Here is a 44,557-nt window from a genome sequence, read left to right as displayed (position 1 = left end):
GCGTAGCGAAAGCGAGTCTTAATAGGGCGTCTAGTCGCTGGGAATAGACCCGAAACCGGGCGATCTATCCATGGGCAGGTTGAAGGTTGGGTAACACTAACTGGAGGACCGAACCGACTACCGTTGAAAAGTTAGCGGATGACCTGTGGATCGGAGTGAAAGGCTAATCAAGCTCGGAGATAGCTGGTTCTCCTCGAAAGCTATTTAGGTAGCGCCTCATGTATCACTGTAGGGGGTAGAGCACTGTTTCGGCTAGGGGGTCATCCCGACTTACCAAACCGATGCAAACTCCGAATACCTACAAGTGCCGAGCATGGGAGACACACGGCGGGTGCTAACGTCCGTCGTGAAAAGGGAAACAACCCAGACCGTCAGCTAAGGTCCCAAAGTTATGGTTAAGTGGGAAACGATGTGGGAAGGCTTAGACAGCTAGGAGGTTGGCTTAGAAGCAGCCACCCTTTAAAGAAAGCGTAATAGCTCACTAGTCGAGTCGGCCTGCGCGGAAGATGTAACGGGGCTCAAACCATACACCGAAGCTACGGGTATCACTTAGGTGATGCGGTAGAGGAGCGTTCTGTAAGCCTGTGAAGGTGAGTTGAGAAGCTTGCTGGAGGTATCAGAAGTGCGAATGCTGACATGAGTAACGATAATGGGTGTGAAAAACACCCACGCCGAAAGACCAAGGTTTCCTGCGCAACGTTAATCGACGCAGGGTTAGTCGGTCCCTAAGGCGAGGCTGAAAAGCGTAGTCGATGGAAAACAGGTTAATATTCCTGTACTTCTGGTTATTGCGATGGAGGGACGGAGAAGGCTAGGCCAGCTTGGCGTTGGTTGTCCAAGTTTAAGGTGGTAGGCTGGAATCTTAGGTAAATCCGGGATTCTAAGGCCGAGAGCTGATGACGAGTTAACTTTTAGTTGACGAAGTGGTTGATGCCATGCTTCCAAGAAAAGCTTCTAAGCTTCAGGTAACCAGGAACCGTACCCCAAACCGACACAGGTGGTTGGGTAGAGAATACCAAGGCGCTTGAGAGAACTCGGGTGAAGGAACTAGGCAAAATGGCACCGTAACTTCGGGAGAAGGTGCGCCGGTGAGGGTGAAGGACTTGCTCCGTAAGCTCATGCCGGTCGAAGATACCAGGCCGCTGCGACTGTTTATTAAAAACACAGCACTCTGCAAACACGAAAGTGGACGTATAGGGTGTGACGCCTGCCCGGTGCCGGAAGGTTAATTGATGGGGTTAGCTAACGCGAAGCTCTTGATCGAAGCCCCGGTAAACGGCGGCCGTAACTATAACGGTCCTAAGGTAGCGAAATTCCTTGTCGGGTAAGTTCCGACCTGCACGAATGGCGTAACGATGGCGGCGCTGTCTCCACCCGAGACTCAGTGAAATTGAAATCGCTGTGAAGATGCAGTGTATCCGCGGCTAGACGGAAAGACCCCGTGAACCTTTACTATAGCTTTGCACTGGACTTTGAATTTGCTTGTGTAGGATAGGTGGGAGGCTTTGAAGCGTGGACGCCAGTTCGCGTGGAGCCAACCTTGAAATACCACCCTGGCAACTTTGAGGTTCTAACTCAGGTCCGTTATCCGGATCGAGGACAGTGTATGGTGGGTAGTTTGACTGGGGCGGTCTCCTCCTAAAGAGTAACGGAGGAGTACGAAGGTGCGCTCAGACCGGTCGGAAATCGGTCGTAGAGTATAAAGGCAAAAGCGCGCTTGACTGCGAGACAGACACGTCGAGCAGGTACGAAAGTAGGTCTTAGTGATCCGGTGGTTCTGTATGGAAGGGCCATCGCTCAACGGATAAAAGGTACTCCGGGGATAACAGGCTGATACCGCCCAAGAGTTCATATCGACGGCGGTGTTTGGCACCTCGATGTCGGCTCATCACATCCTGGGGCTGAAGCCGGTCCCAAGGGTATGGCTGTTCGCCATTTAAAGTGGTACGCGAGCTGGGTTTAGAACGTCGTGAGACAGTTCGGTCCCTATCTGCCGTGGACGTTTGAGATTTGAGAGGGGCTGCTCCTAGTACGAGAGGACCGGAGTGGACGAACCTCTGGTGTTCCGGTTGTCACGCCAGTGGCATTGCCGGGTAGCTATGTTCGGAATAGATAACCGCTGAAAGCATCTAAGCGGGAAACTAGCCTCAAGATGAGATCTCACTGGGACCTTGAGTCCCCTGAAGGGCCGTCGAAGACTACGACGTTGATAGGTTGGGTGTGTAAGCGCTGTGAGGCGTTGAGCTAACCAATACTAATTGCCCGTGAGGCTTGACCATATAACACCCAAGCAATTTGACTACTCGAAAGAGCATCAGATTGCGGTGTGTGAAGACGAAACGAACCGAAAGTTCGACTCTTACAAAACACCGAAAGCTATCACATACCCAATTTGCTGAAGCGAGGCCAGCTGGCCGCGACTCAGTACCCGAATTTCTTGACGACCATAGAGCATTGGAACCACCTGATCCCATCCCGAACTCAGCAGTGAAACGATGCATCGCCGATGGTAGTGTGGGGTTTCCCCATGTGAGAGTAGGTCATCGTCAAGATTAAATTCCAGAACCCCTGTTTGCTTACGCAGACAGGGGTTTTGTTTTGGGCGCTTGGAAAGTGCGAAGAGGCTCATCGCGATAGTCTTCAGTGCTAAGGTCCGGCCTTTCTATGCAATGACCCTGCGCATGGCTATCATGCGTGCCTCATTGTGAGGCGATACTTGCATGCTGACGTTGTTAAAACTTCTGAAAGATGGCCGATTCCACTCCGGGGAGGCACTTGGCGCCGCCCTGGGCGTCAGTCGCAGTGCTGTATGGAAGCAGCTTCAGCATCTTGAGGCTGAGTTAAACTTGCCCATCCACAAAGTGCGTGGCAGGGGGTATCAGTTGGCATCGCCGCTGGTGTTCTTGAATGCTGAAGACATTGCGCTGAAGGCGCCTTCATTGGCATGGCCCGTCCACATCTCTGATTCTATTGACTCCACCAATGCTGAGGCCTTGCGCCTTGTCGATGCGGGGTGCGCGGCGCCATTTCTGGTGCTCGCGGAGCAACAAACCGCAGGAAGAGGTCGGCGGGGGCGCAAGTGGGTCAGTCCGTTCGCCCAGAATGTGTATTACAGCCTCGTGCTGCGCGTCGAGGGCGGCCTGCGGCAACTAGAGGGGCTGAGCCTGGTTGTGGGGCTTGCGGTTATGCAGGCCCTGCGTGAGTCGGGCGTGCAAGGGGCTGCCTTGAAATGGCCGAACGACGTCCTGGTGGGGCAAAAAAAAATTGCCGGAATCCTGTTGGAGTTGGTGGGCGATCCTGCTGATATCTGTCACGTTGTTCTCGGGATCGGCATTAACGTGAATATGCAGAAAGCCACTGCAGTTGATCAGCAGTGGACGTCGGTGCAGCTGGAAACGGGCCTTCCCGTGGATCGTAATCTACTTGTGGCGCAGTTGGGTCTGCAGTTGCAAAACTACCTGCAGCGACATACAGCCTCCGGCTTTGCGGCGCTTCAGGAAGAGTGGGAGCAGAATCATCTATGGCAGGGCAGGGCAGTGTCCCTCATTGCTGGCGTCAATCGTATTGACGGGGTGGTCCTGGGTGTCGACCGCCAGGGGGCGTTGCGTTTGAACGTGGATGGTGTTGAAAAAATATATAGCGGTGGTGAGTTAAGCCTGAGGTTGCGTGATGATTCTTGAGCTCGACTGTGGGAATAGCTTTATCAAATGGCGCGTACTTGAATCGGATCAGGCGAAAGCATCCGCCGAAGGTGTCGTAGGTTCGGATTTCGCATTGATTGAAAGTCTGGCAGCGCTACCTGGGCTGTCGTTGACGCGTTGCCGCTTGGTGAGCGTTCGGGCTTTGGAAGAAACCAATAAGCTGGTCGAGATGCTGCAAGGGGCTTTCGGTGTTGCCGTATCCTGTGCTGGATCCGCGCGCGAGATGGCCGGAGTGCGCAATGGCTACGAGGACTTCGAGCGTCTTGGTCTTGATCGCTGGTTGGCGATGCTGGGAGGCTTCAAGCTGGCGCCGGGCGCATGCCTGGTGCTGGATTTTGGTACCGCGGCCACGGCAGATTTCATCGCGGCGGATGGCGAGCACCTGGGAGGCTTCATTTGCCCCGGCATGCCGTTGATGCGCAACCAGTTGCGAACGCACACCCGCAAGATACGCTACGACGACGCGGCTGCTGAGCGTGCCCTGGAGCGGCTTTCCCCTGGGCGCACCACCGTAGAGGCTGTCGAGCGGGGCTGTACGCTGATGCTCAGAGGGTTCGTGTTGACCCAGCTTGAGTTGGCCCGAAGCTACTGGGGTGATGATTTCACCGTATTCCTCACGGGTGGGGATGCTGATCTGGTCTCGGATGCCGTGCCGCAGGCGCGGTTGGTTCCGGACCTGGTTTTCGTTGGTCTGGCAATGGCGTGTCCTTTGTCCTGAGGTGCTTATGCGTTGGCTGTTTTTACTTTTACTCGTTCTTAATGCCTTCTATTACGTTTGGCATCAGCAAGAGGCTCCGTTGCGCGCCAAGGATGTCACGCCCCTGAGTCTTTATCGTGGCCCTCAGCAGGATATTCGGCTGCTGAGTGAGTCCTCTGATTCGGTGTCTCGGCGCGACCGAGCAAAAGCGCCTGACGCGCAGAATACCTGCTTATACATCGGCGGCTTTGCCGACCAGCGCCAGGCACAGTCTGTCGAGCAGCGTCTTACAAGCCTGGATATAAAGGTCAAGGTTCAACTGTTGAACACGCCTGAGGCATCCGGTTACTGGCTTCGCGTGGCCCCTGAAAGCCGACGCCTGGCTGAGGATCTGCCGTTTGAAAACCTTGCTAAAGAATTCAATGAGTTAAAACATAAAATAATGCTGTGCGAAGGCATTGCAACTCTCGAATAGTTTGCATAGAATGGCGCCCGCTTCGCAGTGAAGACCTTTAAGGTCTACAGCGTGAAGCGAACGTCAACGCAGCTAACCTCATATTTTTAATGAGAAAATGCTTGACAGAAGGCCGGCGTGATGTAGAATGCCGGCTCGCTTAGGAGGGGTTCCCGAGCGGCCAAAGGGATCAGACTGTAAATCTGACGTCTACGACTTCGAAGGTTCGAATCCTTCCCCCTCCACCATTTTTAGCGTGAGCTGCAAGCTCCGCGGGTATAGTTTAGTGGTAGAACCTCAGCCTTCCAAGCTGATGATGCGGGTTCGATTCCCGCTACCCGCTCCAAGTTTGCAGGTTGTGCAGCGTGTTTTGCTCTTGTAGCTCAGTTGGTAGAGCACACCCTTGGTAAGGGTGAGGTCAGCGGTTCAAATCCGCTCAAGAGCTCCATATAACAAGGCAGATATGAAAATATCTGCCTTTGTTTTAACGGCTATCTCGGCTTGATCCTGTTGTAGCTGGCGTTTATGCCAGGTGGTATCAAGTCTCTTGGGGTTGGCTGTTGTAAAGTCTTTTTCAGGCCTGCATAATGGTCGGCCTGATTTTGTTTTAGGTCAGTAGCTCAATTGGCAGAGCGACGGTCTCCAAAACCGTAGGTTGGGGGTTCGATTCCCTCCTGACCTGCCAGATTCACGTGGTGTATCTGGCTTTCTTTTCACAGGATCTTCATAGATGACTCCTAAGGCTGAAGCTCAAAGCTCTCGTTTCGATCTGGTCAAGTGGCTTGCTGTAGTCGCATTGGTGGTCGTAGGCGTTGTTGGCAATCAGTACTATTCTGCTTCGCCGATCCTGTACCGCGTACTCGCTTTGCTCGCCCTCGCTGCTGTAGCTGCCTTTGTAGGCCTGCAGACTGCCAAAGGCAAGTCTTTCGCGGTCCTGGTAAAGGAAGCTCGCACCGAAATTCGTAAAGTCGTTTGGCCGACTCGCCAAGAAACCACGCAGACCACGTTGATTGTTGTGGCTGTTGTTCTGGTTATGGCGTTGCTGTTGTGGGGGCTTGATTCCCTGCTCGGCTGGCTTGTTTCCTTGATTGTTGGCTAAGGGTGTCCCGTGGCTAAGCGTTGGTACGTTGTGCATGCTTACTCGGGTTACGAGAAGCATGTTATGCGCTCTTTGCTAGAGCGCGTAAAGCTGGCAGGCATGGAAGATGGCTTCGGCGAAATTCTGGTTCCCACTGAAGAAGTGGTTGAAATGCGGAATGGTCAGAAGCGCAAGAGTGAACGCAAGTTCTTCCCTGGCTACGTGCTGGTTCAGATGGACATGAATGAAGGTACTTGGCACTTAGTCAAGGATACCCCTCGTGTCATGGGTTTCATTGGCGGTACTGCCGATAAGCCTGCTCCGATCACCGACAAAGAAGCAGAAGCGATTCTGCGTCGTGTTGCTGACGGTAGCGACAAGCCCAAGCCGAAGACGTTGTTCGAGCCGGGTGAGGTTGTTCGTGTTACCGATGGTCCGTTTGCTGATTTCAACGGCACCGTCGAAGAAGTTAACTACGAAAAGAGCCGGATCCAAGTGGCGGTGCTCATTTTCGGACGCTCTACTCCGGTAGAGTTGGAGTTCAGTCAGGTCGAGAAGGTCTAGCTGAGCAAGCATCCCAACCCCGCAGCCTAGGCTGTGGGGTTTTGTCGTCACTGGGATAAACGCGCAAGTAACCGGGGAGCCTTTCGAGGCGTTCGAACCCGTAATTGGAGTGCCTCATGGCCAAGAAGATTACCGCTTACATCAAGCTGCAAGTGAAGGCCGCTCAGGCCAACCCTAGCCCACCCGTCGGTCCAGCTCTGGGTCAGCACGGCGTGAACATCATGGAATTCTGCAAGGCCTTCAACGCCCGTACACAGGGTATTGAGCCAGGTCTGCCGACTCCAGTGATCATCACTGTATACAGCGACCGTAGCTTCACCTTCGAAACCAAGTCGACCCCGGCTTCGGTTCTGTTGAAGAAAGCTGCTGGTCTGACTAGCGGTTCCGCTCGTCCTAACACCGTTAAGGTTGGCACCGTGACTCGTGCTCAGCTGGAAGAAATCGCGAAAACCAAAAACGCGGATCTGACTGCAGCTGATATGGATGCAGCCGTGCGTACCATCGCCGGTTCTGCCCGTAGCATGGGCCTTAACGTGGAGGGTGTGTAATGGCTAAGCTGACCAAGCGCCAAAAGGCTATCGCCGGCAAAATCGAAGCAGGCAAGGCCTACAACTTTGTAGACGCTGCTGCACTGCTGACCGAGCTGTCGACTGTCAAGTTCAGCGAGTCCGTTGACATTGCTGTAAACCTGGGTGTTGACCCACGTAAATCCGACCAGGTCGTTCGTAGCGCTACTGTGCTGCCACACGGTACTGGCAAGACTGTACGTGTTGCTGTCTTCACCCAAGGTCCAGCAGCTGAAGCTGCTCTGGCCGCTGGCGCCGATCGCGTTGGCATGGACGACCTGGCTGCCGAAATGAAAGGCGGCGACCTGAACTATGACGTCGTTATTGCTTCCCCGGATGCAATGCGCGTTGTCGGTCAGTTGGGTCAGATCCTCGGTCCACGTGGTCTGATGCCTAACCCGAAAGTCGGCACCGTAACCCCAGACGTCGCTACCGCGGTTAAAAACGCCAAGGCTGGTCAGGTTCGTTATCGCACTGACAAAAACGGCATCATTCACACTTCCGTTGGCAAAGTCGGCTTCGATGCCGTCAAGCTGAAGGAAAACGTTGAAGCCCTGATCGCTGATCTGAAGCGCATCAAGCCAGCTTCTTCGAAAGGCATCTACGTCAAGCGCGTTACCCTGAGCACCACTATGGGCCCAGGTCTGGTCATCGACCAAGGCTCGCTGGACGTATAAGACACACGTTGGCGTGAGCGATCGCGCCAATTGAAAAAATTGGGGTCCCTGCCTGGCGGGGGCTATCCAAGACCGTAGGCGGCGCAAGTCTTAAACCTCAAGCCTACGCAGATGGTGCTCCCGGTTCCTTACCGAATCAGACACCAAAACGACATCCGGCTTCGGCCAGATGAAACGGTAACAAGCAGGAGTTTAACCCGTGGCAATTAATCTCGAAGACAAGAAGGCCATCGTCGCTGAAGTCAACGAGGCTGCCAAAGCTGCTCTGTCCGCTGTCGTGGCTGATGCCCGTGGTGTGACAGTAGGCGCTATGACCGGACTCCGTAAAGAGGCTCGTGAAGCTGGCGTATACGTACGTGTTGTACGTAACACCCTGCTCAAGCGCGCTGTTGCTGACACTGAATACAGTGTTCTCAACGACGTGTTCACCGGCCCGACTCTGATCGCGTTCTCCACAGATCATCCAGGCGCTGCTGCCCGTTTGTTCAAAGAGTTCGCCAAGAGTCAGGAAAAGTTCGAGATCAAGGCAGCTGCGTTCGAGGGCAAGTTCCTCGCAGCTAACCAAATCGACGTACTGGCAACACTGCCGACCCGTAACGAAGCTATTTCGCAGCTGATGAGCGTGATTCAAGGCGCTACCAGCAAGCTGGCTCGTACTCTGGCTGCAGTTCGCGAGCAAAAAGAAGCTGCCGCAGCCTAAGGCTGAGCATTTTCTCTCGCGTATTTTTGTTTATTTCGATGGCCGCGTAGGCCGTCCCCCAATTCAGGAAATACAGTAATGTCTATCTCCCAAGAAGATATCCTCAACGCCGTAGCTGAAATGTCGGTTCTGCAGGTTGTTGAGCTGATCAAAGCTTTCGAAGAAAAATTCGGCGTTTCCGCTGCCGCTGCTTCCGCTGGCCCAGCCGCTGTTGCTGCTGTTGCTGAAGAGCAAACCGAATTCAACGTCATGCTGCTGGAAGCTGGCGAGAAGAAAGTAAACGTGATCAAGGCAGTTCGTGAACTGACCGGTCTGGGCCTGAAAGAAGCCAAGGCTGTAGTTGACGGCGCTCCTGCCATGGTTCTGGAAGCTGTTGCCAAAGACGCAGCTGACAAAGCCAAGGCCGCTCTGGAAGAAGCAGGCGCTAAAGTCGAGCTGAAGTAAGCATCGACCTTGCGTCTCCAGCCCAAGCGTTAAGCTGAAGGCTGATGGCTGGTGGCTCTTGCCACCGGCCTTTTTCCGTTCTTGGCTGTCGACTCGGTCGCCGCCATTAACGCGCTGTAGCCACCCGATGCGGTGGTGCAAACCAAGGGGTTTGCAAGATTTTCTGGCTGCTCCCGTCGGGAGGGCCAAACAAGCAGGTGACCAAGCTGGGGAACGCTGATGGCTTACTCATATACTGAGAAAAAACGTATCCGCAAGGACTTTAGCAAGTTGCCGGACGTCATGGATGTCCCGTACCTTCTGGCTATCCAGCTGGATTCGTATCGTGAATTCTTGCAGGCGGGAGCGACCAAAGATCAGTTCCGCGACGTGGGCCTGCATGCGGCCTTCAAATCCGTTTTCCCGATCATCAGCTACTCCGGCAATGCTGCGCTGGAGTACGTCGGTTATCGCCTGGGCGAACCGGCATTTGATGTCAAAGAATGCGTGTTGCGCGGTGTCACGTACGCCGTACCTTTGCGGGTAAAAGTCCGTCTGATCATTTTCGACAAAGAATCGTCGAACAAAGCGATCAAGGACATCAAAGAGCAAGAAGTCTACATGGGCGAAATCCCACTGATGACTGAAAACGGTACCTTCGTTATCAACGGTACCGAGCGTGTTATCGTTTCCCAGCTGCACCGTTCCCCGGGCGTGTTCTTCGACCACGACCGCGGCAAGACGCACAGCTCCGGCAAGCTCCTGTACTCCGCGCGGATCATTCCGTACCGCGGTTCGTGGTTGGACTTCGAGTTCGACCCGAAAGACTGCGTGTTCGTGCGTATCGACCGTCGTCGCAAGCTGCCGGCCTCCGTGCTGCTGCGCGCGCTCGGCTATACCACTGAGCAAGTGCTGGACGCTTTCTACACCACCAACGTATTCAGCCTGAAGGATGAAACCCTCAGCCTGGAACTGATTGCTTCGCGTCTGCGTGGTGAAATTGCTGTCCTGGATATCCAGGATGAAAATGGCAAGGTCATCGTTGAAGCCGGCCGCCGTATCACTGCGCGCCACATCAACCAGATCGAAAAGGCCGGTATCAAGTCGCTGGACGTGCCTCTGGACTACGTCCTGGGTCGCACGACCGCCAAGGTCATCGTTCACCCGGCTACAGGCGAAATCCTGGCTGAGTGCAACACCGAGCTGAACACCGAAATCCTGGCAAAAATCGCCAAGGCTCAGGTTGTTCGCATCGAAACCTTGTACACCAACGATATCGACTGCGGTCCGTTCGTCTCCGACACCCTGAAGATCGACTCCACCAGCAACCAATTGGAAGCGCTGGTCGAGATCTATCGCATGATGCGTCCTGGCGAGCCACCTACCAAAGACGCTGCCGAAACCCTGTTCAACAACCTGTTCTTCAGCCCTGAGCGCTATGACCTGTCTGCGGTCGGCCGGATGAAGTTCAACCGTCGTATCGGTCGTACCGAGATCGAAGGTTCGGGCGTGCTGTGCAAGGAAGACATCGTTGCGGTCCTGAAGACTCTGGTCGACATCCGTAACGGCAAAGGCATCGTCGATGACATCGACCACCTGGGTAACCGTCGTGTTCGCTGCGTAGGCGAAATGGCCGAGAACCAGTTCCGCGTTGGCCTGGTACGTGTTGAGCGTGCGGTCAAAGAGCGTCTGTCGATGGCTGAAAGTGAAGGCCTGATGCCGCAAGACTTGATCAACGCCAAGCCAGTGGCTGCAGCGGTGAAAGAGTTCTTCGGTTCCAGCCAGCTCTCGCAGTTCATGGACCAGAACAACCCGCTCTCCGAGATCACCCACAAGCGCCGTGTATCCGCACTGGGCCCGGGCGGTCTGACCCGTGAACGTGCAGGCTTTGAAGTCCGTGACGTACACCCGACGCACTACGGTCGTGTTTGCCCGATCGAAACGCCGGAAGGTCCGAACATCGGTCTGATCAACTCCCTGGCTGCCTATGCGCGCACCAACCAGTACGGCTTCCTTGAGAGCCCGTACCGCGTGGTGAAAGACGCTCTGGTCACCGACGAGATCGTGTTCCTGTCCGCCATCGAAGAAGCTGATCACGTGATCGCCCAGGCTTCGGCCACGATGAACGACAAGAAAATGCTGATCGACGAGCTGGTAGCTGTTCGTCACTTGAACGAATTCACCGTCAAGGCGCCGGAAGACGTCACCTTGATGGACGTTTCGCCGAAGCAGGTAGTTTCGGTTGCAGCGTCGCTGATCCCGTTCCTGGAACACGATGACGCCAACCGTGCGTTGATGGGTTCCAACATGCAGCGTCAAGCTGTACCGACCCTGCGCGCTGATAAGCCGCTGGTAGGTACCGGCATGGAGCGTAACGTTGCGCGTGACTCCGGCGTTTGCGTCGTGGCCCGTCGTGGCGGTGTGATCGACTCCGTTGATGCCAGCCGTATCGTGGTTCGTGTTGCCGATGACGAAGTTGAAACTGGCGAAGCCGGTGTCGACATCTACAACCTGACCAAATACACCCGCTCGAACCAGAACACCTGCATTAACCAGCGTCCGCTGGTGCGTAAGGGTGATCGCGTTCAGCGTAGCGACATTATGGCCGACGGCCCCTCCACCGATATGGGTGAGCTGGCTCTGGGCCAGAACATGCGCATCGCGTTCATGGCCTGGAACGGTTACAACTTCGAAGACTCCATCTGCTTGTCCGAGCGTGTTGTTCAAGAAGACCGTTTCACCACGATCCACATCCAGGAACTGACCTGTGTGGCGCGTGACACCAAGCTTGGGCCTGAGGAAATCACTGCAGACATCCCGAACGTGGGTGAAGCTGCACTGAACAAGCTGGACGAAGCCGGTATCGTTTACGTAGGTGCTGAAGTTGGCGCAGGCGACATCCTGGTCGGTAAGGTCACTCCGAAAGGCGAGACCCAACTGACTCCGGAAGAGAAGCTGCTGCGTGCCATCTTCGGTGAAAAAGCCAGCGACGTGAAAGACACTTCCCTGCGTGTACCGACCGGTACCAAGGGCACTGTCATCGACGTACAGGTCTTCACCCGCGACGGCGTTGAGCGTGATGCTCGTGCTCTGTCCATCGAGAAGATCCAACTCGACGAGATCCGCAAGGACCTGAACGAAGAGTTCCGTATCGTTGAAGGCGCGACCTTCGAACGTCTGCGTTCCGCTCTGGTAGGCCGCAAGGCTGAAGGCGGCGCCGGCCTGAAGAAAGGTCAGGACATCACCGACGAAGTACTCGACGGTCTTGAGCACGGCCAGTGGTTCAAACTGCGCATGGCTGAAGATGCTCTGAACGAGCAGCTCGAGAAGGCCCAGGCCTACATCGTTGATCGTCGCCGTCTGCTGGACGACAAGTTCGAAGACAAGAAGCGCAAACTGCAGCAGGGCGATGACCTGGCTCCAGGCGTGCTGAAAATCGTCAAGGTTTACCTGGCAATCCGTCGCCGCATCCAACCGGGCGACAAGATGGCCGGTCGTCACGGTAACAAGGGTGTGGTCTCCGTGATCATGCCGGTTGAAGACATGCCGCACGATGCCAATGGCACCCCGGTCGACGTCGTCCTCAACCCGTTGGGCGTACCTTCGCGTATGAACGTTGGTCAGATCCTTGAAACCCACCTGGGCCTCGCGGCCAAAGGTCTGGGCGAGAAGATCAACCGTATGATCGAAGAGCAGCGCAAGGTTGCTGACCTGCGCAAGTTCCTGCACGAGATCTACAACGAGATCGGCGGCCGCAAAGAAGAGCTGGATACCTTCACCGACCAGGAAATCCTGGACCTGGCGAAGAACCTGCGCGGCGGTGTTCCAATGGCTACCCCGGTGTTCGACGGTGCCAAGGAAAGCGAAATCAAGGCCATGCTGAAATTGGCAGACCTGCCGGAAAGCGGCCAGATGCAGCTGTTCGACGGCCGTACCGGCAACAAGTTCGAGCGCCCGGTTACTGTTGGCTACATGTACATGCTGAAGCTGAACCACTTGGTAGACGACAAGATGCACGCTCGTTCTACCGGTTCGTACAGCCTGGTTACCCAGCAGCCGCTGGGTGGTAAGGCTCAGTTCGGTGGTCAGCGTTTCGGGGAGATGGAGGTCTGGGCACTGGAAGCATACGGTGCTGCTTACACTCTGCAAGAAATGCTCACAGTGAAGTCAGACGATGTGAACGGTCGGACCAAGATGTACAAAAACATCGTGGACGGCGATCACCGTATGGAGCCGGGCATGCCCGAGTCCTTCAACGTGTTGATCAAAGAAATTCGTTCCCTCGGCATCGATATCGATCTGGAAACCGAATAACACGTGACGCGAATCGAGAGCGGGGCTGTTTAGCCCGCTCTCTGCTCCGCCAGGAGGAAAGGCCTTGAAAGACCTACTGAATTTGCTGAAAAACCAGGGTCAAGTCGAAGAGTTCGACGCCATCCGTATTGGACTGGCATCGCCTGAGATGATCCGTTCGTGGTCGTTCGGTGAAGTTAAAAAGCCGGAAACCATCAACTACCGTACGTTCAAACCTGAGCGTGACGGCCTGTTCTGCGCCAAGATCTTTGGCCCGGTAAAGGATTACGAGTGCCTGTGCGGTAAGTACAAGCGCTTGAAGCACCGTGGTGTGATCTGCGAGAAGTGCGGCGTTGAAGTCGCACTGGCCAAGGTTCGTCGTGAGCGCATGGCGCACATCGAACTGGCTTCGCCGGTTGCCCACATCTGGTTCCTGAAATCGCTGCCGTCCCGTATCGGCTTGCTGATGGACATGACCCTGCGTGATATCGAACGCGTTCTCTACTTCGAGAGCTATGTCGTTATCGATCCAGGCATGACCACCCTTGAAAAAGGTCAGCTGCTGAACGACGAGCAGTACTTCGAAGCGCTGGAAGAGTTTGGCGACGATTTCGATGCCCGCATGGGTGCCGAAGCTGTCCGCGAACTGCTGCACGCTATCGACCTGGAGCACGAGATTGGCCGTCTGCGTGAAGAAATTCCGCAAACCAACTCCGAAACCAAGATCAAGAAGCTGTCCAAGCGTCTGAAGTTGATGGAGGCCTTCCAGGGTTCCGGCAACTTGCCAGAGTGGATGGTGCTGACCGTTCTGCCGGTTCTGCCGCCAGACCTGCGTCCGCTGGTACCGTTGGACGGTGGTCGTTTCGCGACGTCCGACCTCAACGACCTGTACCGCCGCGTGATCAACCGTAACAACCGCTTGAAGCGCCTGCTCGATCTGTCCGCGCCGGACATCATCGTGCGCAACGAAAAGCGTATGTTGCAAGAAGCCGTCGATGCCCTGCTCGACAACGGCCGTCGTGGCCGCGCTATCACCGGTTCGAACAAGCGTCCTCTGAAATCCTTGGCTGACATGATCAAGGGTAAGCAAGGTCGTTTCCGTCAGAACTTGCTCGGTAAGCGTGTTGACTACTCCGGTCGTTCGGTAATTACCGTAGGCCCGACCCTGCGTCTGCACCAGTGCGGTCTGCCTAAGAAGATGGCTCTCGAGCTGTTCAAGCCGTTTATCTTCGGCAAGCTGGAAATGCGCGGTCTCGCGACCACCATCAAAGCGGCCAAGAAAATGGTCGAGCGCGAACTGCCAGAGGTTTGGGACGTTCTCGCTGAAGTGATCCGCGAACACCCGGTTCTCCTCAACCGTGCACCGACCCTTCACCGTCTGGGTATCCAGGCGTTTGAACCGGTACTGATCGAAGGTAAGGCTATCCAGCTGCACCCTCTGGTCTGTGCTGCGTACAACGCCGACTTCGACGGCGACCAAATGGCCGTGCACGTACCGCTGACACTGGAAGCCCAGTTGGAAGCGCGTGCGTTGATGATGTCGACCAACAACATCCTGTCGCCAGCCAACGGTGAGCCAATCATCGTTCCGTCGCAGGACGTTGTATTGGGTCTGTACTACATGACCCGTGAAGCGATCAACGCCAAGGGCGAAGGTCGTGTATTCGCTGACCTGCAGGAAGTTGACCGTGTGTTCCGTGCCGGCGAAGCCGCACTGCACGCCAAGGTCAAAGTGCGGATTCACGAAACCGTGAACGACCGTGACGGCGGCAGCGTGAGCAATGTCCGTATCGTCGACACCACTGTCGGCCGTGCGCTGTTGTATCAGGTTGTGCCAAAAGGTCTGTCTTACGACGTCGTCAACCTGCCGATGAAGAAAAAGGCGATCTCCAAGCTGATCAACCAGTGCTACCGCGTGGTTGGTCTGAAAGAGACCGTGATTTTCGCTGACCAGTTGATGTACACCGGTTTTGCTTATTCGACCATTTCCGGCGTTTCCATCGGTGTTAACGACTTCGTTATCCCGGATGAAAAAGCCCGCATCATCAGTGCTGCCACTGATGAAGTGAAAGAGATCGAAAGCCAGTACGCTTCCGGCCTGGTAACCCAGGGCGAGAAGTACAACAAAGTGATCGACCTTTGGTCCAAGGCCAACGACGAAGTGTCGAAGGCAATGATGGCTAACCTCTCGAAAGAGAAGGTTATCGACCGTCATGGCGTGGAAGTCGATCAAGAGTCGTTCAACTCGATGTACATGATGGCTGACTCGGGCGCACGGGGTTCTGCTGCGCAGATCCGTCAGCTCGCCGGTATGCGTGGCCTGATGGCCAAGCCGGACGGTTCCATCATCGAAACGCCGATTACTGCGAACTTCCGTGAAGGTTTGAGCGTACTTCAGTACTTCATCTCCACTCACGGTGCTCGTAAAGGTCTGGCGGATACCGCGTTGAAAACCGCTAACTCCGGTTACCTGACTCGTCGTCTGGTAGACGTGGCACAAGATCTGGTTGTAACCGAGATCGATTGCGGCACCGAACACGGCTTGCTGATGACACCGCACATTGAAGGCGGTGACGTTGTAGAGCCGCTGGGTGAGCGCGTATTGGGTCGTGTTATTGCCCGTGACGTATTCAAGCCAGGTACCGAGGAAATTATCGTTCCTGCCGGCACCCTGGTTGACGAGAAGTGGGTCGAGTTCATCGAACTCAACAGCATCGACGAAGTGATCGTTCGCTCGCCGATCAGCTGTGAAACCCGCTTCGGCATTTGCGCCAAGTGCTATGGCCGTGACTTGGCTCGTGGTCACCAGGTGAACATCGGTGAAGCGGTCGGCGTTATCGCTGCCCAGTCCATCGGTGAGCCGGGTACCCAGCTGACCATGCGTACATTCCACATCGGTGGTGCGGCAAGCCGGACCTCCGCAGCCGACAGCGTTCAGGTGAAGAATGGCGGTACCGTCCGTCTGCACAACCTGAAGCACGTTGAGCGAGTGGATGGTTGCCTGGTTGCTGTGTCCCGTTCCGGTGAGCTGGCAATCGCTGACGACTACGGTCGTGAGCGTGAGCGCTACAAGCTGCCGTATGGTGCTGTGATTTCGGTTAAAGAAGGTGACAAGGTCGACGCTGGCGCAATCGTGGCCAAGTGGGATCCGCACACTCACCCAATCGTTACCGAAATGAAAGGTACCGTGACCTACGTGGGCATGGAAGAAGGCATCACGATCAAGCGTCAGACTGACGAATTGACCGGTATGACCAACATTGAAGTCCTCGACGCAAAAGATCGTCCAGCTGCCGGTAAAGACATCCGTCCTGCCGTGAAGATGGTCGATGACAACGGCAAGGATCTGTTGCTGCCAGGCACTGACGTAATCGCTCAGTACTTCCTGCCAGCCAACGCCCTGGTCGGTGTAGCGGATGGTGCGAAGATTGCGATCGGTGACGTTATCGCGCGTATCCCGCAAGAGACTTCGAAGACCCGTGACATCACCGGTGGTCTGCCGCGTGTTGCCGACTTGTTCGAAGCTCGTCGTCCGAAAGAAGCGTCGATTCTGGCTGAAGTCAGCGGCACCATCGCGTTCGGTAAAGAGACCAAGGGCAAGCGTCGCCTGGTCATTACCCCGAACGACGGTAGCGATCCGTATGAAGAGCTGATTCCGAAGTGGCGTCACCTGAACGTGTTCGAAGGCGAACAGGTAAACCGCGGCGAAGTTATCTCCGACGGTCCGAGCGATCCACACGACATCCTGCGTCTGCTGGGTGTGAGTGCGCTGGCCAAGTACATCGTTAACGAGATCCAGGACGTTTACCGTCTGCAAGGCGTGAAGATCAACGATAAGCACATCGAGACCATTCTGCGTCAGATGCTGCGTAAAGTTGAAATCGCTGAATCCGGCGATTCCAGTTTCATCAAGGGCGACCAGATGGAACTGACTCACGTACTGGTAGAAAACGAACGTCTGGCAGCCGACGAGAAATTTGTTTCCAAATTTACTCGTGTGCTGCTGGGTATCACCAAGGCGTCGTTGTCCACTGAATCGTTCATCTCGGCGGCCTCCTTCCAGGAGACCACTCGCGTACTGACCGAAGCAGCGGTAACCGGCAAGCGCGATTACCTGCGCGGCCTGAAAGAAAACGTGGTTGTGGGTCGTCTGATCCCAGCCGGTACCGGTTTGGCTTACCACAGCGAGCGCAAGCGCCGCCGTGATGCTGACAAGCCGTTGCGCGTAAGCGCCAGTGAAGTGGAAGCTGCACTGACCGAAGCGCTGAACTCAAGCGGTAACTGAGTTCTGCGATAAATAAGTCTGGGCCCTGGCAGCCCCCATTCGTCGGATCGAGGCAGTTTTGCCCCGGTTCGTTGAGAGGGGAGGTCGGGGCCTTGCCTTGACTGGGGGCAAGATCCTCTTTAGACTCTTGTACCCCTAAATTTGGCGGGAATTCGTTCCTGCCATTTTGCTTTTCTTGCAAGACAATAGCGTCGCAAGACAACAGTGGAGCTAGTAGATGGCAACTATCAACCAGCTGGTACGTCAGCCGCGTAAGCGTATCGTCGAGAAATCCGACGTACCTGCGCTGCAGAACTGCCCGCAACGTCGTGGCGTATGCACTCGCGTGTATACCACTACGCCGAAAAAACCTAACTCGGCACTGCGTAAAGTATGCCGTGTGCGTCTGACCAACGGTTTCGAGGTTTCCTCGTACATCGGCGGTGAAGGCCACAACCTGCAAGAGCACAGCGTGGTACTGATCCGCGGCGGTCGTGTAAAAGACTTGCCAGGTGTTCGTTACCACACCGTACGCGGCTCCTTGGATACTTCCGGCGTTAAAGGTCGTAACCAGGGTCGTTCGAAGTACGGTACCAAGAAGCCTAAGTAGTAGCGGCTTTTTGTAAAACTGAATCATCTTATTTTCTGAGTCGATAAGAGTAAGGTCGGAGGCGTCCCGAAAGGGCACCGATTCCGAGCGAACCTGAAGACCGTTTGAGGGCTTATCCATGCCAAGAAGACGCGTAGCAGCCAAGCGCGAAGTGCTTGACGATCCAAAATACGGAAGCCAAATTCTGGCCAAGTTCATGAACCACGTGATGGAAAGCGGCAAGAAAGCCGTTGCCGAGCGTATCGTTTATGGCGCGCTGGAAAAGGTTAAAGAACGCAAGAACAGCGACCCCCTGGAAATCTTCGAGAAAGCTCTCGACGCCATCGCTCCGCTGGTCGAAGTGAAGTCGCGCCGTGTAGGCGGTGCTACTTACCAGGTTCCGGTCGAAGTTCGTCCGTCCCGTCGTAACGCCCTGGCAATGCGCTGGTTGGTAGACTTCGCCCGTAAGCGTGGCGAGAAGTCTATGGCTCTGCGTTTGGCTGGCGAACTGTTGGACGCTGCTGAAGGTAAAGGTGCTGCTGTTAAGAAGCGTGAAGACGTGCACCGTATGGCTGAAGCTAACAAAGCTTTCTCGCACTACCGCTTCTAATTCTAGCTTCACTAATTTTGCGAGGGCTTTATGGCTCGTACTACTCCGATTAGTCGCTACCGTAACATCGGTATCGTCGCTCACGTGGATGCTGGTAAAACCACCACCACCGAGCGCGTCCTTTTTTACACCGGCAAAAGTCACAAGATGGGCGAGGTGCATGACGGCGCCGCGACCACAGACTGGATGGTTCAGGAGCAGGAGCGTGGTATTACCATTACTTCTGCTGCTATTACCGCCTTCTGGAAAGGTTCCGAGAAGCAGTACAAAGATGAGCACCGCTTCAACGTAATCGATACCCCGGGCCACGTAGACTTCACCATTGAAGTTGAGCGTTCCCTGCGTGTACTCGACGGCGCTGTCGTTGTGTTCTGCGGCACCTCGGGTGTTGAGCCTCAGTCGGAAACCGTATGGCGTCAAGCCAACAAGTACGGCGTTCCACGTCTTGTTTACGTAAACAAGATGGACCGTGCTGGTGCGAACTTCCTGCGCGTGATCGGTCAGATCAAGCAGCGTCTGGGTCACACCCCGGTGCCAATCCAGTTGGCTATCGGTTCCGAAGACAACTTCCAGGGGCAGATCGATCTGCTGGCCATGGAAGCTGTTTACTGGAACGATGCTGACAAAGGTATGGTTCCTCGTCGCGAAGCTATCCCTGCAGACATGCAGGAATTGGCTGACGAGTGGCGCAACAACATGGTTGAGGCTGCGGCCGAAGCCAACGAAGAACTGATGAACAAGTACCTCGAAGGTGAAGAACTCACCAACGCGGAAATCAAGGCCGCTCTGCGTCAGCGTACTATCGCTGGTGAGATCGTCTTGGCTGTTTGCGGTTCTTCCTTCAAGAACAAGGGTGTTCCCCTGGTTCTCGACGCCGTGATCGACTACCTGCCTGCGCCGGTTGATATTCCTGCCATCAAGGGTACTGACCCGGATGACGAGACTATCGAGCTGGAGCGTCATGCAGACGACAGCGAGCCGTTCTCGGCTCTGGCGTTCAAGATCGCTACCGACCCATTCGTGGGTACCCTGACCTTCGTCCGCGTTTACTCGGGCGTGTTGAACTCCGGCGACGGCGTGATCAACTCGGTCAAGGGCAAGAAAGAGCGCGTGGGTCGTATGGTGCAAATGCACGCAAACGCCCGTGAAGAGATCAAGGAAGTACGCGCTGGTGACATCGCGGCCTTGATCGGCATGAAGGACGTCACCACTGGTGAAACTTTGTGCAACGCTGACAAGCCAATCATCCTGGTTCGTATGGACTTCCCGGAGCCGGTTATTTCGGTTGCCGTAGAGCCTAAGACCAAGGATGACCAGGAAAAAATGGGTATCGCTCTGGGCAAACTTGCTCAGGAAGATCCATCTTTCCGCGTCAAGACTGATGAAGAGACTGGTCAAACGATCATCTCCGGCATGGGCGAGCTGCACCTGGACATCCTGGTTGACCGGATGCGCCGTGAGTTCAACGTCGAAGCCAACATCGGTAAGCCTCAGGTTTCCTATCGTGAGCGCATCACGAAGAACTGTGAAATCGAAGGCAAGTTCGTTCGTCAGTCCGGCGGTCGTGGTCAGTTCGGTCACTGCTGGATCCGTTTTGCTCCTGCTGATGAAGGTCAGGAAGGTTTGCAATTCGTGAACGAAGTAGTGGGTGGTGTTGTTCCTAAGGAATACATCCCTGCTATCCAGAAGGGTATCGAAGAGCAGATGAAGAACGGTGTTGTTGCCGGCTATCCGCTGATCGGCCTGAAAGCAACCGTTTTTGACGGTTCTTACCACGACGTCGACTCCAACGAGATGGCGTTCAAGGTGGCTGCTTCCATGGCAACCAAGCAACTGGCCCAGAAGGGCGGTGGTGAGTTGCTTGAGCCAATCATGGCGGTAGAAGTTGTTACACCTGAAGACTATATGGGTGATGTCATGGGCGACCTTAACCGTCGTCGCGGCATGATCTTGGGTATGGAAGACACGGTTTCCGGCAAAGTGATTCGCGCCGAGGTTCCGTTGGGTGAGATGTTCGGTTATGCGACCGACGTTCGCTCCATGTCCCAGGGTCGCGCAAGCTACTCTATGGAATTCAAAAAATACAACACAGCTCCGGCGCACATCGCTGAAACTGTATCCAAAAAACAAGGCTGATTCAGTCCTTTAGGCAAGGAGTTAATTGTCGTGGCTAAAGAAAAATTTGATCGTTCCCTACCACACGTCAACGTTGGCACTATCGGTCACGTTGACCATGGTAAAACCACTCTGACTGCTGCTCTGACTCGCGTTTGCTCCGAAATTTTCGGTTCCGCAGTCGTTGATTTCGATAAGATCGACAGCGCACCAGAAGAAAAAGCTCGTGGTATCACCATCAACACCGCGCACGTTGAATACAACTCGCTGATCCGTCACTACGCTCACGTTGACTGCCCAGGTCACGCTGACTATGTGAAGAACATGATCACCGGTGCTGCCCAAATGGACGGCGCGATCCTGGTTTGCTCGGCCGCTGATGGTCCGATGCCACAAACCCGTGAGCACATCCTGCTGTCCCGCCAGGTTGGCGTTCCGTACATCGTGGTTTACCTGAACAAGGCTGACCTGGTAGACGACGCTGAGCTGCTGGAACTGGTTGAGATGGAAGTGCGCGATCTGCTGAGCACTTACGACTTCCCAGGCGACGACACTCCGATCATCATCGGTTCTGCTCGTATGGCTCTGGAAGGCAAAGACGATAACGAAATGGGCACCACGTCCGTTCGTAAACTGGTTGAGACTCTGGACAGCTACATCCCAGATCCAGTTCGTGTTATCGACAAGCCGTTCCTGATGCCAATCGAAGACGTATTCTCGATCTCCGGTCGTGGTACTGTTGTTACCGGTCGTATCGAGCGCGGTATCGTTAAGGTTCAAGATCCACTGGAAATCGTTGGTCTGCGTGACACTACTGTCACCACCTGCACCGGTGTTGAAATGTTCCGTAAGCTGCTCGACGAAGGTCGTGCTGGCGAGAACTGCGGCGTTCTGCTGCGTGGTACCAAGCGTGACGACGTTGAGCGTGGCCAGGTTCTGGTTAAGCCAGGTTCGGTTAAGCCGCACACCAAGTTCGAAGCTGAAGTGTACGTGCTGAGCAAAGAAGAAGGCGGTCGTCACACTCCGTTCTTCAAAGGCTACCGTCCACAGTTCTACTTCCGTACTACTGACGTGACTGGTAACTGCGAGCTGCCGGAAGGCGTTGAAATGGTAATGCCAGGCGACAACATCAAAATGGTTGTCACCCTGATCAAAACCATCGCAATGGAAGACGGTCTGCGCTTCGCTATCCGTGAAGGCGGCCGTACCGTTGGTGCTGGCGTTGTAGCTAAAATCATCGAGTAAGCTCTTTTTTGAGTTAGCTTCGAGGTTTTGAGAAAGCCCCCGCTTAGCGGGGGCTTTTTTTATTGGGTTGACACCCATCTGGGGCGTCTATAGAATTGCGCCTCCTTTTAACGGGCGTATTGCGCTCGCTGGGAATAGCAGCCGGAGTCTGAAATCCAATGCAAAATCAGCAAATCCGTATCAGGTTGAAGGCTTTTGACCATCGCCTGATCGACCAATCCACCCAGGAAATCGTGGAAACCGCGAAACGTACTGGTGCACAAGTGCGTGGTCCAATTCCACTGCCTACCCGTAAAGAGCGGTTCACCGTTCTGGTCTCCCCGCACGTCAACAAAGACGCGCGTGACCAGTACGAGATCCGTACTCATAAGCGCGTACTGGACATCGTCCAGCCAACGGATAAAACCGTTGATGCACTTATGAAGCTTGATCTGGCGGCCGGTGTGGAAGTACAGATCAGCCTCGGCTAAGACTTGGGTCTTAGTCGTGTAACGCTCTGAAATGGGCGGCCATAGCGGGTGAAAGCCCCGTACACTCATGAGGTTTACAACATGACTATTGGTGTAGTCGGTCGTAAATGCGGTATGACCCGTATTTTCACCGAAGAAGGTGTCTCCATTCCGGTTACGGTCATTGAGATCGAGCCGAATCGCGTCACCCAGTTTAAAACTGAAGAAACCGATGGCTATCGTGCAGTGCAAGTCACTGTCGGCGAGCGTCGTGCTTCGCGCGTGACTGCTGCTCAAGCAGGTCACTTCGCTAAAGCAAACGTTGCAGCTGGTCGCACTGTTATGGAGTTCCGTCTTGAAGAAGGCGACTACCAGGCTGGCGATCTGATCAACGCTGAAATCTTCGCCGCTGGTCAACTGGTTGATGTAACCGGTCAGTCCAAGGGTAAAGGCTTCCAGGGTACGATCAAGCGTTGGAATTTCCGTGGCCAAGACAACACTCACGGTAACTCCGTTTCCCACCGCGTCCCGGGCTCTATTGGCCAGTGCCAGACTCCTGGTCGTGTATTCAAGGGCAAAAAAATGTCCGGTCATATGGGCGCTGAGCGCGTGACCGTGCAGTCCCTCGAAGTAGTGCGCGTCGACGCTGAACGCAATCTGTTGTTGGTCAAGGGTGCTGTTCCTGGCGCTACTGGCGGCAACCTGGTTGTACGTCCAGCGGCCAAGGCTCGCGGTTAAGGGGAAGCTGACATGCAATTAAATGTAAATGACGCTCAAGCGATCGAAGTTTCCGAACTGACATTTGGCGGCGAATTCAACGAGACGCTCGTTCACCAAGCAGTCGTGGCCTACATGGCCGGCGGCCGTCAAGGTAGCAAGCAGCAAAAGACCCGTTCCGACGTTCGTGGTGGCGGTAAGCGCCCTTGGCGTCAGAAAGGTACTGGCCGTGCTCGTGCCGGTACTATCCGTAGCCCAATCTGGCGCGGCGGCGGTACCACTTTCGCAGCTCGTCCTCAGGATCACACTCAGAAGCTCAACAAGAAGATGTACCGCGCAGCACTGCGCTCCATCCTTGCTGAACTCGTGCGTACTGATCGTCTGGTCGTGGTTCAGGACTTCGCTGTTGAAGCACCGAAAACCAAAGATCTGCTGAACAAGCTGAACGGCATGGGCCTGACTGACGTCTTGATCGTGTCTGAAGCTGTTGATCAGAACCTGTACCTGGCTGCTCGCAACCTGCCACACGTTGATGTACGTGACGTGCAAGGTTCCGATCCAGTTAGTCTGATCGCATACGACAAGGTGTTGATCACCGTGTCGGCCGTGAAGAAATTCGAGGAGCTGCTGGGATGAACCAGGAACGCGTATTTAAAGTTCTGCTTGGCCCGCACGTTTCCGAAAAGGCTACGGTTCTGGCTGACAAGAAAGGCCAGTTCGTTTTCAAGGTTGCAACTGACGCAACCAAGCTGGAAATCAAGAAGGCCGTCGAAAGCCTGTTCAGCGTGAAAGTAGAGCGTGTTACTACCCTGAATGTTCTGGGTAAGAGCAAGCGCACTGCTCGCGGTCTGGGCAAGCGTAATGACTGGAAGAAGGCGGTTATCTCCCTTCAGCCAGGCCAAGATCTCGATTTCAGCAGCAGTGCTGAGTAAGGAAGGGGTGCATCATGGCAATCGTTAAATGCAAACCGACTTCCCCTGGCCGCCGTTTTGTGGTCAAGGTGGTCAACCAGGAGCTGCATAAAGGCGCTCCTCACGCACCGCTGCTCGAGAAGAAATCGAAGACTGGTGGTCGTAACAACAATGGTCGCATTACCACTCGTCACATCGGTGGTGGCCATAAGCAGCATTATCGTCTGGTCGACTTCCGTCGCAACGACAAAGATGGCATCACTGCCACTGTCGAGCGTATCGAATACGATCCAAACCGTACTGCTCACATCGCTCTGCTGCTGTACGCAGATGGCGAGCGTCGCTACATCATCGCCCCTAAAGGCGTGAGTGCTGGCGACCAGCTGATCGCAGGTGCCCTGGCACCGATCAAGCCGGGCAACGCTCTGCAACTGCGTAACATTCCAGTTGGTAGCACCGTACACGGCATCGAATTGAAGCCAGGTAAAGGCGCGCAAATCGCTCGTTCCGCTGGTGCTTCGGCTCAGCTGATCGCTCGTGAAGGTGTCTACGTGACCCTGCGTCTGCGTTCTGGTGAGATGCGTAAAGTGCTGGCTGAATGCCGCGCGACCTTGGGCGAAGTCTCGAACTCCGAGCACAGCCTGCGTTCGCTGGGTAAAGCTGGTGCCAAACGCTGGCGTGGCGTTCGCCCAACCGTTCGTGGTGTTGCCATGAACCCGGTTGACCACCCACACGGTGGTGGTGAAGGTCGTACCTCTGGTGGTCGTCATCCGGTATCGCCATGGGGCTTCCCGACTAAGGGCGCGAAGACTCGTGGTAATAAGCGTACCGACAAAATGATCGTCCGTCGTCGCAAGTAAATAGAGGGATACGACAGTGCCACGTTCTCTGAAAAAAGGTCCTTTTATTGATCTTCACCTACTGAAGAAGATCGAAGTGGCGGCGGAAAAGAATGATCGCAAGCCGGTGAAAACCTGGTCGCGTCGTTCGATGATCCTGCCACAAATGGTCGGTTTGACCATCGCAGTACACAACGGTCGTCTTCACGTCCCAGTTCTCGTGAACGAAGACATGGTCGGCCACAAACTAGGCGAGTTTGCCGGTACCCGCACATATCGTGGGCACGTGGCAGACAAGAAAGCCAAGCGTTAAGGGGTTAGGAAATGGAAGTAGCCGCTAAGTTGTCGGGCGCTCGAATCTCCGCCCAGAAAGCCCGCTTGGTCGCCGACCAGATCCGCGGGAAGAAGGTGGGCGAAGCGCTCAACCTGTTGGCTTTCAGCAGTAAGAAAGCCGCCGAGATCATGAAGAAAGTGCTGGAGTCGGCCGTAGCCAACGCCGAGCATAACGAAGGCGCAGACGTTGATGACCTGAAGGTCAGCACCGTTTTCGTCAACGAAGGGCGTTCGCTGAAGCGTATCATGCCGCGTGCCAAAGGCCGTGCTGATCGCATCGTCAAGCGGTCTTGCCATATCACTGTCAAGGTTGCTGACAAGTAACGGAGTCGAAGAGATGGGTCAGAAAGTACATCCCATTGGCATTCGCCTGGGAATCGTCAAGGAGCACACCTCCGTCTGGTACGCAGACGGTCGGACTTATGCGGACTATTTGTTCGCTGATCTGAAGGTGCGTGAGTATCTCCAAGACAAACTAAAAAGCGCGTCCGTAAGCCGTATCGATATCCATCGTCCGGCGCAAACTGCACGTATCACCATCCACACCGCTCGTCCAGGTATCGTTATCGGGAAGAAAGGTGAAGATGTTGAGAAACTGCGTCAGGACCTGACCAAGCAAATGGGTGTGCCTGTGCACATCAATATCGAAGAGATCCGTAAGCCGGAGCTCGACGGTATGCTGGTTGCGCAGAGCGTAGCTCAGCAGCTGGAGCGTCGCGTCATGTTCCGTCGCGCTATGAAGCGCGCCGTACAGAACGCCATGCGCATTGGTGCCAAAGGCATCAAAATCCAAGTGAGCGGTCGTCTCGGCGGTGCTGAAATCGCACGTACTGAATGGTATCGCGAAGGTCGTGTGCCATTGCACACCCTGCGTGCCGACATCGACTATGCCAACTACGAAGCTCACACCACTTACGGTGTGATCGGTGTAAAGGTTTGGATCTTCAAAGGCGAAGTAATTGGTGGTCGCCAAGAAGAACTGAAACCACAAGCACCAGCGCCTCGTAAAAAAGCTGCTAAGTAAGGGGTACGCCAAATGTTGCAACCAAAGCGTACGAAGTTCCGCAAGCAGATGACAGGCCACAACCGTGGTCTGGCTCAGCGCGGTAGCAAAGTCAGCTTCGGCGAATTCGCGCTGAAGTCTGTAGCTCGTGGTCGTCTCACCGCTCGTCAGATCGAGTCAGCGCGTCGTGCTCTGACCCGTCACGTAAAACGTGGCGGCAAGATCTGGATCCGTGTATTCCCGGACAAGCCAATCTCCAAAAAGCCCCTCGAAGTTCGGATGGGTAAAGGTAAGGGTAACGTGGAATACTGGGTTGCCCAGATTCAGCCAGGCAAAGTCCTGTATGAAATCGAGGGTGTAACTGAAGAGCTGGCGCGTGAGGCTTTTGCCCTGGCTGCTGCAAAGCTGCCGCTCGCCACCGCCTTTGTTAAACGGACGGTGATGTGATGAAAGCGAATGAACTTCGTGAAAAATCCGCACAGCAGCTGAACGAGCAACTGCTCGGCCTGCTGCGCGACCAGTTCAATCTGCGCATGCAGAAAGCAACTGGCCAGTTGGGGCAGTCTCATCTGCTCTCGCAAGTTAAGCGTGACATCGCTCGCGTGAAGACTGTGCTCAACCAGCAGGCAGGTAAGTGATCATGGCTGAAGCCGAAAAGACTGTCCGTACGCTGACTGGCCGTGTTGTCAGCGACAAGATGGACAAAACCATCACCGTTTTGATCGAGCGCCGCGTTAAGCACCCGATCTACGGTAAATATGTTAAGCGTTCGACTAAGCTGCACGCGCACGACGAAACCAACCAGTGCCACATCGGCGACAAAGTCACTATTCGTGAAACTCGTCCGCTGGCCAAGACCAAGTCTTGGGCACTGGTTGATGTTCTCGAACGCGCTGTGGAAGTCTAAGGACTAGGGGTCGGAGAAATTATATGATTCAGACTCAATCCATGCTCGATGTGGCCGATAACAGCGGCGCTCGCCGTGTTATGTGCATCAAGGTGCTGGGTGGCTCCCATCGTCGTTACGCTGGTATCGGTGACATCATCAAGGTTACCGTGAAGGAAGCAATTCCTCGCGGTAAAGTGAAAAAAGGCCAAGTGATGACTGCTGTTGTAGTCCGCACTCGTCACGGTGTTCGCCGTGCAGATGGCTCCATTATCCGCTTTGATGGCAACGCTGCTGTTCTTCTGAACAACAAGCAAGAGCCGATCGGCACCCGTATCTTTGGGCCAGTGACCCGTGAACTTCGTACTGAGAAGTTCATGAAGATCGTCTCGCTCGCCCCAGAAGTGCTGTAAGGAGATCCGACATGCAAAAGATTCGTCGTGACGACGAGATCATCGTGATCGCCGGCAAAGACAAAGGTAAGCGCGGTAAGGTGCTTAAGGTTCTCGCTAATAACCGTCTGGTTATTGGTGGTCTGAACCTGGTTAAGCGTCATACCAAGCCTAACCCGATGTCGGGCGTACAAGGCGGTATCGTCGAAAAAGAAGCTCCGCTGGACGCTTCTAACGTCGCCATTTTCAACGGCGAAACCAACAAGGCAGACCGCGTTGGTTTCAAAGTAGAAGATGGCAAGAAAATTCGTGTCTTCAAGTCGACCCAAAAAGCGGTTGATGCTTGAACACTGCTAGGTAGAAGACCATGGCACGACTAAAAGAGATTTATTGGAAAGAAATCGCACCGAAGCTTAAGGAAGAACTTAAGCTTTCGAACGTGATGGAAGTTCCACGCGTTACCAAAATCACCCTGAACATGGGTCTGGGCGAAGCGGTCGGCGACAAAAAAGTCATCGAGCACGCTGTTGCTGACCTGGAAAAGATCACCGGTCAAAAAGTCGTTGTGACTTACGCTCGGAAATCCATCGCTGGCTTTAAAGTCCGTGAAGGTTGGCCGATCGGCGTCAAAGTGACTCTGCGCCGTGAGCGTATGTACGAATTCCTGGATCGTCTGCTGTCGATCTCCCTGCCTCGGGTCCGCGACTTCCGCGGCCTGAATGCCAAGTCCTTCGATGGTCGTGGTAACTACAGCATGGGCGTGAAAGAGCAGATCATCTTCCCGGAAATCGACTACGACAAGATCGATGCTCTCCGCGGTCTGGACATCACCCTGACCACCACTGCCAAGAACGATGATGAAGGTCGCGCCCTGTTGCGTGCTTTCAAATTCCCGTTCCGCAACTGATTGGAGTAGGACCATGGCCAAGATGAGCATGAAAAACCGCGAGCTGAAGCGTCAGCTCACGGTTGCCAAGTACGCCAAGAAGCGTGCAGCACTGAAAGCAATCATCGTTGATCTGAACGCAAGTCCAGAAGCACGTTGGGAAGCGACAGTAGCACTGCAGAAGCAGCCACGTGACGCAAGCGCTTCGCGCATGCGTAACCGCTGCCGCCTGACCGGTCGTCCACACGGCGTTTACCGCAAGTTCGGCCTCGGCCGTAACAAACTGCGTGAAGCGGCAATGCGTGGTGACGTACCAGGTCTGGTTAAAGCTAGCTGGTAAGTACTTTCAACGTCCAGGTGGTTGGTTTCGCAAGATACTGACCGCCGGTGGCCTTGAATCTGGAACAAGCCCCTTTTGGGGCTTGTTTCATTTCCGTAGTGTGTCTAAAATACGCGGCTCGCCTGAGCCCGTGTGTTTTATGCTCGGAGATTCTCGGCGACATATGTAGCCGCAAGGCTAATTTTTTTGTATTAGGAGCGTCTAGCCCATGAGTATGCAGGACCCGTTAGCGGACATGCTAACTCGTATCCGTAATGCCCAGATGGCTGAAAAGTCCGTCGTAAGCATGCCATCTTCCACGTTGAAGGTTGCTGTTGCCAAAGTCCTGAAAGACGAAGGCTACATTGCGGGTTATCAGATCAGCAGCGAAATCAAACCACTGCTGTCCATCGAGCTGAAGTACTTCGAAGGCCGTCCGGTCATCGAGGAAGTGAAGCGCGTTAGCCGTCCAGGCCTGCGTCAGTACAAGTCCGTCGATGATCTGCCAAAAGTTCGTGGCGGTCTCGGTGTGTCTATCGTCTCCACCAACAAAGGTGTGATGACGGATCGTGCTGCGCGCGCTGCCGGTGTCGGCGGCGAAGTTCTTTGCACTGTGTTCTAAGGGGGGATAAGCATGTCACGCGTCGCTAAGAACCCCGTTAAGCTGCCAGCCGGTGTCGAAGTAAAATTCGCAGGCCAACAGCTTTCGGTGAAGGGTGCCAAGGGTACTCTCGAACTGAACATCCATTCGTCGGTTGAGATCGTTGAAGAAGCTGGTGAGTTGCGTTTCGCTGCTCGCAATGGCGATCAACAAACTCGCGCAATGGCCGGTACCACTCGTGCGTTGGTAAACAACATGGTCCAAGGCGTAAGCCAAGGCTTCGAGCGTAAGCTCCAGCTGGTCGGTGTTGGTTACAAAGCGCAAGCAAAAGGCACGGTTTTGAACCTGGCCCTTGGCTTCTCGCACCCAGTGGATTACGAACTGCCGGAAGGCATCACCGCTGAGACCCCGAGCCAAACCGATATCCTGATCAAGGGTATTGATAAGCAGCTGGTAGGTCAGGTGGCCGCTGAGATCCGCGACTTCCGTCCACCAGAGCCGTACAAAGGCAAAGGTGTGCGCTACGCGGACGAAGTCGTCCGTCGTAAAGAAGCCAAGAAGAAGTAGGGCATAGCAAATGACCGACAAAAAAGTTACTCGACTGCGTCGCGCTCGCAAAGCACGCCTGAAAATGCACGAACTCGAAGTCGTGCGTCTCTGCGTGTTCCGCTCGTCGCAGCACATCTACGCCCAGGTCATCTCGGCCGACGGCAACAAAGTCCTGGCAAGCGCCTCGACTTTGGATAAAGAACTGCGTGATGGTGCCACTGGCAACATCGACGCGGCCACTAAGGTTGGCCAGCTGGTCGCTACGCGTGCAAAAGCCGCTGGCGTCTCGCAGGTGGCTTTCGACCGCTCTGGCTTCAAGTATCACGGTCGCGTCAAGGCGCTGGCTGATGCTGCTCGTGAAGCTGGGCTGGAGTTCTAAGTTATGTCAAATAACGACCAAAAGCGCGACGAAGGCTACATTGAGAAGCTGGTTCAAGTTAACCGCGTAGCCAAAACCGTTAAAGGCGGCCGTATCTTCACTTTCACCGCGTTGACCGTGGTTGGTGATGGTAAAGGGCGTGTTGGCTTCGGCCGTGGCAAGTCACGTGAAGTGCCTGCTGCGATCCAGAAGGCAATGGAAGCTGCTCGTCGCAACATGATCCAAGTTGATCTGAACGGCACTACTCTGCAGTACGCAATGAAGTCCGCCCATGGCGCTTCGAAGGTGTACATGCAGCCTGCTTCTGAAGGTACCGGTATCATCGCTGGCGGCGCTATGCGTGCTGTCCTCGAAGTTGCTGGCGTTCAGAACGTTCTGGCCAAGTGCTACGGCTCGACTAACCCTGTAAACGTGGTTCACGCCACTTTCAAGGGTTTGAAAGCAATGCAGTCTCCTGAATCCATTGCCGCCAAGCGTGGCAAAAGCGTCAAGGAGATTTTCTGATCATGGCTACCGTTAAAGTAACGCTGATCAAAAGCATGACCGGTCGCATCCCTAACCACAAATTGTGCGTTAAGGGTTTGGGTCTGCGTCGCATCGGTCACACTGTAGAAGTCCAGGATACTCCCGAGAATCGCGGGATGATCAACAAGGCTTACTACATGCTGCGTGTCGAGGGTTAATCGATGAAACTCAATGATCTGAGTCCAGCGCCGGGTTCCCGTCGCGAAAAGCATCGTCCGGGCCGTGGTATCGGTAGCGGTTTGGGTAAGACTGGTGGCCGTGGCCACAAAGGTCAAACCTCCCGCTCCGGTGGCACCATCGCTCCAGGCTTTGAAGGCGGTCAACAGCCGCTGCATCGTCGCCTGCCTAAGTTCGGTTTCGTATCCCTGAAAGCCATGGACCGCGCAGAAGTGCGTTTGTCCGAGCTGGCTAAAGTGGAAGGCGACATCGTTACTGTGCAGACCCTGAAAGATGCCAACGTGATCAACGTCAACGTACAGCGTGTGAAAATCATGCTGTCCGGTGAAGTGACCCGCGCTGTCACTATCGGCAAGGGAATCGGCGCCACCAAAGGTGCGCGTTCGGCTATCGAAGCAGCTGGCGGCAAGTTCGAGGAATAAATGGCTAAGCAAGGTGCTCTCTCAGCGCTCGGCAAAGGCGGTATGTCTGAACTTTGGGCTCGTCTGCGTTTTCTGTTCCTGGCGATTATCGTCTACCGAATAGGCGCACACATCCCGGTTCCAGGTATCAACCCGGACCGACTCGCAGACCTGTTTCGACAGAATGAGGGGACCATTCTTAGCTTGTTCAACATGTTTTCCGGCGGCGCGCTGGAACGGATGAGCATCTTTGCACTGGGGATCATGCCGTACATTTCGGCATCGATCATCATGCAGTTGATGACCGCCGTCAGCCCGCAGTTGGAGCAGTTGAAGAAGGAAGGTGAAGCTGGCCGTCGCAAGATTAGCCAGTACACCCGCTACGGCACTGTCATCCTTGCCCTGGTTCAAGCTATCGGCATGTCCGTTGGCTTGGCGGGGCAGGGTGTTGCGTTCACTGGTGACTTTGGCTTCCATTTCGTCGCGGTATCCACATTTGTGGCTGGTGCGATGTTTATGATGTGGCTGGGTGAGCAGATTACTGAGCGTGGTGTTGGTAACGGTATCTCGATGTTGATTTTCGCAGGTATCGTCGCCGGTCTTCCGAGAGCAATCGGGCAGTCTTTCGAGTCTGCGCGTCAGGGTGATATCAATATTTTTGCCCTGGTTGCCATCGGTTTGCTGGCAGTAGCGATTATCGGTTTTGTGGTGTTCATTGAGCGTGGCCAGCGTCGTATTGCTGTTCACTACGCCAAGCGTCAGCAGGGCCGCAAGGTTTTTGCTGCGCAGACCAGCCACTTGCCGCTGAAAGTGAATATGGCCGGTGTTATCCCGGCAATTTTCGCGAGCAGCATTTTGCTGTTTCCGGCTTCGTTGGGTACCTGGTTTGGTCAGTCTGAAAACATGGGCTGGCTGCAGGACCTTTCTCAGTCGATCGCTCCTGGTCAGCCGTTGAATATTCTGCTGTTTAGTGCAGGGATTATTTTCTTCTGCTTCTTCTATACGGCGTTGATGTTCAATCCGAAAGACGTAGCGGAAAACCTGAAGAAGTCCGGTGCCTTTATTCCGGGCATCCGTCCAGGTGAGCAGTCTGCACGCTACATTGATGGCGTTCTGACTCGTTTGACCCTGTTCGGTGCTCTATATATGACGGCCGTGTGCTTGTTGCCCCAGTTCCTGGTGGTTGCAGCAAACGTACCGTTCTACCTTGGCGGGACCTCGTTGCTGATCGTCGTCGTGGTTGTGATGGACTTCATGTCCCAAGTACAATCGCACCTCGTTTCGCACCAGTACGAATCCCTGATGAAGAAAGCCAACCTGAAGGGTTACGGCAGCGGCATGTTGCGCTGAGTACCCATAAGGTTCGAGGAGTTGGTGATGAAAGTTCGTGCATCGGTGAAAAAGCTGTGCCGTAACTGCAAAATTATTCGCCGCGAAGGTGTTGTTCGAGTAATTTGCAGCGCGGAACCGCGTCACAAACAGCGCCAAGGCTGAGTGTGATCCGCTTGAAGCCCGGCAGCTAGTGCGCTGCCGGGTTGATTATTTGTTATTACAGCGATATTATCTCGCGCCCTATTTCTTGGCTTCCGGGGCGTAGGTAGCTGTCAATTGGAGTCCCACTGAATGGCCCGTATTGCAGGCGTTAACATTCCAGATAACAAGCACACTGTTATCTCGCTGACCTACATCTATGGTGTTGGTCGCACTACTGCGCAGAAAATTTGCGCAGATACTGGGGTAAACCCAGCCGCAAAGATTAAAGATCTGAGCGACGAGCAGATTGAGCTGTTGCGTGGCGAAGTGGCGAAGTTCACCACTGAAGGTGACCTGCGTCGCGAAATCAACATGAAAATCAAGCGTTTGATGGACCTCGGTTGCTACCGTGGTCTGCGTCATCGTCGTGGTCTTCCAGTGCGCGGTCAGCGTACCAAGACTAACGCGCGTACCCGTAAAGGTCCGCGTAAGCCGATCCGCAAGTAATCGCCCACGCGAATCGACAGGAAATTAATCATGGCAAAACCTGCTGCTCGTCCTCGTAAAAAAGTTAAAAAGACAGTGGTTGATGGCATCGCCCACATCCATGCTTCTTTTAACAACACAATCGTGACCATCACCGACCGTCAAGGTAACGCGCTTTCTTGGGCTACCTCCGGTGGTTCGGGTTTCCGCGGTTCCCGCAAGTCCACCCCGTTTGCTGCTCAAGTAGCTGCTGAACGTGCTGGTCAAGCTGCGCTGGAATACGGCCTGAAAAACCTTGACGTTAACGTCAAAGGTCCAGGTCCAGGTCGTGAGTCTGCTGTCCGTGCTTTGAACGGCTGTGGCTATAAGATCGCCAGCATCACCGACGTGACGCCAATCCCGCACAACGGGTGCCGTCCGCCGAAGAAGCGCCGCGTGTAATCCAGGAGATTGTAAAGAATGGCTCGTTACATTGGTCCAAAATGCAAACTCGCTCGTCGCGAAGGCACCGATCTCTTCCTGAAGAGCGGCGTGCGCGCGATCGAATCGAAGTGCAACATTGAAGCAGCACCTGGTATCCACGGCCAACGCCGCGGTCGCCAGTCCGATTACGGCACCCAACTGCGTGAAAAGCAGAAGGTCCGTCGTATTTACGGCGTTCTCGAGCGTCAGTTCAGCGGCTACTACAAAGAAGCTGCTGGCAAGAAAGGTGCAACCGGTGAAAACCTGCTGCAACTGCTCGAATGCCGTCTGGACAACGTTGTATACCGTATGGGCTTTGGTTCTACTCGTGCCGAATCCCGTCAGCTGGTATCGCACAAGTCGATCAGCGTTAACGGTCAGACCGTAAACGTTCCGTCCTACCAGGTTCGTGCTGGTGACGTGGTCGCTGTCCGCGAGAAAGCAAAAAACCAACTTCGCATTGTCCAAGCTCTCGATCTGTGTGCCCAACGTGGCCGCGTAGAATGGGTAGAAGTAGACACTGAGAAGAAGTCGGGCGTTTTCAAGAACGTTCCTGCTCGCAGTGATCTGTCCGCCGACATCAACGAAAGCCTGATTGTCGAGCTCTACTCCAAGTAAGGGCTAGAAAATAGGTGCATCCATGCAGATTTCGGTAAATGAGTTCCTGACACCCCGCCACATTGATGTGCAGGTTGTCAGTCCAACCCGCGCCAAAATCACTCTCGAGCCTCTCGAGCGTGGTTTTGGCCACACCCTGGGCAACGCGCTGCGCCGCATCCTGTTGTCCTCAATGCCCGGCTGTGCAGTAGTCGAGGCCGAGATTGACGGTGTGCTCCACGAGTACAGCGCCATCGAAGGTGTACAGGAAGACGTAATTGAAATCCTGTTGAACCTTAAAGGTCTGGCTATCAAGCTGCACGGCCGTGACGAAGTTACGCTGACCTTGTCGAAGAAGGGTTCGGGGGTGGTTACCGCTGCCGATATTCAGCTGGATCATGATGTCGAGATCGTTAACCCCGATCACGTAATCGCTAACCTGGCGTCTAACGGCGCCCTGAACATGAAGCTCACTGTAGCTCGTGGTCGTGGTTATGAACCGGCCGACTCGCGTCAGAGCGATGAAGACGAAAGCCGCAGCATTGGTCGCTTGCAGCTTGATTCTTCGTTCAGCCCGGTTCGCCGCATCGCATACGTGGTGGAAAACGCCCGTGTCGAGCAGCGTACTAACCTGGACAAGCTGGTTATTGATCTGGAAACCAACGGTACTCTGGACCCTGAAGAGGCTATCCGTCGCGCTGCAACCATCCTGCAACAGCAGTTGGCTGCGTTCGTCGACCTCAAAGGTGACAGCGAACCAGTGGTAATCGAGCAGGAAGACGAGATCGATCCGATCCTGCTTCGCCCGGTTGACGATCTGGAACTGACTGTACGTTCGGCTAACTGCCTTAAGGCGGAAAACATTTACTACATCGGCGACCTGATTCAGCGTACCGAAGTAGAACTGTTGAAGACTCCGAACCTGGGCAAGAAATCCTTGACTGAAATCAAGGACGTTCTGGCCTCCCGCGGTCTGTCCCTCGGCATGCGCCTCGACAACTGGCCGCCTGCAAGTCTTAAGAAGGACGACAAGGCGACTGCCTGATCGTCGTAATCACCGAACGTGAGTTTGGTAAGGAATGAACCATGCGTCATCGTAAAAGTGGACGTCACCTGAGCCGTACCAGCTCGCACCGTAAGGCCATGTTTCAAAACATGGCGGTGTCGCTGTTCGAGCACGAGCTGATCAAAACTACACTGCCGAAAGCTAAAGAACTGCGTCGCGTTGCTGAGCCGCTGATCACTTTGGCTAAGACAGACAGCCTGGCTAACCGCCGTCTGGCATTCGACCGTACTCGTTCGAAAGCTATCGTTGGTAAGCTCTTCAACGACCTGGGCAAGCGTTACGCTACCCGTGAGGGTGGCTACCTGCGCATCCTCAAGTGCGGTTTCCGCTCTGGCGACAACGCGCCTATGGCGTATGTCGAGTTGGTTGATCGTGCTACTGCCGGCGAAGCTGTAAGCGCCGAGTAAGACGACAGTCTGTAACGAAGAACCGGGCCTAGTGCCCGGTTTTTTGTGCGCGTAAGAAAAGCGCCATTTGTACAAGCTGCGTCAGGTCGACACCGGCACTATGGTGGTCAGGTGTATTGGTAGTAATTTTCTATTGATCCCCACAATTTAATGAATTTGTAGGTGTCATGTTGATGATCAATACTCACTGCAAGCCGATTAGCCGGCAGTTCCGAGTCCGACCTGAGGAAGATTGAGCATGAGCCAGAACAAAATTCTTACCACCGCCAGCGGCGCTCCCGTGGCGGACAACCAGAACTCCCGTTCCGCCGGCCCACGTGGCCCGTTGCTGCTTGACGACTTTCACCTGATTGAGAAGCTCGCGCACTTCAATCGCGAAAACATCCCTGAGCGTCGAGTGCATGCCAAAGGTTCGGGTGCTTACGGCACGTTCACCGTTACCCAGGACATCACTGAATACACCAGCGCCAAGCTGTTCGAGTCCGTGGGTAAACAAACGCCGACCTTTCTGCGCTTCTCCACGGTAGGTGGGGAGCGTGGTTCGGCTGACACCGAACGCGACCCTCGTGGCTTTGCCTTGAAGTTCTACACCGAAGAAGGCAACTGGGACATCGTCGGTAACAATACGCCGGTGTTCTTCATCCGTGACCCTCTGAAGTTCCCTGATTTTATCCACACCCAGAAACGCCTGCCGCAAAGCAATCTGAAAAGTGCGCAGATGATGTGGGACTTCTGGTCGCACTCCCCGGAGGCGCTGCACCAGGTCACCATCCTGTTTTCGGACCGTGGTATCCCTGACGGTTACCGTCACATGCACGGCTTCGGTAGCCACACCTACAGCCTGATCAACGCCAAGGGCGAGCGGCACTGGGTAAAGTGGCACTACAAGACCAAGCAAGGTATCAAGAACCTGGCACCGGCTGAGGCCGCACGCTTGGCGGGCACCGACCCTGATTACGCACAGCGCGATCTGTTTGGTGCGATCGAGCGCGGCGATTTCCCGAAATGGCGCGTTTGCATTCAGATCATGACCGAGGCCCAAGCCAACGCACATTACGAGAACCCCTTTGACGTGACCAAAACCTGGTCACAAAAGGAATTCCCGCTGATCGAAGTCGGTGAACTGGAGCTCAACCGTAATCCACAGAACTACTTCGCTGAAGTGGAACAAGCTGCGTTTGGCCCGAGCAATATGGTCCCGGGTGTCGGTCTGTCGCCAGACCGCATGCTGCAGGGTCGCGTTTTCGCTTATGCAGATGCACATCGCTACCGTATCGGCACCAACCACCAACAATTGCCGGTGAATGCCCCGCGCAGCCCGGTCAACAGCTACCAGCGTGACGGTTCGATGGCCTTCGGCAGCAACGGCGGTGCGACGCCCAACTATGAGCCAAACAGCTACGCCGACGCGCCGAAACAAGCGCCACAGTACGCCGAGCCTGCATTGGCCCTGAGCGGTGCCGCAGATCGTTACGATCACCGCGAAGACACCGACTATTACAGCCACGCCGGTGCGCTGTTCCGCCTGATGAACGATGAGCAGAAAGCCTTGCTCACCGGCAACATCGCCGGCGCCATGGCGGGGGTTTCCAGTGATGTGGTCCAGCGTCAGTTGCAACACTTCTTCAAAGCCGACCCGGCTTATGGAGAAGCAATCGCAAAGGCACTGGGTGTATCGCTTAACTGACTCTAAACGATAAGCAGAACCGCCCTCATTTGGGCGGTTTTTGCGTTAATTCAGCTACTTTTCTCTGCAAATCTTCACTTTTCTGCCGTTGGTTCCGTGACCTATAGGTCAGCATGGTTCAAACTAAAGACTTTCAAGCAGGGAGATGTAGGGCGATGCAAGGTCACCCCAACGTAATCGATTACCTCAACACGTTGCTGACGGGCGAACTGGCTGCTCGTGACCAATATTTCATCCATTCGCGTATGTACGAAGACTGGGGCTTTACCGAGCTCTATGAACGTATCAACCACGAGATGGAAGAAGAGACGCAGCACGCCGATGCGCTGATGCGCCGTATCCTGATGCTCGAAGGCACGCCACGCATGCGTCCGGACGACCTGGACGTAGGCACCACGGTGCCTGAGATGCTCGCCGCCGACCTTCGCCTCGAGTACAAGGTCCGTGCCGCGCTGTGCAAGGGCATCGAGCTGTGCGAGCAGCACAACGACTATGTCACTCGTGAAATTCTGCGCGTGCAGTTGGCCGACACCGAAGAAGATCACACCTACTGGCTGGAGAAGCAGTTGGGCCTGATCAAGCTGGTCGGCCTGGAGAATTACCTGCAATCGCAGTTCTGATCCCCGGCTGCAAAAAAGCCCCTGTCACCGTTGAGGTGACAGGGGCTTTTTATTGGGTCGGATAAATCAGGCCCGGTCGCGTGCGAGCAATGGTTTCAAGTAGTAACCCGTGTGCGACTGCGGCATTTCGGAGACCTGCTCCGGCGTACCCACCGCGATGATCTGGCCGCCCTTGGAACCGCCTTCCGGCCCGAGGTCGACCAGCCAGTCGGCGGTCTTGATCACATCCAGGTTGTGTTCGATCACCACCACGGTGTTGCCGTGGTCACGCAGGCGGTGCAACACATCCAGTAATTGCTGAATATCCGCGAAGTGCAGGCCCGTGGTCGGTTCATCGAGGATATACAGGGTTTTACCCGTATCCCGTTTGGACAGCTCGCGGGACAGCTTGACCCGCTGCGCCTCACCACCGGACAGCGTGGTCGCTGATTGCCCCAGCTTGATGTACGACAAGCCCACATCCATCAGCGTCTGCAGCTTGCGCGCCAACGCCGGAACCGCGTCGAAGAACACCCGCGCTTCTTCGATGGTCATCTCCAGGGTTTCGTGAATGTTCTTGCCCTTGTATTTGATCTCAAGGGTTTCGCGGTTATAGCGCTTGCTCTTGCACACATCGCAGGGCACGTAGATGTCCGGCAGGAAGTGCATTTCCACTTTGATCAAGCCATCGCCCTGGCACGCTTCGCAGCGCCCGCCCTTGACGTTGAACGAGAACCGGCCCGGCCCGTAGCCCCGCGAGCGGGATTCCGGCACGCCAGCGAACAACTCGCGGATGGGCGTGAACAACCCGGTATAGGTCGCCGGGTTGGAGCGTGGTGTGCGGCCAATCGGGCTCTGGTCGATATCGACCACTTTGTCCAAGAGCTCAAGGCCCTTGATGCTGTCATGTGCAGCCGCTTCCAGAGTGGTCGCGCCGTTCAAGGCGGTGGCGCTCAATGGGAACAGGGTGTTGTTGATCAGCGTCGACTTGCCCGAACCGGAAACACCGGTCACGCAGGTCAGCAGGCCCAGGGGAATCTCCAGATCGACATTGCGCAGGTTGTTGCCACGCGCGCCCTTGAGGTGCAACGCCATCTTCTTGTTGCGTGGCGTGCGCTTGGCCGGCACCTCAATCTTCACGCGACCGGACAGGTACTTGCCCGTCAGTGAGTCCGGATGGGCCATCACCTCGGCAGGCGTACCTTGGGCGACGATATGTCCACCATGCACGCCGGCACCCGGGCCGATATCGACCACATAATCTGCCAGGCGAATCGCGTCTTCATCGTGCTCGACCACAATCACCGTGTTGCCGATATCCCGCAGGTGCTTCAGCGTGCCCAGGAGGCGATCATTGTCGCGCTGGTGCAAGCCGATCGACGGTTCATCGAGGATATACAGCACACCCACCAGGCCGGCACCGATCTGGCTGGCCAGGCGAATACGCTGGGCTTCACCGCCAGACAAGGTATCGGCGCTGCGGTCCAGCGACAGGTAGTCCAGCCCGACGTTAACCAGGAACTGCAGGCGCTCGCGAATCTCCTTGAGGATCTTGTCGGCAATCTCCCCACGGCGTCCGGTCAGCTTGAGGACACCAAAGTATTCACAGGCATCACCGATCGGCAGGTTGGTCACTGCCGGCAGGGTCTTCTCGCCAACCCATACGTGCCGCGCCTCACGGCGCAGGCGGGTGCCACGGCAATCCGGGCAGGGCTGGGTGCTGAGAAACTTCGCCAGCTCTTCACGCACGCTCGCCGACTCGGTCTCGCGGTAGCGGCGTTCGAGGTTCGGCACGATGCCTTCGAACGGGTGCGAGCGTTTGACGATGTCGCCACGGTCGTTGAGGTATTTGAAGTCGACGCTCTGCGAGCCGCTGCCGTTGAGAATGACCTTCTGCTGATCCGCCGGCAGTTGGTTGAACGGTACTTCCAGGCTGAACTTATAGTGCGACGCCAACGACCCGAGCATCTGGAAGTAATAAACGTTACGCCTGTCCCAGCCGCGTATCGCGCCTTCTGCCAGCGTCAGTTCGCCATTGACCAGGCGCTTGATGTCGAAGAACTGCTTCACCCCCAGGCCATCACAGGTCGGGCATGCGCCGGCCGGGTTGTTGAAGGAGAACAGCTTGGGTTCCAGCTCGCTGATGGCGTGGCCACAGATCGGGCAGGCAAAGCGCGCGGAGAAGATGATCTCTTCGCCAGGCTCGTCGTCCATCGGCGCGACCAGGGCGATACCGTCCGCCAGCTTCAGGGCGGTCTCGAAGGATTCGGCCAGGCGTTGCTGCAAGTCGGCGCGCACTTTGAAACGGTCGACCACGACATCAATCGAGTGCTTCTTCTGCTTGTCGAGCTTCGGCGCTTCGTCCAGCTCATACAGCTTGCCGTTGATCCGCGCACGCACGAAACCTTGGGCACGCAGTTCTTCAAACACCGAAAGGTGTTCACCCTTGCGCTCGCGAATTACCGGCGCCAGCAACATCAGCTTGGCGCCTTCCGGCTGGGCCAGCACCAGGTCGACCATCTGGCTGACGGTCTGGGCTTCCAGCGGAATGTCGTGGTCCGGGCAGCGCGGGATACCGACGCGCGCATAGAGCAGGCGCAGGTAGTCGTAGATCTCGGTGATGGTGCCCACGGTGGAGCGCGGGTTATGGGACGTCGATTTCTGCTCGATGGAAATCGCCGGCGACAGGCCTTCGATGGTGTCGACGTCGGGTTTTTCCATCATCGACAGGAACTGGCGGGCATAGGCCGACAGCGACTCGACATAACGGCGCTGGCCTTCGGCGTACAGCGTGTCGAACGCCAGCGACGATTTGCCGGACCCGGACAAACCGGTGATGACGATCAGTTTGTCCCGGGGCAGGGTCAGGTCGATGTTCTTCAGGTTGTGGGTTCTAGCCCCACGAATCAGGATCTTGTCCAAGATGGCCTCGCACGGCGGGCGTAAATAATGCAGGAGTATACGGATAAAGACTGGATGAATATACACTGTCAAGGTGCTAGGTGCAGCCTTACATGAAACCTGCGCGGCAAAGCGCCGCATATACCCTCTCAATCGATGGGACTGGTAGAATCGCCGCCGGTTCACACGAGGTTTTTCCATGCACGATCCCCACAGCGAACGCATGAGTAGCGGCGAGACCCGAGCGGCAAGCGGTCTGGCCCTGGTGTTCGCCTTCCGTATGCTTGGCATGTTCATGGTGTTGCCGGTACTGGCGACCTACGGGATGGACCTTGCAGGCGCGACCCCCGCCCTGATCGGCCTGGCCATTGGCGCCTATGGCCTGACCCAGGCGATTTTCCAGATTCCGTTCGGGATCATTTCCGACCGCATCGGCCGCCGCCCAGTGATCTACCTCGGGTTGATCGTGTTCGCCCTCGGCAGCGTACTCGCGGCCCAGTCCGATTCTATCTGGGGCGTGATCGCCGGACGTGTCCTGCAGGGCGCCGGTGCAATTTCTGCGGCGGTCATGGCCTTGCTGTCGGACCTGACCCGCGAACAACACCGTACCAAGGCCATGGCCATGATCGGCATGACCATCGGCCTGTCGTTTGCTGTCGCAATGGTGATCGGCCCGTTGCTGACCCGCGCCTTCGGTTTGCACGGACTGTTCCTGGCCACCGGCGGCATGGCGTTGTTCGGTATTGTGATCGTGGCCTTTATGGTGCCGCGCTCCACCGGCACCCTGCAGCACCGTGAATCCGGGGTTGCGCGCCAGGCCCTGCTGCCGACGCTCAAGCATCCGGACCTGCTGCGCTTGGATTTAGGTATCTTTGTATTGCACGCGATGCTGATGAGCAGCTTCGTTGCCTTGCCCCTGGCCCTGGTGGAAAAAGCCGGGCTGCCCAAGGAACAGCACTGGTGGGTCTACCTGACCGCACTGCTGATCTCATTCTTCGCCATGATCCCATTCATCATCTATGGCGAGAAGAAACGCAAAATGAAACGAGTTTTACTCGGCGCCGTCGTGACGCTGATGCTCACTGAGCTATTCTTCTGGCAGTTCGGCGACAGCCTGCGGGCGCTGGTAATCGGTACGGTGGTGTTCTTTACCGCGTTCAACCTGCTAGAGGCTTCGTTGCCTTCGCTGATCAGTAAAGTTTCACCGGCCGGCGGCAAGGGCACGGCGATGGGGGTGTATTCCACCAGCCAGTTCCTGGGCTCTGCGTTGGGCGGCATCATGGGTGGCTGGATGTTCCAGCACGGCGGTTTGTCGGTTGTGTTCCTCGGATGCGCAGGTCTGGCTGCCCTCTGGCTAGCCTTTGCTGTTACCATGCGCGAACCTCCCTATGTGACGAGTCTGCGCTTGCCGTTATCGCCTGAAGCGATACGCGAAGCTGGCTTGGCCGAGCGCCTTAAGGCCGTTACAGGGGTTACCGATGCTGTGGTTATTGCTGAAGAAGCCGCCATCTACATCAAATTGGACACCGAATTATTGGATCGCGCGACGCTCGAGCAACTGGTCAACCCAGTGCCGACAGCGCGCCCAGCTTAGGAGAACGTTATGGCCCGTGGGGTTAACAAAGTCATATTGGTCGGTACATGCGGCCAGGATCCCGAAGTTCGCTACTTGCCTAACGGTAACGCCGTGACCAACCTGAGTCTGGCGACCAGCGAACAGTGGACCGACAAGCAGACCGGCCAAAAGGTTGAGAAAACCGAATGGCACCGTGTGTCGATGTTCGGCAAAGTGGCAGAGATCGCCGGTGAATACCTGCGCAAAGGTTCGCAGGTCTACATCGAAGGCAAACTGCAGACCCGCGAGTGGGAAAAAGACGGCATCAAGCGTTACACCACTGAAATCGTGGTCGACATGCAAGGCACCATGCAACTGCTCGGCGGCCGTCCACAGGGCGACCAACAGGGCCAGGGCGGCATGTCCAACTCGGCACCGCGTCCACAGCAGTCGCGTCCGCAGCCAAGCCAGCAGCCAAGTCAGCAGCCACAGCGTGAGTCGCGCCCAGCGCCACAACAGGCCGCTCCGCAACCGGCTCCGGATTTCGACAGCTTTGATGACGATATCCCGTTCTAGGTCTTACCGAAGCAACAAGCTGCAAATTAAAAAACCGCGCCGCCGACAAGGCCGCGCGGTTTTTTATGCGCCTCACGCAGGCTAAAACTGCGCGAAACGCAACATATCTTCATTGGCTTGTTGCTTGTGCGTGTCAGTCAACCCATGGGGCGCGCCCGTATAAACCAGCAACTGCGACGTGCCATGGCGAGCGATATAGCGCGCAACTTCACCGCCTCCGGTGGAAAAACCGAAGAGGATCAGGTTGGTCAGATCCAGGTGTTCGATCAATTCCGCCAGGTCGTCCGCGTAGTAGTCCATGCCCTCGGCGGTCATGCGCAATGGCGCGAAAACCGTTGTTGGCGAAATGCAGCATTTGCGATTCCCTGCAGTCGCTGTTCAGTGGCCAGCCGTGGCAGAACACAACAGGCTGGCCGCTGCCCCAGTCCTTATAGTAAAGATCGTTGCCTTCGCGAGTTTTCAGATAAGTCATGGCGTAGCTCCATTGACGTGTACAGATTTGGCGGTGAAGGCCAGAAAACCGTCCGTGGACACTACGCTGAGTTCGGGTTTGCGAGCGCTGCGCAGGGTGTGTAGGCATCGTCCGATGGTGAGGTGAACCCTGGCGTTTGTTCTCATGGCTCACAAGATTTAGGCTGTGGCCAACCTTTACACAGAAGGAAAGCCGTGATGACCTGGTCAGCCAAGCAATACACCCTGTTCGAACAACAGCGCACACGCCCCGTCCGCGATCTGGTTGCGGCCATTCCCAATACCGCTGTGCTAACCGCCGTTGACCTGGGCTGCGGCCCCGGTAATTCCACGCAAGTGTTGGCCGAGCGTTTTCCACAGGCTCACGTCACCGGCATGGACAGCTCCGACGACATGCTGGCCGACGCCCGCAAGCGCTTGCCGGCGCTGAGCTTCGAACTGGCGGACATCGGCGCGTGGGCCCCGGCACAACCCTTCGATGTGATCCTGGCGAACGCTTCCCTGCAATGGCTGCCGGACCACGCCACGCTCTACCCGCACTTGGTCAGCCAACTGACACGCGGCGGAACCCTGGCGGTGCAAACCCCGGACAACCTTGACGAGCCCGCCCATCGGCTGGCCCGTGAGGTCGCGGCCGATGGCCCATGGTCCTCCAGGATTGGTGCGGTCAAACACAATGAACGGCACTCGGCGAGCTATTACTACGAGCTGCTGAGCCAACACTGCAGCACCGTCGATGTATGGCGCACCACCTACCTGCACCCGCTGGCGGATCACGCGGCCGTGGTGGAGTGGTTCAAGGCCTCGGCATTGCGGCCGTTCCTCGCGCCGTTGAGCGACGACGAAAAAGCCGCTTTCCTGCAGGACTATCAGGCGCGGATCAGCCAGGCTTATCCGGCCCTGGCTGATGGCACCGTACTTCTGCCTTTCCCGC

At 55.6% G+C, this 44,557-nt stretch carries 49 protein-coding genes, 4 tRNA genes, 2 rRNA genes and 1 pseudogene (2 of these 56 running past the window's edge); 54 read left to right on the top strand and 2 right to left on the bottom strand.

The window, feature by feature from the left end:
* The 51 genes from U5A08_RS26655 to bfr all read left to right on the top strand — a co-directional run.
* Positions 1–2,279: ribosomal RNA gene (locus U5A08_RS26655) — 23S ribosomal RNA — on the top strand; it begins 612 nt to the left of the window's first position.
* Between the two features lie 157 nt (positions 2,280–2,436).
* Positions 2,437–2,552: ribosomal RNA gene (rrf, locus tag U5A08_RS26650) — 5S ribosomal RNA — on the top strand.
* Positions 2,553–2,720: 168 nt separating this feature from the next.
* On the top strand, positions 2,721–3,680 hold the full coding sequence (birA, locus tag U5A08_RS26645; protein WP_253399586.1) for a bifunctional biotin--[acetyl-CoA-carboxylase] ligase/biotin operon repressor BirA: 960 nt from the start codon (positions 2,721–2,723) through the stop codon (positions 3,678–3,680).
* Positions 3,670–4,419, top strand: coding sequence for a pantothenate kinase (locus U5A08_RS26640; RefSeq protein WP_321849175.1), 750 nt, complete (start codon positions 3,670–3,672; stop codon positions 4,417–4,419). Before birA ends, U5A08_RS26640 begins: the two co-directional genes overlap by 11 nt.
* 7 nt (positions 4,420–4,426) lie before the next feature.
* On the top strand, positions 4,427–4,873 hold the full coding sequence (locus U5A08_RS26635; RefSeq protein WP_253399584.1) for a hypothetical protein: 447 nt from the start codon (positions 4,427–4,429) through the stop codon (positions 4,871–4,873).
* A gap of 142 nt (positions 4,874–5,015) precedes the next feature.
* Positions 5,016–5,100 (top strand) — tRNA-Tyr (locus U5A08_RS26630).
* Positions 5,101–5,124: 24 nt separating this feature from the next.
* Positions 5,125–5,198: transfer RNA gene (locus U5A08_RS26625), tRNA-Gly, on the top strand.
* 26 nt (positions 5,199–5,224) lie between these two features.
* Positions 5,225–5,300: transfer RNA gene (locus U5A08_RS26620), tRNA-Thr, on the top strand.
* Positions 5,301–5,461: 161 nt separating this feature from the next.
* Positions 5,462–5,537: transfer RNA gene (locus U5A08_RS26615), tRNA-Trp, on the top strand.
* A 45-nt stretch (positions 5,538–5,582) separates the two neighbouring features.
* Positions 5,583–5,951, top strand: a complete 369-nt coding sequence (secE, locus tag U5A08_RS26610; RefSeq protein ID WP_003194658.1) for a preprotein translocase subunit SecE — start codon at positions 5,583–5,585, stop codon at positions 5,949–5,951.
* A gap of 9 nt (positions 5,952–5,960) precedes the next feature.
* Positions 5,961–6,494 carry a transcription termination/antitermination protein NusG gene (nusG, locus tag U5A08_RS26605; RefSeq protein ID WP_003176436.1) on the top strand — a complete coding sequence of 178 codons (534 nt, stop codon included), beginning with the start codon at positions 5,961–5,963 and terminating at the stop codon, positions 6,492–6,494.
* Positions 6,495–6,610: 116 nt separating this feature from the next.
* Positions 6,611–7,042, top strand: coding sequence for a 50S ribosomal protein L11 (gene rplK / locus U5A08_RS26600; RefSeq protein ID WP_003210097.1), 432 nt, complete (start codon positions 6,611–6,613; stop codon positions 7,040–7,042).
* Entirely contained in the window at positions 7,042–7,737 is a 696-nt protein-coding gene (gene rplA / locus U5A08_RS26595) for a 50S ribosomal protein L1 (protein WP_150642949.1), read from the top strand. Before rplK ends, rplA begins: the two co-directional genes overlap by 1 nt.
* Positions 7,738–7,936: 199 nt before the next feature.
* Positions 7,937–8,437, top strand: a complete 501-nt coding sequence (gene rplJ, locus U5A08_RS26590) for a 50S ribosomal protein L10 (protein WP_253399583.1) — start codon at positions 7,937–7,939, stop codon at positions 8,435–8,437.
* A gap of 78 nt (positions 8,438–8,515) precedes the next feature.
* Positions 8,516–8,881, top strand: coding sequence for a 50S ribosomal protein L7/L12 (gene rplL / locus U5A08_RS26585; protein WP_046486495.1), 366 nt, complete (start codon positions 8,516–8,518; stop codon positions 8,879–8,881).
* Positions 8,882–9,100: 219 nt separating this feature from the next.
* Positions 9,101–13,174: a DNA-directed RNA polymerase subunit beta gene (rpoB, locus tag U5A08_RS26580; protein ID WP_253399582.1), complete on the top strand. Its 4,074-nt coding sequence runs from the start codon at positions 9,101–9,103 to the stop codon at positions 13,172–13,174.
* A 64-nt stretch (positions 13,175–13,238) separates the two neighbouring features.
* Positions 13,239–17,438 carry a DNA-directed RNA polymerase subunit beta' gene (gene rpoC / locus U5A08_RS26575; protein ID WP_017848799.1) on the top strand — a complete coding sequence of 1,400 codons (4,200 nt, stop codon included), beginning with the start codon at positions 13,239–13,241 and terminating at the stop codon, positions 17,436–17,438.
* 217 nt (positions 17,439–17,655) lie between these two features.
* Positions 17,656–18,027, top strand: a complete 372-nt coding sequence (gene rpsL, locus U5A08_RS26570) for a 30S ribosomal protein S12 (protein WP_002555494.1) — start codon at positions 17,656–17,658, stop codon at positions 18,025–18,027.
* 118 nt (positions 18,028–18,145) lie between these two features.
* Positions 18,146–18,616: a 30S ribosomal protein S7 gene (rpsG, locus tag U5A08_RS26565; protein ID WP_002555493.1), complete on the top strand. Its 471-nt coding sequence runs from the start codon at positions 18,146–18,148 to the stop codon at positions 18,614–18,616.
* Between the two features lie 30 nt (positions 18,617–18,646).
* A complete protein-coding gene (gene fusA, locus U5A08_RS26560) occupies positions 18,647–20,752 on the top strand; it encodes an elongation factor G (protein ID WP_247396020.1) in 2,106 nt (701 codons plus the stop codon).
* Between the two features lie 30 nt (positions 20,753–20,782).
* Positions 20,783–21,976: an elongation factor Tu gene (gene tuf / locus U5A08_RS26555; protein WP_095109688.1), complete on the top strand. Its 1,194-nt coding sequence runs from the start codon at positions 20,783–20,785 to the stop codon at positions 21,974–21,976.
* A gap of 158 nt (positions 21,977–22,134) precedes the next feature.
* Positions 22,135–22,446: a 30S ribosomal protein S10 gene (rpsJ, locus tag U5A08_RS26550; protein WP_003186070.1), complete on the top strand. Its 312-nt coding sequence runs from the start codon at positions 22,135–22,137 to the stop codon at positions 22,444–22,446.
* Positions 22,447–22,527: 81 nt separating this feature from the next.
* Positions 22,528–23,163, top strand: coding sequence for a 50S ribosomal protein L3 (rplC, locus tag U5A08_RS26545; protein ID WP_007253310.1), 636 nt, complete (start codon positions 22,528–22,530; stop codon positions 23,161–23,163).
* 12 nt (positions 23,164–23,175) lie between these two features.
* Entirely contained in the window at positions 23,176–23,778 is a 603-nt protein-coding gene (gene rplD / locus U5A08_RS26540; RefSeq protein ID WP_003210082.1) for a 50S ribosomal protein L4, read from the top strand.
* Complete coding sequence (gene rplW / locus U5A08_RS26535; RefSeq protein ID WP_002555488.1) at positions 23,775–24,074, top strand: 50S ribosomal protein L23; 300 nt, start codon at positions 23,775–23,777, stop codon at positions 24,072–24,074. The genes rplD and rplW overlap by 4 nt, the downstream gene beginning before the upstream one ends.
* A 14-nt stretch (positions 24,075–24,088) precedes the next feature.
* Entirely contained in the window at positions 24,089–24,913 is an 825-nt protein-coding gene (gene rplB, locus U5A08_RS26530; protein ID WP_032884535.1) for a 50S ribosomal protein L2, read from the top strand.
* A 16-nt stretch (positions 24,914–24,929) separates the two neighbouring features.
* Positions 24,930–25,205: a 30S ribosomal protein S19 gene (gene rpsS / locus U5A08_RS26525; protein ID WP_003232420.1), complete on the top strand. Its 276-nt coding sequence runs from the start codon at positions 24,930–24,932 to the stop codon at positions 25,203–25,205.
* An 11-nt stretch (positions 25,206–25,216) separates the two neighbouring features.
* The gene (gene rplV, locus U5A08_RS26520; protein WP_003103908.1) at positions 25,217–25,549 is read left to right on the top strand and encodes a 50S ribosomal protein L22; all 333 of its coding nucleotides are present in this window, start codon (positions 25,217–25,219) and stop codon (positions 25,547–25,549) included.
* 13 nt (positions 25,550–25,562) lie between these two features.
* The gene (gene rpsC, locus U5A08_RS26515) at positions 25,563–26,249 is read left to right on the top strand and encodes a 30S ribosomal protein S3 (protein WP_003176422.1); all 687 of its coding nucleotides are present in this window, start codon (positions 25,563–25,565) and stop codon (positions 26,247–26,249) included.
* Between the two features lie 12 nt (positions 26,250–26,261).
* Positions 26,262–26,675 (top strand): 50S ribosomal protein L16, encoded by a 414-nt coding sequence (rplP, locus tag U5A08_RS26510; RefSeq protein WP_003232424.1) that lies wholly within the window; start codon positions 26,262–26,264, stop codon positions 26,673–26,675.
* On the top strand, positions 26,675–26,866 hold the full coding sequence (gene rpmC, locus U5A08_RS26505) for a 50S ribosomal protein L29 (RefSeq protein ID WP_002555481.1): 192 nt from the start codon (positions 26,675–26,677) through the stop codon (positions 26,864–26,866). The genes rplP and rpmC overlap by 1 nt, the downstream gene beginning before the upstream one ends.
* 2 nt (positions 26,867–26,868) lie before the next feature.
* On the top strand, positions 26,869–27,135 hold the full coding sequence (gene rpsQ / locus U5A08_RS26500; protein ID WP_003176419.1) for a 30S ribosomal protein S17: 267 nt from the start codon (positions 26,869–26,871) through the stop codon (positions 27,133–27,135).
* A gap of 23 nt (positions 27,136–27,158) precedes the next feature.
* Positions 27,159–27,527 (top strand): 50S ribosomal protein L14, encoded by a 369-nt coding sequence (gene rplN, locus U5A08_RS26495; RefSeq protein WP_002555479.1) that lies wholly within the window; start codon positions 27,159–27,161, stop codon positions 27,525–27,527.
* Positions 27,528–27,538: 11 nt separating this feature from the next.
* Positions 27,539–27,853 carry a 50S ribosomal protein L24 gene (gene rplX, locus U5A08_RS26490; protein WP_003176416.1) on the top strand — a complete coding sequence of 105 codons (315 nt, stop codon included), beginning with the start codon at positions 27,539–27,541 and terminating at the stop codon, positions 27,851–27,853.
* Positions 27,854–27,873: 20 nt separating this feature from the next.
* The gene (rplE, locus tag U5A08_RS26485; protein ID WP_003176415.1) at positions 27,874–28,413 is read left to right on the top strand and encodes a 50S ribosomal protein L5; all 540 of its coding nucleotides are present in this window, start codon (positions 27,874–27,876) and stop codon (positions 28,411–28,413) included.
* A gap of 13 nt (positions 28,414–28,426) precedes the next feature.
* The gene (gene rpsN / locus U5A08_RS26480) at positions 28,427–28,732 is read left to right on the top strand and encodes a 30S ribosomal protein S14 (protein ID WP_003176414.1); all 306 of its coding nucleotides are present in this window, start codon (positions 28,427–28,429) and stop codon (positions 28,730–28,732) included.
* A gap of 208 nt (positions 28,733–28,940) precedes the next feature.
* Positions 28,941–29,333 (top strand): 30S ribosomal protein S8, encoded by a 393-nt coding sequence (gene rpsH, locus U5A08_RS26475; protein ID WP_003186040.1) that lies wholly within the window; start codon positions 28,941–28,943, stop codon positions 29,331–29,333.
* A 12-nt stretch (positions 29,334–29,345) separates the two neighbouring features.
* Positions 29,346–29,879 carry a 50S ribosomal protein L6 gene (gene rplF, locus U5A08_RS26470; protein ID WP_003176412.1) on the top strand — a complete coding sequence of 178 codons (534 nt, stop codon included), beginning with the start codon at positions 29,346–29,348 and terminating at the stop codon, positions 29,877–29,879.
* A gap of 10 nt (positions 29,880–29,889) precedes the next feature.
* Positions 29,890–30,240, top strand: coding sequence for a 50S ribosomal protein L18 (rplR, locus tag U5A08_RS26465; protein WP_003186037.1), 351 nt, complete (start codon positions 29,890–29,892; stop codon positions 30,238–30,240).
* Positions 30,241–30,243: 3 nt separating this feature from the next.
* Positions 30,244–30,744 (top strand): 30S ribosomal protein S5, encoded by a 501-nt coding sequence (gene rpsE / locus U5A08_RS26460; protein ID WP_003186035.1) that lies wholly within the window; start codon positions 30,244–30,246, stop codon positions 30,742–30,744.
* Between the two features lie 2 nt (positions 30,745–30,746).
* On the top strand, positions 30,747–30,923 hold the full coding sequence (gene rpmD / locus U5A08_RS26455) for a 50S ribosomal protein L30 (protein ID WP_003176408.1): 177 nt from the start codon (positions 30,747–30,749) through the stop codon (positions 30,921–30,923).
* A 3-nt stretch (positions 30,924–30,926) separates the two neighbouring features.
* A complete protein-coding gene (rplO, locus tag U5A08_RS26450; RefSeq protein ID WP_003176407.1) occupies positions 30,927–31,364 on the top strand; it encodes a 50S ribosomal protein L15 in 438 nt (145 codons plus the stop codon).
* Positions 31,365–32,693, top strand: coding sequence for a preprotein translocase subunit SecY (gene secY / locus U5A08_RS26445; RefSeq protein ID WP_003176406.1), 1,329 nt, complete (start codon positions 31,365–31,367; stop codon positions 32,691–32,693).
* A gap of 27 nt (positions 32,694–32,720) precedes the next feature.
* Positions 32,721–32,837 (top strand): 50S ribosomal protein L36, encoded by a 117-nt coding sequence (gene rpmJ, locus U5A08_RS26440; protein WP_002555468.1) that lies wholly within the window; start codon positions 32,721–32,723, stop codon positions 32,835–32,837.
* A gap of 129 nt (positions 32,838–32,966) precedes the next feature.
* Positions 32,967–33,323: a 30S ribosomal protein S13 gene (gene rpsM / locus U5A08_RS26435; RefSeq protein ID WP_003210063.1), complete on the top strand. Its 357-nt coding sequence runs from the start codon at positions 32,967–32,969 to the stop codon at positions 33,321–33,323.
* Between the two features lie 30 nt (positions 33,324–33,353).
* Positions 33,354–33,743 (top strand): 30S ribosomal protein S11, encoded by a 390-nt coding sequence (gene rpsK, locus U5A08_RS26430; RefSeq protein ID WP_002555466.1) that lies wholly within the window; start codon positions 33,354–33,356, stop codon positions 33,741–33,743.
* Positions 33,744–33,761: 18 nt separating this feature from the next.
* On the top strand, positions 33,762–34,382 hold the full coding sequence (gene rpsD, locus U5A08_RS26425) for a 30S ribosomal protein S4 (protein WP_003176404.1): 621 nt from the start codon (positions 33,762–33,764) through the stop codon (positions 34,380–34,382).
* 22 nt (positions 34,383–34,404) lie between these two features.
* The gene (locus tag U5A08_RS26420; protein ID WP_003176403.1) at positions 34,405–35,406 is read left to right on the top strand and encodes a DNA-directed RNA polymerase subunit alpha; all 1,002 of its coding nucleotides are present in this window, start codon (positions 34,405–34,407) and stop codon (positions 35,404–35,406) included.
* Between the two features lie 41 nt (positions 35,407–35,447).
* On the top strand, positions 35,448–35,834 hold the full coding sequence (rplQ, locus tag U5A08_RS26415) for a 50S ribosomal protein L17 (RefSeq protein ID WP_247396022.1): 387 nt from the start codon (positions 35,448–35,450) through the stop codon (positions 35,832–35,834).
* 238 nt (positions 35,835–36,072) lie between these two features.
* Entirely contained in the window at positions 36,073–37,521 is a 1,449-nt protein-coding gene (locus U5A08_RS26410) for a catalase (protein ID WP_253399581.1), read from the top strand.
* A 155-nt stretch (positions 37,522–37,676) separates the two neighbouring features.
* A complete protein-coding gene (gene bfr / locus U5A08_RS26405) occupies positions 37,677–38,141 on the top strand; it encodes a bacterioferritin (protein ID WP_247396024.1) in 465 nt (154 codons plus the stop codon).
* Between the two features lie 66 nt (positions 38,142–38,207).
* On the opposite strand, the gene uvrA is transcribed toward bfr, so the two are convergent.
* Positions 38,208–41,042, bottom strand: coding sequence for an excinuclease ABC subunit UvrA (uvrA, locus tag U5A08_RS26400; protein WP_253399580.1), 2,835 nt, complete (start codon positions 41,040–41,042; stop codon positions 38,208–38,210).
* 178 nt (positions 41,043–41,220) lie between these two features.
* Between uvrA and U5A08_RS26395 the strand changes: the two genes are divergently transcribed.
* Together U5A08_RS26395 and U5A08_RS26390 are read left to right on the top strand one after the other, a co-directional pair.
* Positions 41,221–42,615, top strand: coding sequence for an MFS transporter (locus U5A08_RS26395; protein ID WP_253399579.1), 1,395 nt, complete (start codon positions 41,221–41,223; stop codon positions 42,613–42,615).
* Between the two features lie 9 nt (positions 42,616–42,624).
* The gene (locus U5A08_RS26390) at positions 42,625–43,152 is read left to right on the top strand and encodes a single-stranded DNA-binding protein (RefSeq protein ID WP_099235124.1); all 528 of its coding nucleotides are present in this window, start codon (positions 42,625–42,627) and stop codon (positions 43,150–43,152) included.
* 168 nt (positions 43,153–43,320) lie between these two features.
* On the opposite strand, the pseudogene U5A08_RS26385 reads toward U5A08_RS26390, so the two are convergent.
* Positions 43,321–43,624: pseudogene (locus U5A08_RS26385) on the bottom strand (alpha/beta fold hydrolase); the annotation flags it as partial.
* A 197-nt stretch (positions 43,625–43,821) separates the two neighbouring features.
* Between U5A08_RS26385 and tam the strand changes: the two are divergent.
* Positions 43,822–44,557, top strand: partial view of a trans-aconitate 2-methyltransferase gene (gene tam, locus U5A08_RS26380; protein ID WP_253399578.1) — the 5' portion only. The gene runs 26 nt beyond the window's last position; 736 of the gene's 762 nt are visible here — the first part of the coding sequence; its start codon is at positions 43,822–43,824; its stop codon lies beyond the right edge, outside the window.

The sequence above is a fragment of the Pseudomonas paraveronii genome, from assembly GCF_963681955.1.
Classification (GTDB): Bacteria; Pseudomonadota; Gammaproteobacteria; order Pseudomonadales; family Pseudomonadaceae; genus Aquipseudomonas; species Aquipseudomonas paraveronii.
This window is presented reverse-complemented; position numbering and strand designations above follow the sequence as displayed.

What these genes read in the sequence shown, in the direction of transcription:
- birA (WP_253399586.1), top strand. Translation starts at nt 2,721, where the DNA reads ATGCTGACGTTGTTAAAACTTCTGAAAGATGGCCGATTCCACTCCGGG.
- U5A08_RS26640 (WP_321849175.1), top strand. Translation starts at nt 3,670, where the DNA reads ATGATTCTTGAGCTCGACTGTGGGAATAGCTTTATCAAATGGCGCGTA.
- U5A08_RS26635 (WP_253399584.1), top strand. Translation starts at nt 4,427, where the DNA reads ATGCGTTGGCTGTTTTTACTTTTACTCGTTCTTAATGCCTTCTATTAC.
- secE (WP_003194658.1), top strand. Translation starts at nt 5,583, where the DNA reads ATGACTCCTAAGGCTGAAGCTCAAAGCTCTCGTTTCGATCTGGTCAAG.
- rplK (WP_003210097.1), top strand. Translation starts at nt 6,611, where the DNA reads ATGGCCAAGAAGATTACCGCTTACATCAAGCTGCAAGTGAAGGCCGCT.
- rplA (WP_150642949.1), top strand. Translation starts at nt 7,042, where the DNA reads ATGGCTAAGCTGACCAAGCGCCAAAAGGCTATCGCCGGCAAAATCGAA.
- rplL (WP_046486495.1), top strand. Translation starts at nt 8,516, where the DNA reads ATGTCTATCTCCCAAGAAGATATCCTCAACGCCGTAGCTGAAATGTCG.
- rpoB (WP_253399582.1), top strand. Translation starts at nt 9,101, where the DNA reads ATGGCTTACTCATATACTGAGAAAAAACGTATCCGCAAGGACTTTAGC.
- rpsL (WP_002555494.1), top strand. Translation starts at nt 17,656, where the DNA reads ATGGCAACTATCAACCAGCTGGTACGTCAGCCGCGTAAGCGTATCGTC.
- rpsG (WP_002555493.1), top strand. Translation starts at nt 18,146, where the DNA reads ATGCCAAGAAGACGCGTAGCAGCCAAGCGCGAAGTGCTTGACGATCCA.
- fusA (WP_247396020.1), top strand. Translation starts at nt 18,647, where the DNA reads ATGGCTCGTACTACTCCGATTAGTCGCTACCGTAACATCGGTATCGTC.
- rpsJ (WP_003186070.1), top strand. Translation starts at nt 22,135, where the DNA reads ATGCAAAATCAGCAAATCCGTATCAGGTTGAAGGCTTTTGACCATCGC.
- rplC (WP_007253310.1), top strand. Translation starts at nt 22,528, where the DNA reads ATGACTATTGGTGTAGTCGGTCGTAAATGCGGTATGACCCGTATTTTC.
- rplD (WP_003210082.1), top strand. Translation starts at nt 23,176, where the DNA reads ATGCAATTAAATGTAAATGACGCTCAAGCGATCGAAGTTTCCGAACTG.
- rplW (WP_002555488.1), top strand. Translation starts at nt 23,775, where the DNA reads ATGAACCAGGAACGCGTATTTAAAGTTCTGCTTGGCCCGCACGTTTCC.
- rplB (WP_032884535.1), top strand. Translation starts at nt 24,089, where the DNA reads ATGGCAATCGTTAAATGCAAACCGACTTCCCCTGGCCGCCGTTTTGTG.
- rplV (WP_003103908.1), top strand. Translation starts at nt 25,217, where the DNA reads ATGGAAGTAGCCGCTAAGTTGTCGGGCGCTCGAATCTCCGCCCAGAAA.
- rpsC (WP_003176422.1), top strand. Translation starts at nt 25,563, where the DNA reads ATGGGTCAGAAAGTACATCCCATTGGCATTCGCCTGGGAATCGTCAAG.
- rplP (WP_003232424.1), top strand. Translation starts at nt 26,262, where the DNA reads ATGTTGCAACCAAAGCGTACGAAGTTCCGCAAGCAGATGACAGGCCAC.
- rpmC (WP_002555481.1), top strand. Translation starts at nt 26,675, where the DNA reads ATGAAAGCGAATGAACTTCGTGAAAAATCCGCACAGCAGCTGAACGAG.
- rpsQ (WP_003176419.1), top strand. Translation starts at nt 26,869, where the DNA reads ATGGCTGAAGCCGAAAAGACTGTCCGTACGCTGACTGGCCGTGTTGTC.
- rplN (WP_002555479.1), top strand. Translation starts at nt 27,159, where the DNA reads ATGATTCAGACTCAATCCATGCTCGATGTGGCCGATAACAGCGGCGCT.
- rplX (WP_003176416.1), top strand. Translation starts at nt 27,539, where the DNA reads ATGCAAAAGATTCGTCGTGACGACGAGATCATCGTGATCGCCGGCAAA.
- rplE (WP_003176415.1), top strand. Translation starts at nt 27,874, where the DNA reads ATGGCACGACTAAAAGAGATTTATTGGAAAGAAATCGCACCGAAGCTT.
- rpsN (WP_003176414.1), top strand. Translation starts at nt 28,427, where the DNA reads ATGGCCAAGATGAGCATGAAAAACCGCGAGCTGAAGCGTCAGCTCACG.
- rpsH (WP_003186040.1), top strand. Translation starts at nt 28,941, where the DNA reads ATGAGTATGCAGGACCCGTTAGCGGACATGCTAACTCGTATCCGTAAT.
- rplF (WP_003176412.1), top strand. Translation starts at nt 29,346, where the DNA reads ATGTCACGCGTCGCTAAGAACCCCGTTAAGCTGCCAGCCGGTGTCGAA.
- rplR (WP_003186037.1), top strand. Translation starts at nt 29,890, where the DNA reads ATGACCGACAAAAAAGTTACTCGACTGCGTCGCGCTCGCAAAGCACGC.
- rpsE (WP_003186035.1), top strand. Translation starts at nt 30,244, where the DNA reads ATGTCAAATAACGACCAAAAGCGCGACGAAGGCTACATTGAGAAGCTG.
- rpmD (WP_003176408.1), top strand. Translation starts at nt 30,747, where the DNA reads ATGGCTACCGTTAAAGTAACGCTGATCAAAAGCATGACCGGTCGCATC.
- rplO (WP_003176407.1), top strand. Translation starts at nt 30,927, where the DNA reads ATGAAACTCAATGATCTGAGTCCAGCGCCGGGTTCCCGTCGCGAAAAG.
- secY (WP_003176406.1), top strand. Translation starts at nt 31,365, where the DNA reads ATGGCTAAGCAAGGTGCTCTCTCAGCGCTCGGCAAAGGCGGTATGTCT.
- rpmJ (WP_002555468.1), top strand. Translation starts at nt 32,721, where the DNA reads ATGAAAGTTCGTGCATCGGTGAAAAAGCTGTGCCGTAACTGCAAAATT.
- rpsM (WP_003210063.1), top strand. Translation starts at nt 32,967, where the DNA reads ATGGCCCGTATTGCAGGCGTTAACATTCCAGATAACAAGCACACTGTT.
- rpsK (WP_002555466.1), top strand. Translation starts at nt 33,354, where the DNA reads ATGGCAAAACCTGCTGCTCGTCCTCGTAAAAAAGTTAAAAAGACAGTG.
- rpsD (WP_003176404.1), top strand. Translation starts at nt 33,762, where the DNA reads ATGGCTCGTTACATTGGTCCAAAATGCAAACTCGCTCGTCGCGAAGGC.
- U5A08_RS26420 (WP_003176403.1), top strand. Translation starts at nt 34,405, where the DNA reads ATGCAGATTTCGGTAAATGAGTTCCTGACACCCCGCCACATTGATGTG.
- rplQ (WP_247396022.1), top strand. Translation starts at nt 35,448, where the DNA reads ATGCGTCATCGTAAAAGTGGACGTCACCTGAGCCGTACCAGCTCGCAC.
- U5A08_RS26410 (WP_253399581.1), top strand. Translation starts at nt 36,073, where the DNA reads ATGAGCCAGAACAAAATTCTTACCACCGCCAGCGGCGCTCCCGTGGCG.
- bfr (WP_247396024.1), top strand. Translation starts at nt 37,677, where the DNA reads ATGCAAGGTCACCCCAACGTAATCGATTACCTCAACACGTTGCTGACG.
- U5A08_RS26395 (WP_253399579.1), top strand. Translation starts at nt 41,221, where the DNA reads ATGCACGATCCCCACAGCGAACGCATGAGTAGCGGCGAGACCCGAGCG.
- U5A08_RS26390 (WP_099235124.1), top strand. Translation starts at nt 42,625, where the DNA reads ATGGCCCGTGGGGTTAACAAAGTCATATTGGTCGGTACATGCGGCCAG.